At 64.3% G+C, this 42,055-nt stretch carries 34 protein-coding genes, 1 pseudogene and 1 riboswitch; of the genes and pseudogenes, 9 read left to right on the forward strand and 26 right to left on the reverse strand.

Features of this window, described 5'->3' with window-relative positions:
• Positions 1-281: 281 nt before the first annotated feature.
• The 3 genes from cpdA to Q6A48_RS21630 form a co-directional block, all read right to left on the reverse strand.
• Positions 282-1,097, reverse strand: coding sequence for a 3',5'-cyclic-AMP phosphodiesterase (cpdA, locus tag Q6A48_RS21620; RefSeq protein ID WP_304556262.1), 816 nt, complete (start codon positions 1,095-1,097; stop codon positions 282-284).
• Positions 1,098-1,202: 105 nt separating this feature from the next.
• Positions 1,203-1,655: a DUF1249 domain-containing protein gene (locus Q6A48_RS21625; RefSeq protein ID WP_304556263.1), complete on the reverse strand. Its 453-nt coding sequence runs from the start codon at positions 1,653-1,655 to the stop codon at positions 1,203-1,205.
• A complete protein-coding gene (locus Q6A48_RS21630; protein WP_304556264.1) occupies positions 1,646-2,263 on the reverse strand; it encodes an NUDIX domain-containing protein in 618 nt (205 codons plus the stop codon). Before Q6A48_RS21630 ends, Q6A48_RS21625 begins: the two co-directional genes overlap by 10 nt.
• A gap of 213 nt (positions 2,264-2,476) precedes the next feature.
• Here Q6A48_RS21630 and Q6A48_RS21635 point away from each other — a divergent pair, with 213 nt between their 5' ends.
• The gene (locus Q6A48_RS21635) at positions 2,477-3,223 is read left to right on the forward strand and encodes a DUF3298 domain-containing protein (RefSeq protein ID WP_304556265.1); all 747 of its coding nucleotides are present in this window, start codon (positions 2,477-2,479) and stop codon (positions 3,221-3,223) included.
• Here Q6A48_RS21635 and cytX read toward each other — a convergent pair.
• Complete coding sequence (cytX, locus tag Q6A48_RS21640; protein WP_304556266.1) at positions 3,192-4,484, reverse strand: putative hydroxymethylpyrimidine transporter CytX; 1,293 nt, start codon at positions 4,482-4,484, stop codon at positions 3,192-3,194. The genes Q6A48_RS21635 and cytX overlap by 32 nt on opposite strands.
• A 172-nt stretch (positions 4,485-4,656) precedes the next feature.
• Positions 4,657-6,546: a phosphomethylpyrimidine synthase ThiC gene (gene thiC, locus Q6A48_RS21645; protein WP_304556267.1), complete on the reverse strand. Its 1,890-nt coding sequence runs from the start codon at positions 6,544-6,546 to the stop codon at positions 4,657-4,659.
• Between the two features lie 161 nt (positions 6,547-6,707).
• A riboswitch (TPP riboswitch) is annotated at positions 6,708-6,813 on the reverse strand.
• Positions 6,814-6,970: 157 nt separating this feature from the next.
• Here thiC and Q6A48_RS21650 point away from each other — a divergent pair.
• Positions 6,971-8,410, forward strand: coding sequence for a TolC family outer membrane protein (locus Q6A48_RS21650; protein ID WP_304556268.1), 1,440 nt, complete (start codon positions 6,971-6,973; stop codon positions 8,408-8,410).
• A 193-nt stretch (positions 8,411-8,603) separates the two neighbouring features.
• Here Q6A48_RS21650 and waaA read toward each other — a convergent pair whose 3' ends face one another.
• Entirely contained in the window at positions 8,604-9,878 is a 1,275-nt protein-coding gene (gene waaA / locus Q6A48_RS21655; RefSeq protein WP_304556269.1) for a lipid IV(A) 3-deoxy-D-manno-octulosonic acid transferase, read from the reverse strand.
• A 22-nt stretch (positions 9,879-9,900) separates the two neighbouring features.
• Positions 9,901-10,791, reverse strand: coding sequence for a LysR family transcriptional regulator (locus Q6A48_RS21660; protein WP_304556270.1), 891 nt, complete (start codon positions 10,789-10,791; stop codon positions 9,901-9,903).
• 101 nt (positions 10,792-10,892) lie between these two features.
• Between Q6A48_RS21660 and Q6A48_RS21665 the strand changes: the two genes are divergently transcribed.
• From Q6A48_RS21665 to Q6A48_RS21680, 4 genes are all read left to right on the forward strand, one after another.
• The gene (locus Q6A48_RS21665; RefSeq protein ID WP_304556271.1) at positions 10,893-11,225 is read left to right on the forward strand and encodes a DMT family transporter; all 333 of its coding nucleotides are present in this window, start codon (positions 10,893-10,895) and stop codon (positions 11,223-11,225) included.
• A gap of 87 nt (positions 11,226-11,312) precedes the next feature.
• Positions 11,313-12,488: an NAD(P)/FAD-dependent oxidoreductase gene (locus Q6A48_RS21670; protein ID WP_304556272.1), complete on the forward strand. Its 1,176-nt coding sequence runs from the start codon at positions 11,313-11,315 to the stop codon at positions 12,486-12,488.
• Positions 12,485-13,297 carry an aldo/keto reductase gene (locus Q6A48_RS21675; protein ID WP_304556273.1) on the forward strand — a complete coding sequence of 271 codons (813 nt, stop codon included), beginning with the start codon at positions 12,485-12,487 and terminating at the stop codon, positions 13,295-13,297. The genes Q6A48_RS21670 and Q6A48_RS21675 overlap by 4 nt, the downstream gene beginning before the upstream one ends.
• Before the next feature lie 33 nt (positions 13,298-13,330).
• On the forward strand, positions 13,331-14,296 hold the full coding sequence (locus tag Q6A48_RS21680; RefSeq protein ID WP_304556274.1) for a metal ABC transporter ATPase: 966 nt from the start codon (positions 13,331-13,333) through the stop codon (positions 14,294-14,296).
• A gap of 137 nt (positions 14,297-14,433) precedes the next feature.
• On the opposite strand, the gene hldE is transcribed toward Q6A48_RS21680, so the two are convergent.
• From hldE to Q6A48_RS21700, 4 genes are all read right to left on the reverse strand, one after another.
• On the reverse strand, positions 14,434-15,855 hold the full coding sequence (hldE, locus tag Q6A48_RS21685; RefSeq protein ID WP_304556275.1) for a bifunctional D-glycero-beta-D-manno-heptose-7-phosphate kinase/D-glycero-beta-D-manno-heptose 1-phosphate adenylyltransferase HldE: 1,422 nt from the start codon (positions 15,853-15,855) through the stop codon (positions 14,434-14,436).
• Between the two features lie 139 nt (positions 15,856-15,994).
• Positions 15,995-16,594 carry an adenylyl-sulfate kinase gene (gene cysC / locus Q6A48_RS21690; protein ID WP_304556293.1) on the reverse strand — a complete coding sequence of 200 codons (600 nt, stop codon included), beginning with the start codon at positions 16,592-16,594 and terminating at the stop codon, positions 15,995-15,997.
• A 52-nt stretch (positions 16,595-16,646) separates the two neighbouring features.
• Positions 16,647-18,452 (reverse strand): lipid A export permease/ATP-binding protein MsbA, encoded by a 1,806-nt coding sequence (gene msbA / locus Q6A48_RS21695; RefSeq protein ID WP_304556276.1) that lies wholly within the window; start codon positions 18,450-18,452, stop codon positions 16,647-16,649.
• Positions 18,453-18,467: 15 nt separating this feature from the next.
• The gene (locus Q6A48_RS21700; RefSeq protein ID WP_304556277.1) at positions 18,468-19,640 is read right to left on the reverse strand and encodes an O-antigen ligase family protein; all 1,173 of its coding nucleotides are present in this window, start codon (positions 19,638-19,640) and stop codon (positions 18,468-18,470) included.
• Positions 19,641-19,747: 107 nt separating this feature from the next.
• Here Q6A48_RS21700 and Q6A48_RS21705 point away from each other — a divergent pair, with 107 nt between their 5' ends.
• Entirely contained in the window at positions 19,748-20,353 is a 606-nt protein-coding gene (locus Q6A48_RS21705; RefSeq protein WP_304556278.1) for a BUD32 family EKC/KEOPS complex subunit, read from the forward strand.
• Here the strand turns inward: Q6A48_RS21705 and Q6A48_RS21710 are convergent.
• The 15 genes and pseudogenes from Q6A48_RS21710 to glnE form a co-directional block, all read right to left on the reverse strand.
• On the reverse strand, positions 20,339-21,442 hold the full coding sequence (locus tag Q6A48_RS21710; RefSeq protein ID WP_304556279.1) for a glycosyltransferase: 1,104 nt from the start codon (positions 21,440-21,442) through the stop codon (positions 20,339-20,341). The two genes, Q6A48_RS21705 and Q6A48_RS21710, sit on opposite strands and share 15 nt — an antisense overlap.
• Before the next feature lie 48 nt (positions 21,443-21,490).
• A pseudogene (locus Q6A48_RS21715) lies at positions 21,491-21,763 on the reverse strand (glycosyltransferase family 2 protein); the annotation flags it as partial.
• Positions 21,764-21,793: 30 nt separating this feature from the next.
• A complete protein-coding gene (locus tag Q6A48_RS21720) occupies positions 21,794-22,750 on the reverse strand; it encodes a glycosyltransferase family protein (protein WP_304556280.1) in 957 nt (318 codons plus the stop codon).
• 66 nt (positions 22,751-22,816) lie between these two features.
• The gene (locus tag Q6A48_RS21725; protein WP_304556281.1) at positions 22,817-24,220 is read right to left on the reverse strand and encodes a PIG-L deacetylase family protein; all 1,404 of its coding nucleotides are present in this window, start codon (positions 24,218-24,220) and stop codon (positions 22,817-22,819) included.
• Positions 24,221-24,228: 8 nt separating this feature from the next.
• Positions 24,229-25,125, reverse strand: coding sequence for an antimicrobial resistance protein Mig-14 (locus tag Q6A48_RS21730; protein ID WP_304556282.1), 897 nt, complete (start codon positions 25,123-25,125; stop codon positions 24,229-24,231).
• A complete protein-coding gene (locus tag Q6A48_RS21735; protein ID WP_304556294.1) occupies positions 25,125-26,255 on the reverse strand; it encodes a glycosyltransferase in 1,131 nt (376 codons plus the stop codon). The genes Q6A48_RS21730 and Q6A48_RS21735 overlap by 1 nt, the downstream gene beginning before the upstream one ends.
• Positions 26,239-27,996 carry a carbamoyltransferase family protein gene (locus Q6A48_RS21740; RefSeq protein ID WP_212803315.1) on the reverse strand — a complete coding sequence of 586 codons (1,758 nt, stop codon included), beginning with the start codon at positions 27,994-27,996 and terminating at the stop codon, positions 26,239-26,241. The genes Q6A48_RS21735 and Q6A48_RS21740 overlap by 17 nt, the downstream gene beginning before the upstream one ends.
• 250 nt (positions 27,997-28,246) lie before the next feature.
• Entirely contained in the window at positions 28,247-29,686 is a 1,440-nt protein-coding gene (locus Q6A48_RS21745) for a lipopolysaccharide kinase InaA family protein (protein ID WP_304556283.1), read from the reverse strand.
• Positions 29,686-30,438 (reverse strand): lipopolysaccharide kinase InaA family protein, encoded by a 753-nt coding sequence (locus Q6A48_RS21750; RefSeq protein WP_304556284.1) that lies wholly within the window; start codon positions 30,436-30,438, stop codon positions 29,686-29,688. The genes Q6A48_RS21745 and Q6A48_RS21750 overlap by 1 nt, the downstream gene beginning before the upstream one ends.
• On the reverse strand, positions 30,435-31,169 hold the full coding sequence (locus Q6A48_RS21755) for a lipopolysaccharide kinase InaA family protein (protein ID WP_304556285.1): 735 nt from the start codon (positions 31,167-31,169) through the stop codon (positions 30,435-30,437). The genes Q6A48_RS21750 and Q6A48_RS21755 overlap by 4 nt, the downstream gene beginning before the upstream one ends.
• Positions 31,169-31,975: a lipopolysaccharide core heptose(I) kinase RfaP gene (gene rfaP, locus Q6A48_RS21760; protein WP_304556286.1), complete on the reverse strand. Its 807-nt coding sequence runs from the start codon at positions 31,973-31,975 to the stop codon at positions 31,169-31,171. Before rfaP ends, Q6A48_RS21755 begins: the two co-directional genes overlap by 1 nt.
• Positions 31,972-33,096: a glycosyltransferase family 4 protein gene (locus Q6A48_RS21765; protein WP_304556287.1), complete on the reverse strand. Its 1,125-nt coding sequence runs from the start codon at positions 33,094-33,096 to the stop codon at positions 31,972-31,974. Before Q6A48_RS21765 ends, rfaP begins: the two co-directional genes overlap by 4 nt.
• Positions 33,096-34,154, reverse strand: coding sequence for a lipopolysaccharide heptosyltransferase I (waaC, locus tag Q6A48_RS21770; RefSeq protein ID WP_304556288.1), 1,059 nt, complete (start codon positions 34,152-34,154; stop codon positions 33,096-33,098). Before waaC ends, Q6A48_RS21765 begins: the two co-directional genes overlap by 1 nt.
• Before the next feature lies 1 nt (position 34,155).
• Positions 34,156-35,190 (reverse strand): lipopolysaccharide heptosyltransferase II, encoded by a 1,035-nt coding sequence (gene waaF, locus Q6A48_RS21775; RefSeq protein ID WP_304556289.1) that lies wholly within the window; start codon positions 35,188-35,190, stop codon positions 34,156-34,158.
• Positions 35,191-35,425: 235 nt separating this feature from the next.
• Positions 35,426-38,365, reverse strand: a complete 2,940-nt coding sequence (gene glnE, locus Q6A48_RS21780; protein ID WP_304556290.1) for a bifunctional [glutamate--ammonia ligase]-adenylyl-L-tyrosine phosphorylase/[glutamate--ammonia-ligase] adenylyltransferase — start codon at positions 38,363-38,365, stop codon at positions 35,426-35,428.
• Positions 38,366-38,747: 382 nt separating this feature from the next.
• Between glnE and aceE the strand changes: the two genes are divergently transcribed.
• Together aceE and Q6A48_RS21790 are read left to right on the forward strand one after the other, a co-directional pair.
• Positions 38,748-41,393 carry a pyruvate dehydrogenase (acetyl-transferring), homodimeric type gene (gene aceE / locus Q6A48_RS21785; protein WP_304556291.1) on the forward strand — a complete coding sequence of 882 codons (2,646 nt, stop codon included), beginning with the start codon at positions 38,748-38,750 and terminating at the stop codon, positions 41,391-41,393.
• 11 nt (positions 41,394-41,404) lie between these two features.
• Positions 41,405-42,055: biotin/lipoyl-containing protein (locus Q6A48_RS21790; protein WP_304556292.1), on the forward strand; the 651-nt coding region annotated here is incomplete at its 3' end.

Raw genomic sequence — 42,055 nt, forward strand, 5'->3', positions numbered from 1 at the left:
TTTGAGGTCCATAGGTTTCAGCTCTCTCCAGGGCATGGTCAGATCCTCGCGAAATCGACCATGCCAGTTAAAAACTGTTACCTATGTGCGTGAACTGATTTGTAACCCATGTGGGTGAGTCATACCGCAAAGACCTTTTGGTTACTTTTGGGGCGTCTGCCAAAAGTAACCCGCTGTAAGAGCGGAACCCTAAGCCGCCGTTACCGCAGCAATGGATCTGCACTCAATCCAAAACCGCCATCGCGAGCAGGCTCGCTCCCACAGGTTCTCAAACCAAACACTCAATACCCGTTGGAACCATAATCCGGAGTAAACGCAAACCCCACCACCCGCTCAACCCCCGTCTCCAACCGTCCATCCGGCCAAAGCCGCAACCACCGATACCCCGGCGCCTGCCCCCCCACCGCAAAATCCTCACTCCCCGGCTCGAACTGGATGCAAGTCGAAGGCGAAGCCAGCAAGCGAACCCCCTCACGCACCTGATCGACCTCCTGGTGCACATGCCCCCACAGAACAGCCCGCACCTGGGGAAACCGATCCAGCACGGCAAACAACGCATCAGGATTGCGCAACCCGATGGGCTCCATCCACCCACAGCCAATCGACACCGGATGATGATGCAGGCACACCAGGTGGTGCCGCTCCGGCGCCTCGCTCAGCGCATTGGCCAACAGAATCAATTGCTCCTCGGCCAAAAAGCCCGGCACCGACCCCGGCACGGCGGAGTCGAGCATCGTCACGCGCCAGTTGCCGATGTCCACCACCGGATCGAGCAGTGTGCTCTGGACCGCCGCCTGGAGCATCACCTGCGGCTCGTCATGATTGCCCGGCAGCCAGCGCGCCGGCGCGTCGATCCGCGCACTCATGTGCCGGAATGCCTCGTAGGATTGCAGCGTGCCGTCCTGGGACAGATCCCCGGTGGCCAACAGCAGGTCGATCTTCGGTTGCTGGCCCAACACCAGGTCGATGACCGCCCGCAGGCTGTCGCGGGTGTTCATGCCCAGCAACGCGGTGTCGGCCTCGGCGAACAGGTGGCTGTCGGACAGTTGGACCAGCAACACCGGGTCGGTGGCGGTCAGGGTGGATACGCTCGGCAAATCGCTCTCTCCCGGCGCGCTCACGCCGTTGGATGAAGCCGCAATTATGCTGGGGATGATCGAAAGGGGAAACCCGCGAACCGGAACCGGTTCACAGACAGCGCACTAGCGAACCACTTCGAATTCGTGACCCAGCGCCAGGCAATGACTCAGCCATTCACCCAGGAACAGGTTCAACTGGGCTTTTTCATCCGGCTGGTGCATCGAGGCATTGGGGTAAGGATAGATGCCGCGAAAGCGTCGCGCATGCTCGGCGCTCACGACTTCGGCCATGCGTGCGTCGTGATAGACCTGGACCTCCAGTTGCGGCACCGGCAGCCACGGCAGGCTGTGCTCCTGGCGCACCTGCAAGGTGGTGGTGTAGGGGCAGGCCTGCAACACTTCGAGGGCCAGCACGCCGAGCATCTGGTCGCCATGGGTCACGGCGATGCGCCGGGGTGCCGGGTCGTTGCGCATGTCGGGCAACAGGCGCATCAGGCGGGCATAGTTGGCCTCGCAGGCGGCTTGCAGCCCTACCAGGTCGACGCGATAGCGGTCGCGCAGTTTGCTCAGGACCATAGCCCCCTCACTTCATCGCGGTTCAAGGCCAGCCATTGCAGGGCAATGATGCTGGCGGCGTTGCAGATACGTCCGTCGCGCACCGCTTGCAGGGCATCCTCGAACGCCCAGGCTTTTACGCGGATGTCTTCGGCTTCCTCCTCCAGGCCGTGCAGGCCGCCAGCCCCCGAGCTGTCGCAGCGCCCGAGGAAAAGATGCACGAACTCGTCGCTGCCGCCCGGCGAGGGGAAATACCGGGTCATCGGCCACAGCGCCGCGAAGACCAGCCCAGCTTCCTCCTGCGCTTCGCGATGAGCAACTTCTTCCGGTTGCTCGTCCTTGTCGATCAGGCCGGCCACCAGCTCCACCAGCCAGGGATTGGCGGCCTTGTCCATGGCGCCGACGCGAAACTGTTCGATCAGCACCACTTCATCGCGCTGCGGGTCGTAAGGCAGTACGCACACCGCGTCATGGCGCACGAACAGTTCACGGGTGATTTCACGGCTCATGCCGCCGGCGAACAACTCATGGCGCAAGCGGACGCGATCGAGCTTGTAGAAACCCTGGAAGCAGTTCTCGCGCTTGACGATGTCCACGGTGCCCGGCGTGGTGTTGGCGAAATCGGTCATGTCAGTCCTCGCTTGCGGTAATCAATACGAGGTTCCAACCTCGGCTTCGCGCCATCCTAACGCGCCCGTACCCTTTGATGCAGCCCCTTTCCCGTCATCGGGATGGACGGCCAGGCGCAAAATCACTCTAATGAGCTTAGTGGCGAACTGATTGCCTTGCTGACAGTCGAAGCGGGTAACTTTTCGCCTTTCCCTGTTCCACGAAGGACGCCCATGTCGCTTTTCAGAATTGTCTCGCTGGCCGCCATCGCCCTGACGCTGGGTGCCTGCCAAAGCCTGTTCCAACCCAACTACCGTACCCCGCTGGAAACCACCCGCGACGCCTCGGAGCAATTGCAGCCGGGCTGCGCCAGCGCCGATTGCCCCCTGGTGAACATCGACACCGTGCACTTCCCGGCCGAGCCGGCCCTGGACGGGCTCATCGAAAAACGCCTGCTGCAAATGACGCGCACCACCCCGGACGCCCCGGTGGCGCCCACGCTGGCCGCCTACCGCGAACAGTTCCTGCGCACCGCGGCGCCCCGCACCAGCAGCTATTTGCAGGCCAAGGTACGTGAGCAGCATGACGGCTTGGTGATCGTCGAACTGTCGAGCTACCTGGACACCGGCGGTGCCCACGGCACGCCGGGGCGCGGTTTCATCAACTACTCGCGCCAGCAGCACAAGGCGCTGACCCTGGCGGACATGTTGCTGCCGGGCCAGGAAGAAGCCTTCTGGAAAGCCGCCCAGGTCGCCCACAACAGCTGGCTGATCAGCACCAAGCTGGATCAGGAACCGGACTTCCTGAAGCAGTGGTCCTTCCAGAAGACCCCGCACATCGCCCTGACCTACGGCGGGGTGATCCTCAAGTACGAAACCAGCACCATCGCGCCTTACGCCCTGGGCCACATCGAACTGAAGATCGCTTACCCGCGCCTCAACGGCATCCTCAAGCCCGAGCTGTTCCCGGGCCGTAGCTGAACGCCCGGCCCAGCAGCAGTTGCAGCAACCCTGCCAGGACCAGCGCCGGCAGGGTCGCGCCGACGTCGGGGTAGAGGTTGGCCAGCAAGTGATAAGTGCTCACCCCGCCCAGCCAGGCCAACAGGGCCGGCCAGCGCAACGCGGCCGACGCCACTTGGCTGCCACGCTTGCGCAGGATGAAGTGGTCCACCAGCACCACGCCGAACAACGGCGCGAACACCGAGCCGATCAGCAACAGGAAATTCTGGTACTGCGCCAAGGGCGCGAAGCAGGCGATCAAGGTGCAGATGACGCCAATCGCCAGGGCCAGGTGCTCGACCTTCAGCCCCGACAGCAAACCGCTGGACACCGCTGCCGAGTGGATGTCGGCGAAGGCGTTTTCCGATTCGTCCAGCAGGATCAGCAGCAATGGAATGCCCAGTCCCGCGCCTGCCAGCGCCAGCAACAGCGCATTGACCTCACCGCTCGGGGCGAACGCCAGGGTGTAGGCAACGCCCAGGCTCATCAGCCAGAAGTTGCCGATGAAGAAGCCCAGTGCGGTGCCGCCGAAGACGTTCCGCGCCCGCTTGCCGAAGCGTGAGTAGTCGGCGATCAGCGGCAGCCACGACAGCGGCATGGCGATCGCGATGTCGAACCCCACGGCCAGCGGCATCGAGCCGTCGCCGGCCTGGGCCCACAGCGCCGCCAGGTCGGCCTTGGCGAACAGGTTCCAGGTCAGCCAACTGCACGCCGCCAGCAGCAACCAGATGCCCCATTTGCGCAGGACCTTGCGCACGAACGTCAGCGGCCCGCTCACGGCGAGCAAGGTGGCCAGGGCGCCGAAGAACAAGGTCCACAGCAACGGATTCGCCCCCAGGCTGCCTTCGCTGAAGGCCCGGGCGCCCAGCAGGCTGGCCGCGTCACGCATGACGATGATTTCGAACGAGCCCCAGCCCACCAACTGCAACAGGTTCAACAGCGCCGGCACGCTCGCGCCCTGGCTGCCGAGGCTGAGCTTGAGGGCGGCCATGGCCGACAGGCCGGTGTCGCTGCCGATCACGCCGACGGCCGCCAGCAGCAAGACGCCCACCAGCGTGCCGAGGAAAATCGCCAGCAACGCGCCGCTCAGGCCCAGGCCCGGCGCCAGCAAGGCCCCGACCTGCAAGACCATCAGGCCGATGCCGAGGGAGAACCACAGGGAGAAGAGATCGCGGGCGCCGAAGACGCGTTTGTCAGTGGGGACGGCGATATCGGGGGAATAGGTACTGGGTTGGGTGTTCAAGGGTTGTTATCTCGAAGGGATATTTGTTGTTCTGACAAATCGCTTTCGCGAGCAAGCTCGCTCCCACAATGGATCACCGGCGCACACAGATTTTGTGTTCGCAACAGATCCCCTGTGGGAGCGAGCTTGCTCGCGATGGCGACGGTGAACACACCGCCGCCCTCAGCCCAGTTCACACTTTCTTGTAAAGCTGACTACCTTCCTGCTTGAACCGCTCGGCCTGCTCCGCCATCCCTTGGGCAACCTCCACGTCCACCGCTTCAATGCGCTGGTTGGCCGCGTACTCACGGACCTCCTGGGTGATTTTCATCGAGCAGAACTTCGGCCCGCACATCGAGCAGAAATGCGCGACCTTGGCCGAGTCCTTCGGCAGGGTTTCGTCGTGGTACGAGCGGGCAGTGTCCGGGTCGAGGCCGAGGTTGAACTGGTCTTCCCAGCGGAACTCGAACCGCGCCTTGCTCAAGGCGTTGTCACGGATCTGCGCGCCCGGGTGCCCCTTGGCCAGGTCGGCCGCATGGGCGGCGATCTTGTAGGTGATGATGCCGGTCTTGACGTCATCCTTGTTCGGCAAGCCCAGGTGTTCCTTCGGCGTGACGTAGCAGAGCATGGCGCAACCGAACCAGCCGATCATCGCCGCACCGATGCCGGAGGTGATGTGGTCGTAGCCCGGCGCGATGTCGGTGGTCAGCGGGCCGAGGGTGTAGAACGGCGCCTCGTCGCAGCACTCGAGCTGCTTGTCCATGTTTTCCTTGATCAACTGCATGGGCACGTGGCCGGGGCCTTCGATCATGCATTGCACGTCGTGCTTCCAGGCGATCTTGGTCAGCTCGCCAAGGGTTTCCAGCTCGCCGAACTGCGCTTCGTCGTTGGCGTCGGCAATCGAGCCCGGACGCAGGCCGTCGCCCAGCGAGAAGCTGACGTCGTAGGCCTTCATGATTTCGCAGATGTCTTCGAAGTGGGTGTAGAGGAAGTTTTCCTTGTGGTGCGCCAGGCACCACTTGGCCATGATCGAACCGCCACGGCTGACGATGCCGGTGACGCGCTTGGCGGTCAGCGGCACATAGCGCAGCAGCACGCCGGCATGGATGGTGAAGTAGTCGACGCCCTGCTCAGCCTGCTCGATCAACGTGTCGCGGAACAGCTCCCAGGTCAGGTCCTCGGCCACGCCGCCGACTTTTTCCAGGGCCTGGTAGATCGGCACGGTGCCGATCGGCACTGGCGAATTGCGGATGATCCACTCGCGGGTTTCATGGATGTGCTTGCCGGTGGACAGGTCCATCACCGTGTCCGAGCCCCAGCGAATGCCCCAGGTCAGCTTCGCCACTTCTTCTTCGATGGACGAACCCAGCGCGCTGTTGCCGATGTTGCCGTTGATCTTCACCAGGAAGTTGCGGCCGATGATCATCGGTTCCAGTTCGGTGTGGTTGATGTTGGCCGGGATGATCGCGCGGCCACGGGCGATTTCGTCACGCACGAATTCCGGGGTGATGACTTTCGGTACGCTGGCGCCGAAGCTGTGGCCGGCGTGTTGCTGCTCCAGCAGGCCGGCGGCGCGGGCCACTTCCAGCTTCATGTTTTCGCGGATGGCGACGTATTCCATCTCGGCGGTGATGATGCCTTTGCGCGCGTAGTGCATCTGGCTGACGTTGGCGCCCGGCTTGGCGCGGCGCGGGTTGTTGACGTGGGCGAAACGCAGTTGGGTCAGCTCGGGATCGGCCAGGCGCTGCTGGCCGAAGTTGGAACTCAGGCCGGCCAGGCGCTCGGTGTCGCCACGGGCCTCGATCCACGGCGAGCGCACGTCGGCCAGGCCCTTGCGCACGTCGATGATCACGTTCGGGTCGGTGTAGGGGCCCGAGGTGTCGTACACCGTCACCGGCGCATTGATCTCGCCGCCGAAGTCGGTGGGGGTCACGTCGAGGCTGATCTCGCGCATGGGCACGCGGATATCCGGGCGGCTGCCCTGGACGTAGATTTTTTGCGAGCGGGTAAAGGGCTGGACCGATTGCTGATCGACCTGGGCCGATTCACTGAGGTTGGTCGCGTTTTTTGATTTTGTCGTCATCACGGGCTCTCCAGACACACATCCAGGCAGTGGATTTTTGTCGGAGCGAACCTGTAGCGAATGGACGCGATCCTGCACCAGGGTGCGGATGCTGTGCTTGCTGCACGAGGCTGTTCGATGGTCGAACAGGATCCCGGACGAAGCACAAGAGGACTCGCCGGGTGACGAGAAATCTTGTTCCCTACGCAGGCGTTAACCTGATCAGGTTCAACGGGATCCGAAATTATTCGATCTCAGCCTCATAGCAAGGCACCCCGACAAGAACCCGGCCAGTCTAGACACAACTCCCCGGGAATGCCATCACCTGGGCAAAAGCCGTGATGAATGGCGCATATACAGGATTGTTGCCGTGCGCGGGCGCAACTACACTCGCTACGCCGCGCCTCTCTTGTGCGCTACTCATCCGTGAAATAGGGATCGCCTCATGCTGCGCAAACTCTCACTGGCCCTTGCCGTGTCTTGTGCGTCCAATGGAATGGCCTGGGCCGCCGAAGCGCCCTTGACCACCAAAACCGATCTGGTGAGCGTGTATCAGGAAGCGGTGGACAACAACGCCGACCTGGCCGCCGCCCGTGCCCAGTATGGCGCGCAGAAAGAAGTGGTGCCCCAGGCGCGGGCCGGGCTGCTGCCCAACCTGTCCGGTGGTGCCGAAGTGGCCAACGTGCGCACCGACATCGACCAGCCGGCCGCCGTCGCCACCCGCAGCGCCCGCTCGTACCAGGCCACCCTGTCCCAGCCGCTGTTCCGTGCCGATCGCTGGTTCCAGTTCCAGGCCGCCAAATCGGTGAACGAACAGGCGTCGCTGCAATTGTCGGCCACCGAGCAGAACATGATCCTGCAAAGCGCCGAGAGCTATTTCAACGTGCTGCGCAGCCAGGACAACCTGGCCTCGACCAAGGCCGAGGAAGCCGCCTTCAAGCGCCAACTGGACCAGTCCAACGAACGCTTCGACGTGGGCCTGTCTGACAAGACCGATGTCTTGCAGTCCCAGGCCAGCTACGACACCGCGCGGGCCAACCGGATCCTCGCCCAGCGCCAGGTCGACGACGCCTTCGAAGCGCTGATCACCCTGACCAACCGCCAGTACAACTCGATCCAGGGCATCGTCCACACGCTGCCGATCCTGCCGCCGGCGCCGAACGACGCCAAGGCCTGGGTCGACACCGCGGCCAAGCAGAACCTCAACCTGCTGGCCAGCAACTATGCGGTCACCGCCGCCGAAGACACGTTGCGCCAGCGCAAGGCCGGCCACGCACCGACCCTGGACGCCGTGGCGAAGTATGAAAAAGGCGACAACGATGCCTTGGGCTTCAGCAACCCGAATGCGTTTGGCCAACCGTACGGGGGTGACGTCGAGCAGCGCACCCTGGCGTTGCAGTTGAACATCCCGATCTACAGCGGCGGCTTGACCAGCTCCCAGGTGCGCGAGTCCTACTCGCAACTGACCCAGACCGAACAGCAGCGCGAAGGCCTGCGGCGGCAGGTGGTGGAAAACACCCGCAACCTGCACCGCGCGGTGAACACCGACGTGGAACAGGTCCAGGCGCGGCGCCAGTCGATCATTTCCAACCAGAGCGCGGTGGAAGCCACGGAGATCGGCTACCAGGTGGGTACGCGCAACATCGTCGACGTGCTGGACGCCCAGCGCCAGCTGTACACCTCGGTGCGCAACTACAACAACGCCCGCTACGACTACATCCTCGACAACCTGCGCCTCAAGCAGGCCGCCGGCACCTTGAGCCCGGCCGACCTGCAGGACCTGTCGCGCTACCTCAAGCCCGACTACAACCCGGACAAGGACTTCCTGCCGCCGGACCTGGCGCAGGCGGCGGCGCAGCAGTTGCGTTCACGGCCGACGCAATAACACACCGATCCCACTGGCGACGACTAACCCTTGTGGCGAGGGGATTTATCCCCGCTGGGGTGCGAAGCACCCCCAATTCAAACCGCCTGACACACCGTACAACCAGGTTTTGGGGCTGCTGCGCAGCCCAGCGGGGATAAATCCCCTCGCCACAAAAGCATGCGCCCGCTCATAGCAGGCGATCTGCTCGCGATCAGTCAATCAACCGCCCCAACCCATCCAGCAACCGCTGCAATGCGCCTTGATTGCTGCGCATCACCGCAAGCCCTGCCTCGGCCATGCGCTGGGCATCCCGGGGCAGTTCGAACAGGCGCTGGACCGCCAGGGCCAGGCTTTCGGCATCTTCGACTTCCTGAAGCGCCCCGGCGCTGCGCAGTTGGGCGGCGATTTCGAAGAAATTGAACAGGTGCGGGCCGCTGAGGACCGGTTTCGCCAGCGCCGCCGGCTCAAGCAGGTTATGTCCACCATTGGCCACCAGGCTGCCGCCGACAAACGCGCTGTCGGCCAACGCATAGAGAAACAGCAACTCGCCCATGGTGTCGCCGAGCAATACCGACGCCTGGCCGGTGATCGGTTGCGCGCTGGAGCGCCGGACAGTAGCGAAGCCCCGGCTTTCGCAGAGCTGGTGCACGGCGTCGAAACGCTCGGGATGGCGCGGCACCAGGATCAGCAACGCATCGGGGTAACTGTCGAGCAACCGCCGATGGGCGTCGAGTACCACCTCGTCTTCCCCTTCGTGGGTGCTGGCGGCGATCCACACCGGACGCTCCATGGCCTGCCACTGGCGCCGCAGGGCGTTGGCGTTCTCCAGCAACTGCGGGTCGATCGTCAGGTCGAACTTGATCGAGCCGGTGACCTCGACGGTCTCCGCCCGGGCGCCCAGTTGACGAAAACGCTCGGCCTCGGCTTCGGTCTGGACGGCGAACAGGCTCATCTCGGCGAGCATCGGCCGGGTGAGCCCGGGGAAGCGCGCATAGCCTCGGGCCGAGCGCTCCGACAATCGGGCGTTCGCCAGGGCCACCGGAATCCCCCGGCGGGCGCACTGGTGAATATGATTGGGCCACAACTCGGTTTCCATGATCACCGCCAGGCACGGGCGCACCCGGTCGAGGAAACGGCGGGCGGCGCACGGCAAGTCGTACGGCAGGTAGCAATGCTGGATGCGCGGCTCGTTGGCGAACAAGGCCTGGATCCGCTCCGACCCGGTGGGGGTCATGCAGGTGACCGTGATCGGCAACTGTGGATAACGGTGCAGCAAGGCGCGGATCATCGGTGCGGCGGCGATGCTCTCGCCCACCGAGACGGCATGCACCCAGATACCGCCCGGCGCCATGGCCGGCAACCCCCGGGAAAATCGTTCACCGATGCGCCGGGCATACGCCGGCGCCTTGCGTGCCCGCAACCACAGCCGAATCGCCACCAGTGGCAGCCCCAGATAAAACAATGCGCTATAGAGAGTTCTGTTCATGGCGGCGGAGTTTATCGGTTTTTCAACCGATCGCCTGCAACTGCACGGCAAAACGTTCCGCCAGCCAGCGAGCGGCCGGCCCCAGGGGCTCGTCGCGGCGCCAGACCAGCTCCACCACCAGGGCCGGCGGGGTCCATTCGCTGTTGAGTTCCACCATGTCACCCAGGTAAGCCGGGTATTGCACCACGTGCCGTGGCAACCAGGCCCAGCCCAGGCCGCTTCTCAGCCATTCGGCCAATACGTAGAAGCTGTCGGCGCGCCAGACTTGCGGGCTGGCTTGCTCACTGCCGGGGTAGACGCTGGACTGGGTCGCCATCAGCAATTGCCGATGCCGGGCCATGTCCCGGCAGGATACGTAATCGTGGCTGGCCAGCGGATGCCCCCTGCCGCACACCGTGACCATCTCGACACTGCCCAGCACGCGGCGCTCCAGGGCTTCGGGAATCTGGTCGTGGTAGAACAACAAGCCGAGGTCGGCGCGACGCTCCACCAGCTTGCGCGCCACATCGCCCTGAGCGGCGCTGGCCAGTTGCACTTCAAGAGTGGGGAATCGCTCGGCCAACGCCGCCAGGCTGTCGATGACCGGTTGATAAGGCATGGCCTCGTCCTGGGCCAGGCGCAGGGAGGCTTCCTCGCCGCGCATCAGCGCCAGCGCCCGGCCGTTGAGGCGCTCGCATTGGCGCAGGACTTCCCGAGCCTCCTCCAGCAACGCCTCGCCGGCCTCGGTGAGCGTCGGTTGGCGACCGCTGCTGCGCTCGAACAGGCTCACCCCCAGGTCGGTTTCCAGCCAGGCAATCGCGCTGCTGATGGCCGACTGGGCCTTGCGTTGGTCCCGCGCCACGGAGGAGAACGAGCGCTGCTCGGCGACCGCGACGAACAGGCGCAATTGCTCCAAATTCCACTGCACAGCCATGGCGCAACCTATCTCGAATACAGATAGGTAATGACTTTACCGCATCTGCCCAGGTTCTAGAATGGCGCCATCGAACGACGCAACTTCACCGAGGACTGCCCATGAACGCCTACTACTACCTGGCAATCGCCATCTGCGCGGAAGTGATCGCCACCGTTTCGATGAAAGCGGTGAAAGGCCTGAGCACGCCCCTGCCCTTGATCCTGGTGATCGCCGGCTACGGCATCGCCTTCTGGATGTTGACCCTGGTGGTGCGCACGGTCCCGGTGGGCGTGGCGTATGCGGTGTGGGCCGGGATGGGCATCGTCATGGTCAGCGTGGCGGCGCTGTTCCTCTACGGGCAGAAGCTGGACGTGCCGGCGATGCTGGGAATGGCGCTGATCGTGCTGGGGGTTGTCGTGATCCAGCTGTTTTCCAAGACCGCGGGGCACTGAAGCGGCAGGCCGGGGCGACATCCTCTCGCTTGTATCTTGCAGCTTGAAGCTTGAAACTTGCGGCTTCATTTCTCCCGAGGTCGCTGCATGCCATCCGTTATTTCCACCGACGTTCTGATTGTCGGCGCCGGAGTCGCCGGCCTCTGGCTGAATGCGCGCCTGCGCCGGCAGGGCTTTTCGACCGTGCTGGTGGAGAGCGCCAGCCTCGGCGGCGGGCAGAGCGTCAAATCCCAGGGCATCATCCACGGCGGCGCCAAGTACGCGCTGCACGGTGCCCTGACCGGCGCCTCGGAAGCCATCGCCGACATGCCACGGCGCTGGCGCGAAGCCCTCAAGGGCGAAGGCGAGCTGGACCTGTCCGGCGTGCGCATGCTATCGGACGCCCATTACCTCTGGTCCCCCGGCACCCTCGCCGGCAACCTCACCAGCTTCTTCGCCAGCAAGGCCGTGCGCGGGCGGGTCGACCAGGTCAAGGGTGAGCAGTTGCCGCCCGCCCTGCAAGACAAGCGCTTCAAGGGCAAGGTCTATCGCCTGGCCGAACTGGTGGTGGACGTTCCCAGCCTGATCGCGCGCCTGGCAGAACTGGCCGGCGACGGCTTGCTGGCCGGGCAGCACATCGAACCGCTGCGTGAAGGGGGCGAACTGGTGGGCCTGAAGGTGGACGAGCGCGAGATCCGCGCCCAGCGCATTGTCCTCAGCGCTGGCGGCGGCACTGCCGACCTGCTCCGCACCCTGGGCTTGGACCAGCCGGCCATGCAGCGCCGGCCGTTGCACATGGTCCTGGTCAAGGGGCCAAGCCTCAAGCCGCTCTACGCCCACTGCCTGGGCGGTGGACCGAAGCCGCGCGTCACCGTGACCACCCACCCGGCCGCCGACGGCCAATGGGTCTGGTACCTGGGGGGCGACCTCGCCGAAGGCGACGGCGTGGCCCGCGAGCCGGCGGCGCAAATCGCAGCCGCCCAGAAGGAGCTTGGCCAATTGCTGCCCTGGATCGATCTCGGCACCGCACGCTGGGCGACCCTGCGGGTCGATCGCGCCGAACCGTTGCAGTCGGGCCTGACCCGTCCGGACAACGCCTTCCTCGCCGAGCAGGATCGCCTGCTGGTGGGCTGGCCGACCAAACTGGCCCTGGCGCCGGACTTCGCTGACCGGGTGATCGGCGCGCTGCAACGCGACGGCATCCAGCCGAGTCACCCGGCGCCCTTGCCGGACCTGCCGAAACCGCCCATGGGCGTCCCAGCCTGGGAGCAACTGCTGCCATGAGCCAACCGACCCTGCACGACCTCTACCGGCCACTGGGCCATAACGGCCCACAGGTCTCGCCACTGGGCCTGGGCACGGTCAAGCTGGGCCGCGACCAGGGCGTCAAATACCCCAACGGTTTCCAGATCCCCGACGACGAGCAGGCGCGCATGTTGCTCAAGTTGGCGCGGGACCTGGGCATCAACCTGATCGACACCGCGCCGGCCTACGGCCGCAGCGAAGAACGCCTCGGCCCGCTGCTGCGCGGCCAGCGCCAGGATTGGGTGATCGTCAGCAAGGTCGGCGAGGAATTCAGCGACGGCCTATCGCGCCACGACTTCAGCGCCGCCCATACCCGACGCTCGGTGGAACGCAGCCTCAAGCGCCTGGAAACCGACTACATCGACCTGGTGCTGGTGCACTCCGACGGCAATGACCTGGCGATCCTCGACGACAGCGAGGTCTACCCGACCCTTTCGGCACTCAAGCGCGAAGGCAAGATCGGCGGCTTCGGCTTTTCCGGCAAAACCGTCGAAGGCGGCTTGAAAGCGCTGGAGCAAGGCGATTGCGCCATGGTCACCTACAATCTGAACGAACGTCACGAGAAGGCGGTCATTGACTACGCCGCCGCCCACGGCAAGGCGATCCTGGTCAAGAAAGCCCTGGCCAGCGGTCACGCCTGCCTGGGCCCTGGGGTGGACCCGGTGCGGGCCAGTTTCGAACTGTTGTTTGAACGTCCCGGGGTCGCCAGTGCTATTGTCGGCACCATCAATCCGCTGCACCTCGCCCACAACGTCGCGACCGTCGCCAGGGTCCTGCGTGAGAACTGACGCCGCTTGACGCGGCATGAAGAAGGAGTCGACATGCCGCGTACGCTCATCCGCAAGAACCCAAGCAACTTCAAGACCCTGCCTCTCTTCGTCGAAGCGACCCCCGAAGGCCTGGCTTACCAGAGCGTCGGCATGCCGCTGAATTTCGCCCAGACCCTGCAGCGCCGCCGCCCTGTGACCGTGGCCGACGCCGAGCGTTTTTCCCTGGAGCTGGCCAACCTCGGCGTCTCGGTGCGCCTGACCCTGCATTGGCAGAATCGCGATTACTGGGTGCTGGTGCGCCAACGCCGGCAAGACCGTGGCGATGTGGTGCTCAAGTTGATTTCCGGCTACGTCCCGGCCCATGAACTGAACCTGCCGCTGCTCACCGCCATCAGTGAGATCGCCGAGGAATGCCTGCTGGAGACCCCGGAGGGCTGGCTCGGCGGGCGCTTCAACGACACCTGGCTGCCGGCCCCCTACGCCAGCGCCCTGCACTACCGCGAGGCCCTGCCGTTCCGCCTGACGCCGCTGTCGGGCTCGGCGAGGCCGGTGCGCAATGGCAACCTGCAATTGATCGAACGGCCACGGGCCTACGTGCACCTGCCCACGGCGTCCCTGCAGTTGATCTATGACTTGCGCCTGGACGTGCCCAGGGAAGCCAAGTCCCTGAGCCTGTTCCACGTCGACGAACGCCTGGAGGGCGATCAACTGGTGGCGCGCCTGGACCGCAAGCGACCCGACCTCTACCTGATGCCGCTGCAGGACGGGCAACCGCTGCCGGAGCTGTACACCTTGAAGAAAGACCAGTTGTACCCGGCGAGCACGCGCGGGCTGTACCTGGCGGAAAGTTTCGCCAAGCAAGACGGCTGGCTGGTGCGTGACGAGCGGATTCGCTGGAAGGACTGGCTGCGCCAGCAAGGGTTGGCGCCTCCGGGCAAGGAATCGGGGCTGACCCGACTCAAGGGCAAGGCCCGGCAACTGCTGAAGAAGATCGTGCCACGCAAGGCGGCCCGTTAGCTAACCCTAAAGCCCTGTGGGAGCGAGCCCGCTCGCGATAGTGGTGTGTCGGCCAGGTACAAGCTGGCTGATCCGACGCCATCGCGAGCGGGCTCGCTCCCACAGGTTCCGCCTTGCCGGATGTCGCTGGGCAAGGTTCAGTGGTTGCGGATCTTCTCCACGATCGCCGTCGTCGAGCTGTTCTCCACCAGCCCCAGCACCTTCACGGTGCCGCCATAGGCCGCAACGATGTCCGCGCCCACGACCTGGTCGATCCCGTAGTCACCGCCCTTGACCAGCACATCCGGCTTGACCTGGCGCAGCAGGTTCTCCGGCGTGCCTTCGCTGAAGCTGATCACCCAGTCCACCGCGCCGAGGCCGGCCAGGACCGCCATGCGCCGGTCGACGCTGTTGATCGGCCGACCCGGCCCCTTGAGACGGCTCACGGAGGCATCGTCATTGACCGCGACGATCAGCCGGTCGCCCTGGGCCCTGGCTTGTTCCAGGTAGGTCACATGGCCCGCGTGGAGAATGTCGAAGCAGCCATTGGTAAAGACGATGGTTTCGTTGTGGGCGCGGGCGTCGTCGACTGCCAGCAGCAGTTGTTCCAGGCCCAGCACACCGCGCTCGGAGCCTTCCTCACGCTGGATGGCACGCCGCAACTCCGGGGCACTGATGGCCGCCGTACCCAGCTTGCCAACCACGATGCCAGCCGCCAGGTTCGCCAGGGCCACCGCATGGGGCAGTTCCTCGCCCGCGGCGATGGCGGCGGCCAGGGTGGAGATGACCGTGTCGCCGGCCCCCGTCACGTCGAACACTTCGCGAGCCCGGGCGGGCAGGTGCAACGCCGGATGATCGGGGCGCAGCAGGGTCATGCCGTGCTCGCCACGGGTCACCAGCAGGGCGCCGAGGTCGAGGTCCTGCATCAACTGGGCGCCCTTGCTCACCAGCTCGTGCTCATCGACGCAGCCGCCGACGATGGTTTCGAACTCGCTGAGGTTCGGCGTGATCAGGCTGGCGCCACGGTAGATGGAGAAATCCTTGCCCTTGGGATCGGCCAGGACCGGAATACCACGGGCACGGGCGGCCTGGATCAGCACCTGGTGGTTTTTCAACGCACCTTTGCCGTAGTCCGACAACACCAGCACCTTGACCCCTTCGAGCAGCTTCTCGACCTCCCCGCCAAGGGCCAGGGGATCGGTGGAAAACGGTTCTTCGAAGTCGATACGCAGCAGTTGCTGGTGACGGCTCATGACCCGCAGCTTGACGATGGTCGGCTGGTGCGCAACGCGCTGGAAGATCGCCCGCACACCTGCGCCCTTGAGGCTGTTGGTCAGGCTGTCGGCGGCCTCATCGTCGCCGGTCACGCCCACCAGGGAAGCCGGCGCGCCGAGGGCGGCGATGTTCAGGGCCACGTTGGCGGCGCCACCGGGACGGTCCTCGATGTTCTCGACCTTCACCACCGGTACCGGTGCCTCGGGGGAAATCCGTGAGGTACCGCCATGCCAGTAGCGGTCGAGCATGACATCGCCGACCACCAATACAGGGGCTTGATCGAATCGCGGCATGGACAACTTCATGGAGATCCCACATACAAAATGAACAGGGGCGCGATATTAGCACAGGGTGGTGAAGGCTGATTCATGGCTGTGTGCCACCACCTTCACCAGCCGGCCTCTGCCCTACCAGGAGAAGCGATATGCCCCCGGGCCCGCCCGATCAGCCCCGCAGCAATGCCGACAGCCGTTCACAAGCCTCGGCCAGGGCCACTTCGCTGGTATCGATCTGGCAGTCCGGCGCGAGCGGTGCCTCGTAGGGGCTGTCGAGCCCGGTGAAATGCTTGATTCGCCCGGCGCGCGCTTCGCGGTACAGGCCCTTGGGGTCGCGCTCGGCACAAACTTCCAGCGGCGTGCTGACGTAGACCTCCACGAAGGTGCCGTCCGGGAACAATTGCCGGGCCGCCTCGCGGTCAGCCCGAAACGGCGAGATGGCCGCGACGATGACGATCAGGCCGGCATCGACCATCAACCGCGCCACCTCGCTGATGCGCCGGATATTTTCCTTGCGCGATTCGGCATCCATGCCCAGCCCCCGGCACAACCCCTGGCGCAGGTTGTCGCCGTCGAGCAGGGCCGTGTGCAGGCCTCGCTGGTTGAGTTGCACTTCCAGGGCGTTGGCCAGCGTCGACTTGCCGGCCCCCGACAGCCCGGTCAACCAGATGCAGCGTGGACGCTGGGCCTTGATCGCAGCCCGATCCCGGGGTGTAAGCGCCAGTGCATGAGGATGTGCCTGCACTGGCGACTGCCCTTCCTTTGACATTTGCTTCATAACCGAGCATCCCATGATCATGGTCGCACGCAGGCCCGGGAGATCAGGCGATATTGTGGACCGGAGCGTCCAGCCCCATGGCGTGAAGGCGCGCGTAGTAGCCGTTCTGGGCCAGCAGCTCACCGTGGGTGCCCCGCTCGACGATCCGGCCCTGGTCCATCACCAGGATCATGTCGGCTTTCTCGATGGTCGACAGCCGATGCGCGATGACCAGGGTCGTGCGGCCTTTCATGACCTGGTCCAGCGCGGCCTGGATGTGCCGTTCAGACTCGGTGTCCAGCGCCGAGGTGGCCTCGTCGAGGATCAGCAGCGGGGCATTCTTCAGCAGTGCCCGGGCAATCGCCAGGCGCTGGCGCTGGCCACCGGAAAGCAGCACGCCGTTTTCGCCCACTTCGGTGTCCAGGCCGTTCGGCAACTGGGCAATGAAGTCCATGGCGTAGGCGTCCTCGGCGGCCTTTTCGATGTCCGCCCGAGGCGCGCCGGCCAGGTCACCGTAGGCGATGTTGTTGGCCACCGTGTCATTGAACAGCGTGACGTGCTGGGTCACCTGGGCGACATGACGGCGCAGGTTGCGCAGGCGATAGTCTTCGATTTCCACGTCGTCGAGCAGGATCTGGCCGACCTCGTGGTGGTAGAAGCGCGGGATCAGGCTCGCCAGGGTCGACTTGCCGCTGCCCGAACGCCCCACCAGCGCGATCATCTGCCCGGGAGCGGCGGTGAAGCTGATGTCCTTGAGCACCTCACGGTCGGCACCGGGGTAGGTGAAGCTCAGGTTGCGCACGTCCAGGCGACCGCTGACGCGCTCCTGCTCGACCGTACCGGAATCGACTTCCGGCTCGACGTCCAGTTGCTCGAAGATGCTCTCGGCGCCGGCCACGCCCTTCTGGATGGTGGAGCTGACTTCCGAGAGCTGGCGAATCGGCTTGGGCAACAAGCCGGCGGCGGTGATGTAGGCCACCAGGTCGCCCGCCGTCGCTTCGCCACGCAGGAACAGCACCAGGAACATCAGGGCCGCCATGGCGGTGTAGATCACCAGTTGCAGCATCGGCGTGTAGACCGCGCCGGTGCGCGTCATGCGCAACTGTTTATCGGTATTGCCCTGGCTGGCGCGGGCAAAGCGCTCTTCCTCGTAGGCCTCGCCACCAAAGCTGCGCACCACGCGATAGCCCTGGATGGTCTCGGACGCGACGTGGGTCACGTCGCCCATGGCCACCTGGATCTTCTTGCTTTGCTTGCGAAATTTCTTGCTGGTGCTGCTGACCATGACCGCGATCAGCGGCAGGATCGCCAGCATCACCAGCGTCAGCTTCCAGTTCATCCAGACGAGGTAGGCGAAGAGAAACACCACGGTGAGGCCTTCGCGAATCACCACCTTGATGGCATCGGTGGCGGCACCGGTGACCATCGTCACGTTGAACGTGATGCGGGAGATCAGGTGACCGGAGTTATGGGTGTCGAAATAGCGGTTGGGCAAGACCAGCAGCTTGTTGAACAACTCGACCCGCAGGTCATGTACCAGCCCCAGGGAGACCCTGGCCAGGTAGTAGTTGCCCAGGAACGACCCCAGGCCCTGCCAGGCCGCGATCAGGATGATCAGCAGCGGTACCGCCATCAGCAGCTTCAAGTCCCTGAGGTAGGGCACGTTGGGAAAGAGCACCGCATCGGGGTTGCTCAAGCCGTCGACAAAATACTTGAGGATCCCGGCCAGCATGGGCTGGGTGGAAGCAAATATCACGAAACCCACGATACTCAGCAGGAAAATGCCCGCGTAGGGTTTGACGTATCCCAGCAACCGAAAATAGATCTTCAGGCTGGAATCCTGTTCCGCTTTGGGCGGTGCGTCACTCATCGTCGAGCTCACTGGTTAGGAAGAACGCGGAATTTTATCACAGCCGCCGGAATTGGCCCGCGCCCAGGTCAAAACGCCCGCCAGGCCGATCGGCAGCCAGCTGATGAACCATTCGGCGCGCGGGGTTCCGGTGAGGCTTGAGGCATCGAATTGCATCGCCAGGAACGAAAATACCCACATGCCGAGTACACCCCGGCCCAGCAGGCTGTCCCGGGCCCGCCAGGCTTCGCGCAGCACGGCGAACCAGACGATGCACCACAGCAGCAACCCGGGCAGGCCGAGCAGGATAGCGATGTGGCTGAACAGGTTATGGGCGTGATCGAAGGTCATGCCATTGCTGAGCACCCGATAATCCCCACCTGCCCCGATTCCGCTCCATGGGTGTTCGGCGATCATGTGCAGGCTCGACACCAGGATCTCGGGTCGATAGGAAGCGCCGCGCGCCATCACCAGGGGTTCGAGCAGCCAGAAGGTGAACATCGCCAGCACCAGGGTCGTCGCGGCGATCACCCGGGTGCGCTGGTCTCGGCAGTAGATCGGCATGGCCAGCACACTGAGCAGCAACGCCAGCGCCGCGCCCCGGCTCTGGCTCATCACCACGAACACCCCGAGCAGCGCCAGGGCCACCGCCCATACCACCTGCAGCCCGATACGCCGTGGCATCCAATGGAGCATCCAGACTGCCGCCAAGCCGATCACGTAGCCCCCCAGGATCGGGTGGGACAACTCCCCCAACCCTTCCAGGCGCTCCTGCCATGGATTGTGTTTGATCCCGTAGAACTGGACGATGGCCATCAAGGCCGTCAGCGCGAGCCCCAAGCCTCCCCACTGCATGAGACGCATCACACGCTCGGGCCGGCCGTCGGCAAGGATCGGGAAGAACAGCAGGAACACCAGGATATAGAGTAGCCGCTTGATTTCCCGGACCGGTTCTGCCGCTTCGGCCCAGGACAGGCTGATCAGCGCCCACGCCATCAGCGCCAGCAACGCGGTGCAAATCAGGCGCTGTGCGCGCCACAACTCCACCAACCGATGACGGGCCGGCCAAGCGAAGGCGATCGCCGGCAACCAGACGAATGCGACCAACCCTTGCTGATAGACTTTGTTGGTCGGTGCCAAGGCTATCGCCAGCAAGAACCATAACAAGCCAAGGGCCATCCATCCCTGTGCCCAACGTGTTGTTTGCATCTATCGCTCCTAAACGGTCTGCCGGCCAAGCCGGCATGGTTAAAACGTGAACTTTTGGGCATCATGGCCCGCCACGGCACCGGTTCTATCAACAAGGTTTCCCTACGATGCAATCCTCACGGCTTCCCCAAGCCGCTTTGAATCAATTGATTGAAGGCGCCAGCATTCTGGAGGCCGACAGCTACGGCCCGAAAGTCTATCTGCTGCAGGATGGGAATATTCTCAAATTGTTCCGCCGCAAGCGGCTTTTTTCTTCGGCTCTTCTACGGCCGTATTCAACGCGATTCATCGATAACGCCGTCCGCCTGCAGAAACTCGGCGTGCCGACACTCCAGGTGCTGGCCGCCTACACCCTGGACAAGCCCGGCATGACGGCCGTGCTGTACCGCCCCTTGCCGGGCAAAACCCTGCGGCAACTGTCGAACCAGGAAAACTTCAACTGGCACCAGGCCCTGCCGGCGCTGATCGAGTTGATCCGCAGCCTGCACGCCAGCGGCATCTACTTCCGCTCGCTGCACCTGGGCAACATTGTCGTTACACCGGAAAACCAGTTGGGATTGATCGACGTCGCCGACATGCGCTTCCTGCGCTCGCCGTTGCCACGCTACCTGGCACGGCGCAACTTGCAGCATTTCGCACGCTATATTGCCCGTGAAAACCTGAACGGGAGCTTTCCCATGCAAGCGTTGGAGAGCGCCTTATTGGCCGCCTGAGATCAGTTGCCGGGCGGTCTGGCTGAAACTCAGCCAGGCCTCCTCCGGCGCCAGGGCCTGGTATTGGGCCTTGGCGACCGTATCGACCGGGACCTGCGCGGCCCGGGTGATGGCCTCGCTCCAACCACCTTCGTCGTTGATCGGCGCGTACCAGCCGGTGTCGCCCAGTTGCTCGCGGAAAACGGCCAGTTCGCTGGCCAGGACCGGAGTGCCGGCCAGGACCGCCTCCTGGAGAATCAGGCCGAGGCCCTCGTCCAGGGACGGGATCAGCACCCAATCAAAGGCCTTGTAGAGCCTGGCGACATCCTCCAGGTGCCCGGTCAGCAAGACCTTGCCAGCCAGGTCCGGCTGGGCCATCCGCGCTTGCAGCGCATGGCGCCGGGGGCCTTCGCCCACGATGACCAGGCGCCAGTCCGGATGATCGGCGGCCGCCCGGCCGAACGCCTCCAGCAGGCTGGCGAAGCCTTTTTTGCTCACCAACCGTCCCACCGCACCGAATACCCGTCCGCCGGCATCCGGCAACCCCAGTCGGGCACGGGCTTCTTCACGGGACAGGAGCGCGGAGCGGAAGGCGATCGGGTCGAAGGCGCTGCGCAGGGCAGTCACCGGGATGTTCAACGTTTGCTGGAGCGACGTCGCCAGGGTTTCAGAGACCGCCGCCAAGGTCAGGCGGGAAACCGGGAACCCGCGCAGCAGCTCACGAGCCTTGACGCTGAGGCGCGTCGCACCGTGGAAGATCACCACCACACGAATCTGCGGCATGTCCTTGAGAACCGGCAACAACGCCCGGGCCACGCCCACACCGTCGAGCAGCACCACACGGGCATCGCTGTCGAGCAATGCCTGGCGGAACCGGCTGTGCATCAGGGGTTTGAACAGGCGCCAGATATGACGCCCCTTGAGTCGCGCAGACGTCAGCTTCCATTCACGCGCCGGGCCTACATCGACCTGGCAAGCCGCTGCCGAGCCCTGCAAGAGCCACGTCTTGACAGGCATCGGCGACTCCATTCGCGAAAGGATCTGATGATGGACCTTGTGTACCGAAGCGAACGGCGCGCCGCCCGCCCACATGACATTGATAATGCTCATCGAGCCGGAAACCTTTTTTCACGGACCGGTATTCGAGCTTTGCAGCGTTCAGTAATTGATAAGCCAGCCAATGCAGACTCCGAGCAAGAGAACCAGGGACAGCTTGATTTGCTCGCGGCGCTGGCGATGTGCCTTGCATTGACGCTCCGCGGGCACTTCCATGTGAACCCCGAATCCAGTGTGTAAAACAGCATCCCCTTCCAGCACGACCGCCGTCAAGTTCAGCTGAGCATAGCGAAGTGGCGGGGCTTTTTCGCCGACGAAGTCGGCAAAGGCGGCGCGGTTTCGATTCTTCATCCTACACAAGCCAGGAAGAAGGGAGCCCCGAAACACATGACAGGAACGTCACTGTCAAATGCCCAGTCGCAGGCGCCATCTTGCCAGCATGCTCAAAGGCGCACGAGGCCGCAGGGGCGGTGCCATTGTTTCAACGATTTTCTGGCCGATGCGGGAGAAACTGAATTGCTCCACCGCCAATTGCTGGCCGTTGCGCGCCACACTGCGCGCCAACTCCGGGTCGGCGCGCAGGCGGGCGAGCTTTTCCTGGAGTTGCGGGATGTCCCGGTAGAACACCACGTTGTGCATGTCTTGCAATCCCAGCGCGCGCGCCTCGTCGGCTCCCTGGTCAAAGGCCAGCAGCACGCAACCACAGGCCATGGCCTCGAAGTTCTTGATCATGAACTCGCCCATGCCGACATCGGCACTGACGAAAAAGCGGATGCGATTGAGGGTCTCGCAGTACTCCTCGCCGGATTTGGTCCGGGTCACCACCAACGGCTCGACACGTCCCAACTCGTCGAGCAGCGCCTTGCGACCGCTATAGGCCACGCTGTTGGTACTGCCGACGAAGGCCAGCTCGATATCCCGCTCCCGCCCCCGGTCCTGCAGCAACGCCTGATCGTAGCCCTTGGGCACGAACACCGCGTCGAAGCCTTCGCCACGCAGGCGTTCGGTGACCACGAAGCCGGAGCTGATCACCCGCACCCAGGGCAGTCGCCGGTAATGCGCGCTGAACTTGCCGGTGTATTTGCAGGGGATGTAGTTCTGGTAGGCGTCGTGCTCGAGGATCACCAGGTTGGGGATGGTACGGATGAAGCCGACCTGGCGGATCTCCTGCTTGAAGCGCAGGAAAAACACGATCCGGTCATACCGCGATACCTCCACGTGATCGCGGAAATATTTGCGCAGGTTGCGCTGCTCCTGGCTGTCGAGCCAGCGCAGGTCGCATTCGCAGTGAGCGGCAACGCCTTCGTAGAGTCGGTCCAGGATGGCCCGCTGCTCTTTCTGCACCAGAAATAGAACTTTCATCGTCTTCCTTGCGGCAGCGAACGACTTGATGGATGACTGGGGGCACCTGCACCCCGACTTGAGCCCTTACAACCGCCAGAACAGTTCATGGCGACGCACGGCCTTGCGAAAGAATTCATTCTCGCCATACACGGAGCCCTTGCGCCCCGCCAGCAGGCGCTGGATGCCGCGGCGCAGGCGGCGCTTGAATGGCGCTGGCGGCTGCAGGTCATGCATCATGCCCAACGCCATGGCCTTGTCGCGCTGTTCGGCCAGCGCCAACGGCAAGCTGACAGGCTGCATCGACCCGCCCGGGTCGAAGCACGGTGGCAACGCAATGCCGGTGCCGGTATCGCCCATGGGCCAACGATCATTGTCGTGCAGGTGATTGGCGTAGCCCAACAATGTCTCGGGTTGCCACTCCAGGCCTTCCAAGGCTTGCAGCACGGCATGATGGGCGCAGAGATGATCGGGGTGCGGGTCCAGGGTCGGATGCGGCAACACGATGACGTCGGGACGCGCCATCAGCAGCAGCGCACGCAGGTCGGCCAGCAGATTGTTCCAGGTCGGCGCGCCATCGGCATCGCCGGGAAGGATAAAGGCGTTGAGCTGGCGCAGCGGCCGCGTGTCGCTCAGGTCAGCCTCACGAGAGCCTTGGGGTTGGCCGGGCGCGGCTTGCATGGCCGCCAGTTGCAGGCAGAAGTAACCCAACTGCACGCAACGGTCTTGCGGCACACCGGCCCAGCGCGGTACGGCGATGCTGTCCCAGGCTCGCAAGCGCCCCTTGAGCCGCGCGGCCTCGGCGCGGTCCAGGCCCATTTTCTGATAATGCTCGGCTTCGATTTCGCCAGCGGTGAGTGTCACGATCCAGGCTTCGTCCGCGCGGCTGTACAACCCGTAGGCGGCCAGCTCCGCATCATCGGCATGGGGGGCGATGACCATGACCCGTCGCTGCTGCAAGGGCGGCGCCGTGAACGACCAGAGGGTCGGCTCGCCCAGCAAGCGGCAGAAGCGCCCGCGCAGGTGCAGCTCGCCGCGGGACAGCGCCGGTCCCTGTTCGCTGAGGTTCAGGTAACGCAGCCCGTTGACGCCGCGCTCGAAGGTTTGTCGATCCGGGCTATCGCCGCCCGACAGCTCGACGACCGGGTCGATGAAGCGTCCCAGCCAGGAACTCTTGACCTGCAACGCGAGGACCAGCGTCGCACCGTCGTCCAGGATCACCCCTTCATCCAGGCGCAGCCGACCGGCATTCAAGTGCACCTTCGGTTGCTGGGTGAACGGCGGGAAACTGTACTGGTAGTCGTCCCTGGGCGAATAGAACAGATGGTCGGCGAACCAGGCTTCATGGGCGATCCAGCCCAGCACCGCCAGCACCAGTGGCAACCACCAGGCCACCAGCACGCCCAGCAGGACCAGCACCACCAGGGCGATCAACAACCCCACGCGCTTGTGGCGGCGGTGGCGCTTGAGCAACTGCTGCTTGCGACTCATCGATGGGTTCATACGGTAAAGACCGGCACAGGGTTGCACCAGCGTTCCTTGTACTCACGGTCCGCACGACCGAAGGAAAAACGCAACGGCTTGCCCGCGGCCCGGGCATGCTCCCAGGCGCTTTGGGTGTTGAGGAAGCTCAATACGCTGCCGGGACTGAACTCACGGGTCTGCGGATCGACGCCACCGTTGATGTACTCGACACTGATCCACTCGGGGGCTTCGACGCGGTACACCAGTTGAATGGCGATCGGCGCATTGTTGAGCAGGATCACCGAACCGATCAGCCATTCGCGCAGCAACTCGATCACCTCGCCCATGCGCTCGGCGCCCGTGGCCGGGAAGCCCCAGCGACGCAGGAACAGGTCGCAATAGATCGAGGCCAGGTCCGCGCTGGAAAACGCCTCCACCGGCCGCACTTCCCCGCCCGCTTCCTCCAGCAGCCGCAACTCACGGCGCTGGTTGTAGCGAAACTTCTTGGACAGTTCCTCCGGCGTGCGCGCCATGGCCAACTGCTCCTGCTGCGGTTTCAAGCCACTGAAACGGCCTTCGTTGAGCGCCGACAGGTAGCGCGCGCGATGCCGCAGGGGCGCCTGGGCATCAGGCGCCGCCGGCAGGATCAGTTCGGCATTGCCCAAATCGAACAAGCCTTTCTTGCCGGTGCGCTTGAGCACATCCTTGGACAACGCCAGGTCTCGCCCCCAGGTCGCAATGGCCGCCTTGAACTCGCCGCCGTGCTCGCAAGCGAGGTAGCGCACCGGAATCCCGGCCAGGCCGGCCAGGCGCTCGATCACCTGTGGATGGGTGGCGACGCTGCCGCCATAACGCTGCCAGGCCTGGGCATACACCGACGCATCTACGGCCGTCCAGCCGCGCTCGCGCCAGCCTTGGAATCGGTTGAGCATCAGGCCCTCGGCGCCAGTTCGATGACTTGAGGCAAATGCCAGAAAGCCTCGCGTACGGCACGGTCCGAGAAGCGTTCGCGCAAACGGTCGAACATCAACTCGGCACATTGGCGACGCTGCAGGTCGTCCATGGCCGCCAGGTGTTGCAGCCCCTGGGCCATGTGTTCGGCGTCACCTAGCGGGAACAGGATGCCCACGCCTTCGACCACTTCCTTGGCACCGCCACAAGCCGTGGCCAGCAACGGCACGCCGGCGGCCATGGCCTCAAGCAGGACCATGCCGAACGGCTCATGGTCGGAACTCAGGGCGAACACATCGAACGCCCGGAAGTATCGCCGCGCCTCGGGCACCTGGCCGAGCAGCAGCACGCGGTCGGCGACGCCCAGCTCCAGCGCCAGGGCCCGCAGGTCCTGCTCCAGGCGGCCCTTGCCGAGAATCGCCAGTTGGCTGTTGGCTGGCAGGTACGCCAGCGCGGCGGCAAAGCCGCGCAGCAAGGTGGCCTGGTCCTTGTCCGGGTGCAGGCGGCCGACGTTGCCGACAATCCAGGCATCCTGGTCCAGCCCCAGGGTCTGCCGCGCCTCATCCCGAGGGAGCAGGCCGGCCTGGGTGGCTTCAAGGTCGATACGGTTGTAGAGGGTCTGGACCCGGGTCGCCGGCCACGCCGGCAAGCAGCGACGCATGTCGTCGCGCACCGCATCGGAAACCCCGAGCAGGCTCAGGCGCTTGCGAAACAGATGGGCGAACAGGCGGCGGGTGCGCCGCTGGTAATCGCCAAAGGCGTGGTGCACGCCGATCACCGGCAAGCGGGTGCCCAGCAGCGCGATGTAGATGGGCTTGAAGCGATGGGCAATGCAGAAACTGAAATTGCGCGAGGCGGCAATCTTGCGCAGGTCGCCGATGGCGCCCAGCTTCAGGCCGCGAATGGCGCTGGAACTGTACTCCATGAACAGCACTTCGTCCGAGGCACAGCCGGCGGCGACCTCTGCATCGGCCGCCCCTGTCAGGAACACCGTGGTCACGCGGTAGCCAGTGCCGGCGAACAGGCTGGCGTATTGACGGGCACAGTCGAGGAACGGCCCGTCATAGCCGTGGCAGAACTGCAGCACATGTCGCTCAGCCGAGCGTGTCATAAGCATCCACGCCGTCTTTGACCACCAGGATGTCTTCCATGATCAAATACTGCAGGTCGGAACCATAGAACATGTTCAGCGCGTCGGTCGGCGAGCAGATCATCGGCTCGCCACGACGGTTGAGCGAGGTGTTCAGGGACACGCCGTTGCCGGTCAGTACTTCCAGGGCCTTCATCATGTCGTAGTAGCGCGGGTTGTATTCGCGCTTGAGCACCTGGGCCCGGGAGGTACCGTCTTCATGGACGACTTCCGGCACGCGGGTCTTCCATTCCTCGGCCACTTCGAAAGTGAAGGTCATGAACGGTGCCGGGTGGTCGACCTTGATCATCTGCGGCGCGACGGTGTCCAGCATCGACGGGCAGAAAGGCCTCCAGCGCTCGCGGAACTTGATCTGCTCGTTGATACGATCGGCCACGCCACTGGCGCTCGGGCAACCAATGATCGAACGGCCACCGAGTGCACGCGGACCGAACTCCATGCGCCCCTGGAACCAGGCCACCGGGTTGCCGTCGACCATGATCTTGGCGATACGCTCGGGGGTGTTGTCGATCTTGCGCCAGGCCGGCTTGCTCGGGTGACGGGCGCAGGCGGCGATGACGTCTTCGTTGCTGTAGGCCGGGCCGAGGTAGACGTGCTCCATCTTCTCCACCGGTACGCCACGGGCGTGGGACACATACGCCGCCGCGCCCACCGCGGTGCCGGCGTCGCCGGAAGCCGGTTGCACGAACAGTTCCTTGACGTCGTCGCGGGCGATGATCTTCTGGTTGAGCTTGACGTTCAGGGCACAGCCGCCGGCGAACGCCAGCTTGCCGGTTTCCTTGAGCACGTCGCCCAGGTAGTGGTCGATCATTTGCAGCGCGAGTTTCTCGAACAGCGCCTGCATGCTGGCGGCGTAGTGGATGTACGGCTCGTCGGCGATGTCGCCTTCACGTTTCGGGCCGAGCCATTCGATCAGTTTCGGCGAGAAGTAGAAGCCCTTGCCCTTCTCTTTATAGCGGCGCAGGCCAATGACGTTGGCGTAGTCGGTGTTGATCACCAGCTCGCCGTTCTCGAACGACGCCAGGCGCGAGAAATCGTACTTGGTGGCGTCGCCATACGGCGCCATGCCCATGACCTTGAACTCGCCGTCGAGCATTTCAAAACCGAGGAACTCGGTGATCGCGCCATACAGGCCGCCGAGGGAGTCCGGATCGTAGAACTCCTTGATCTTGTGGATCTTGCCGTTTTCGCCGTAGCCGAAGAACGTCGTGGCGTATTCGCCCTTGCCGTCGATGCCCAGGATCGCGGTTTTTTCCTGGAAGCCCGAGCAGTGGTAGGCACTGGAGGCGTGGGCCAGGTGGTGTTCCACCGGCTCGATCTTGATCTTTTTCGGGTCGAAGCCCAGTTGCTCCAGGCACCAGACGATCTTGCGGCGATAGCGCTTGTAGCGGCGGTTGCCCATCAGGATCGCATCGAGGGCGCGGTCCGGGGCATACCAGTAGCGCTTGGCGTAGTGCCAGCGCGCTTCGCCGAACAGGCTGATGGGCGCGAACGGGATCGCCACCACATCGACATCGGACGGCTTGATGCCGGCCTGCTCCAGGCAGAACTTCGCCGACTCGTAGGGCATGCGGTTCTTTGCATGTTTATCGCGTACGAAGCGCTCTTCCTCGGCCGCCGCGATCAGCTTGCCGTCAATGTACAGCGCTGCGGAAGGATCATGGCTAAGGGCGCCGGACAGGCCAAGAATCGTCAATGCCACAGGGTCTAGCCTCTTTTCTGCATACGGGCGACAAGCGCCACGAAAATGGATGTGCCGCGCACCAACGGTACGGAGCAGCTAAAGGGCGGGATTATAGCGTAAAAGCGGCGGTAAGCCTCTAGCGGTGAATGGCAGGCCCTTTCCACCAGCGGCTACTGTGGAGCGAGCCTGCTCGCGAAGCCGACCTCGCATTCACCATCGGCGTCGGCGAATGCGGCGCTTTCGCGAGCAGGCTCGCTCCCACAAGGGCTCAGGCTTCCTTGGGCAATCGCCCATCGATCACCCGATACAACGCACTGCCCTGCGGCCAGTTGCGCATGAAGCGCGCGCGATCGCGGGCATGGGCCGGGGCGAAGCTGGCCTGGGTACGATGCTGGCACATCGAGTCGAGGTCGATCAGCGCCCAGCGGTCGTGCTGCCAGAACAGGTTGTGGCCCTTGAGGTCACCATGGCTGATGCGCTCGCGGACCAGGTCGGCGAACAGTTGCTCCAGCGCCAGCAGCTCGGGCTCGGGCGCTTCGCCGTTGTCGATGTACGGCGCGAAGCGCTCGATGATGTCCGGCCCCGGCAGATACTCGGTCACCAGGTAAGCGCCACGGCGCAACCACAGGAAACGTTTTTCCAGCAACGCCAGGGGCTTGGGCGTGGCGATGCCGAGGAAGGCCAGGCGATGGCCTTCGCGCCAGGAATGCCAGGCGCGGCTCGGGCGCCAGAAGCGCTTGAGCCAGTGGGCGAAGCCCTTGATGTTGTAGCGCTTGATCACCAGGGCCCGGCCGGCCACCTCGACCTTGCCGACACTCGCCGCGCCGCCGGTCTTGTACAGGTGGCCCTGGTCCAGCAGGGCATCGGCCTGTGCCAGTACCGGCGCCATGGCGGCTTCTTCATCCCGGCGGATCGCCCGCAGGCCGAATGCCCCCCGCTGCACGCTGAACAGGCTGCATTCGCGCCCGACCTTGCCCAGGAAGTCCTTCAGGCGCCAGGCCCGCACCTTGTCGACCTGCTTTTGCAAGGCCTCCATGGGCAGCGCATGCTCGGCGTTGCCCAGCAGGTAGTGCACCAGCAGCTCTTCGGTGAACGGTTCGAGGGACTTGGGCAACTGGGCGAAGAACACCCCCAGGTTCTCCAGCACTTTTTGCCGCGACAGGGGCTGCCCCGGGGTCTCGGCACGAATGCCAGCGCCATCGATCAGGTAAAGCTTGCCGTCGTGGCGCAGCAGGTTGTCCAGGTGCAGGTCTTCCTGCCAGAGCCCCTTGCCGTGCAGTTGCGCGATCGCCCCCAGGGCCTCGGCCAGTACCGCCGCCTGCTCGTCGGCCAGCACGGGCAAGGGCTCGACCTGTTTCCAGGCATCCCCCAGGCTTTCGGCGCCTTCGAGCAACTCGAACAACAACCAGCCACCCTCACCGTCCTTCAGGCCATCGGCCAGCAACAACGGCGTCGTCAATCCTTGCTCGGCCAGCAGGCGCACACCCTGCAGTTCTCGCTGGAAATGCCGGGCGGCCTTGCCACCCACCAGCAGCTTGGCCAACACCGGCCGGCCGCGCCAGATGCCCGCGCCGACGTAACGCTGCCCTGGCAACACCCGCAACAGCGACAGCAGTTGCAATTGCGCCGGGCCGGCGGCATCGGCCAACTCCAGGCTCAAGGGCAGGCTGGGGCGGCGACCGGCCTGCTTCAATTCGGACAATTGCATCAACGGGTTTCCTTGTGGCTGCGGCGGGCGGTCAGGCGGTCCAACCAGCTGTCCACCAGCGCCGCGTCCAGCGGCTGGTCCAGGTAAGTGGAGAGCAACTGGCGAACCTCGCCTTCCTGCCAGACCGACGCACGGCGCAGCAACGGCTCGAGGTCCTTGACCCGATCGCGTTGCCCGAACAGCAGCGGCCGGGTCTTTTCCAGGTCGATGAGTTGTGCCTGATAACCGCTGGCGGTGGCTTGCAGGAAGATGTGCTTGGGGTAGAAGCAGCCGTGCACCTGGCGCATGCCGTGCAGCCGCCGCGCCAACTGGCCGCAGGCGGTCAGGATGGTGGTGCGCTGCGCCGCCGTGAGGCTCGACCAGCGTTGCAGGAGGGAGTCCAGGTCGTCCCAACCATCCAGGGCTCGTGTCAGCAGGATCGCCCGCACTTCGCCGTCGACCTTGCGCTGACCGTAGAACACCGCTTGCAGGGCCGGAATCCCCATCTGGCGGTAACGGCTGATGTTGCGAAACTCCCGGGAGAAACTCGGCTCGCCAAAGGGGTGCGAGAGGGTGCGCGTCAGGTAGTTGCTCTGGCGCTTGAGGTAGTACCCCTGGCCGTCCAGGTCCAGCCGGAACACGCTGCTCCAGCCCTCGCCCGAGGTGTTGGGTTCATCCACCGCGTCCAGTTGTCGCGCCCACAGCGCCTCGAAGCTGTCCAGGCCGTGACGCTGCAACAGCGCACGGTCTTCAGCGGCCAGGAAATCAGTCATTCACGCCCCTCGAAAAATCTCACCACATGACGGATGCGCTTCTTGTCGCACGCGTCGAGCCGGTCGCGCTGGCGGTACTGCAGGTAGAAGCGCAGCCGCTGCGTCGCCGACAGATGATACTTGGCGACCTTGTCCAGGCAGGCCAGGTCCTTGGTGATACGGTACTTGAGCCAGAAGCCGCGCCAGAAATCCCCGTTCGGACAGTCGATCAGGAACAGTCGCGAGCGATCATCGATCAACAGGTTGCGCCACTTCAGGTCGTTATGGGTGAAACGATGATCGTGCATGGTCCGCGTGTAGGCGGCCAACTGCCGGCTCACGCCATCGACCCAGGCCCGGTCGCCCAGCCGCGGGTCGTGCCGCTCGGCCAGGGCCGAGAGATCCTCGGTATGGGGCAGTTCACGGGTGATCATCGCGCCTCGGGCATAGGTGGCGCCATTGCGTTCCAGGCCCCAGCCCACGATTTCGGCGGTGGGAATCCCCCACTTGGCGAAACGCTTGAGGTTCTGCCATTCGGATTTGACCCGCGGCTTGCCCAGGTACCGACGCAACCCCTTGCCGGCCCCGACGTAGCGCTTGACGTAATAATTCACGCCATGGCGCTGCACCCGGATCACTTCCGACAACGGGTCGCGGGTCAGCCGCTCCCCTTGCAGGGCAAACACCGCGTCGAGGCTGCCGAAGTCCTGCGCCAGTTCGGCATAGGCCGGTTCCAGTTTCCAACCGGACATCAGAGCGCGTCCCCGTAACGCTGCTTACGGGCATAAAGCTTGTTGGCCTTGCCTTCGAGCCAGCTCAACAAAGCGGCCTCCCGCTTGAGGATCACCCGCAACGGCTGCTGGAAATAGCCCTTGAGAAAGCGCAGCTTGTCGCGCCGGGTCAAGCCGATGTCCAGCGCCGAGAAATACAGCGCGGCCAGGTCCTTGTCACGCCAGCGACGGGTGATCGCCGCGCGGGTCTGGGCCCGGTGCAGGTCGATCACCGAGAGCTTGAAGTCCGTGGGGATCACCGGCTTGTCGGTGTGCAGCAGGAAGTGGCAGATATAGCAGTCGCGGTGATTGACCCCGGCGCGGTGCATCATGCCGGTCATGCGCGCCACTTCGGCGATCAACGCCCGCTTGAGGGCCGGCAGCGGCGGCTGCTTGACCCAGTCGATGCTGAAGTCCTCAAGGCTGATCGTCGGCGCCAACTCTTCGGTGACGATGAACGAATGCTGGTCGGCCGGGTTGCGGCCCTTCTCGCCGTAGGCGACGGCCGTCATGGTCGGCACGCCCACGGCCTGCAAGCGCTGGATCGCCGTCCATTCCTGCCCGGCACCGAGCACCGGCAGCTTGGCGGTGACCAGGTTCTTGAAGATCTCGCCCCAGCCGATGCCCCGGTGGATCTTGACGAAATAGCCACGCCCGTCCACCTCCGTGCGCAAGGTGCGCCGGGCTTCGAGCTCACGATAGACCTCGCCCTGGAGCGCCTCGACTTCGGCGAACGCATCGCGCCCGGCCCACAGGCGCTTGAACGGTTCGGCCAACATCAGTTTCATTGTGCGTGCTCCGCCAATATCACATCGGCCGCGTGCTGCGGCATGCTGTAGAGGTCGGCCGTCTCGGCGAAGGCCAGGCCATTGCGACTCCACGTCGCCCGGGCGTCGGCGTCGCTCAACATACGCGCCAGGTACTCGGTGAGCTGCGCCTGTTCGAACGGCTCGTCCAGCACCAGGCCGCTGTCGGCCTCGGCGATGTAATGGGCGTACCCGCACACCGCACTGACCAGCACCGGCAACCCGGCCACCAGCGCCTCGAGCAATACGGTGCCGGTGTTTTCGTTGTAGGCCGGGTGGATCAACAGGTCGGCGCCCAGCAGGAAACGCGGGATGTCGCTGCGCCCCTTGAGGAACCGCACGTTGTCACCGAGCCCCAGCGCGGCACTCTGCAATTGGAATACCTTGGGGTCGTCCTGGCCGATTACAAACAACCGGGTGCGTTTTTTCAGCTCCGCGGGCAGCGCGGCCAAGGCCTTGAGGCTGCGATCCACGCCCTTGGTCTTGAACCCGGAGCCGATCTGCACCAGCAGCAGGTCATCGTCGGCCAGCTCGAACTCGGCCCGGAACCCGGCGCGAATCTCATCGGCATCGGCGGGCCGGCGGCGGTCCTGGGCGATGCCCGGCGGCAGCAGGTGGAAGCGTTCCAGCGGCGTGTCGTAATGCTTGATGAACAACGGTTGCTGGACCTCGGAGATCATCAGCACTTCGGTCTTGGCGTCCTTGGCGAACACGGCCCGCTCGTACTCGGCGAAATGCCGGTAGCGACCCCAGCGCCGGTACAGCGAATTACGCAGGTTCTGCGCCTTGTCTTCGAAGCAGCCATCGGCGGCGTAGTACACGTCCAGGCCGGGCATCTTGTTGAAGCCGATCAGGCGGTCCACCGGGCGCTTGGCCAGGTCGGCCGCCATCCAGGCGCTGAGTTTCTCGTTGCGCCGATGGTTGAACAACGCCTTGACCGGCGCCACCAGCACTTCGAAGCCGGGCGGGATATCGCCCTCCCAGATCAGCGTGTAGACGCGGATCTGGTGGCCGCGCCGCTGGCATTCCAGGGCAATGCGCATGAAGTCACGCTGCAAGCCACCGAAGGGGAAATACTTGTAAAGGACAAAAGCCAATTGCATCAGCGCGGCTCCTCAGCCAATAACGTGCTCAGGTGGCTGGCCACACGCTCGGGGTTCAGACGCGTGAAGCACAGGGGCTGCTCGCGTTTCAGGTCGAATCGCCGGGCGTCTTCGGCGGTCGGCGGGTAAGTGCAGTGTTTCTGCATGCAGGGTGCACAGGGGAAGTCGCTGGCGAGGTGCACCTGGCCCTTGCCATAGGCGCCGGTCAGCACTGGATTGGTCGGGCCGAGCAGCGAAATGGTCGGCACGTCCAGCGCCGCGGCCAGATGCCCGAGGCCGGTGTCCACGGCGACGCAGGCCTGGGCCCCGGCGAGCACCTTGCCCATGCCGCCGAGGTTCAGCTTCGGCAGCACCAAGGCGTTGCGCAATCCGCTGGCGATGCGTTCGGCCCGGGCCTTCTCGACCGGATTGCCCCATGGCAGCTTGACGACCACGCCGAACTGTCCCATGCGCTCGGTGAGCTGGCGCCAGTAGAGTTCGGGCCAATGCTTGGACTCCCAGGTCGTGCCGTGCAGGAACACCACGTAGGGGTAGGGGCGTGGCAACTCCACCAATCGATCGATGTCCAGGCCATAACTGCCCTGGGTTTGCGGCAAGTCATAGCCCAGCGCCAGGGCGAACAGCTGGCGCACGCGCTCGACCGCATGCTGACCACGGGCCACCGCCAGGCGACGGTCGTAGAAGCGCGACGCGATGGACTCGCGGGCCGAATCCTTGTCCAGGCCGGCGACCGGCGCCTTGACGTAACGGGTCAGCCAGGCACTTTTCAACAGGCCCTGGGCGTCGATGACCAGGTCATACTTTTGCGCCCGCAGGTTCTGCTTGAAGCGTCGCCACTCGCCGCTCTTGATGGTTTGCCAGAGGTTCTTGCGCCAGCGACGGATCGCCACCGGGATGACCTTGCCCACGGCCGGGTGCCAGGTCGGGATCTCGGCGAAGCCTTCTTCCACCACCCAATCGAACTTGATCCCGGGGAGCGCCCGCGCCGCATCGGTCAGGGCCGGCAACGTATGGACCACATCCCCCAGCGAAGAGGTCTTGATCAGCAATACCCGCAAGTTACTCGACCTCCACGGGTGTGCCCTGCAAACGCTCCAGGGCTTCGGTCACGGTCGGCGGCATGAGTTGGCGCAGGCAGTTGTAATGACCGAAGCGGCAGGTGCGGTCAAAGCACGGGCTGCATTCCAGGCCCAGGCGCACGATTTCGACCTGGTCGGCCAGCGGCGGGGTGAACCCCGGCGAGGTGGAGCCATAGACCGCCACCAACGGGCGATTCAGGGCGGCGGCTACGTGCATCAGGCCGGAGTCGTTGGAGACCACCGAATCGGCGCAGGACAGCAAATCGATGGCCTCGGCCAAAGACGTGTCGCCGCTGAGGTTCACCGATTCTTCCCGCAGCCCCGGGATCAGCCGCGAACGGATGTCCTCGCCCACCGGGTGATCCTTTTTCGAGCCGAACAGCCAGACCTGCCAGCCCTCCCGAATCTTCGCCTCGGCAACCTGGGCGTAGTGCTCGGCCGGCCAGCGCTTGGACTCGCCGAACTCGGCCCCCGGGCACAGGGCCAGCACCGGGCGGTCCAGGCTCAGGCCGAACTTGGCCAGCGCCGCCGCGCGGCTCACCGGGTCGATGGCCAGGCTGGGGCGCGGGTACGGCGTGGGCAGCTCGGCACCGCGCTCGTAGGCCAGGGCCATGAAGCGCTCGATCATCAGCGGATAACGCGCCTTGTCCAGCGTGCGCACGTCATTGAGCAAGCCGTAGCGCAATTCGCCGCGCCAGCCGGTGCGCTTGGGGATACCGGCAAAGAACGGCACCAGCGCCGATTTCAGCGAGTTGGGCAGCAGGATCGCCTGGTCATACTGGCCGGCCAGGGATTTGCCGATGCGCCGACGGGTCGCCAGTTCCAGCGCGCCGTGGCCGAGCGGGAAGCTCAAGGCCTTGCGCACCTGCGGCATGCGTTCCAGGATCGGCCGGCTCCACTCGGGGGCCAGGACGTCGATTTCGCACTGCGGGTGGCGCTGCTTCAGGCACTGGAACAGTGTCTGCGCCATCACCATGTCACCGACCCAACTGGGCCCAACGATCAGAATATTCATGTGGTTTCCAAAAACGCTACGGGGAGGCCTACGCCTCCCCGCCTCGAGAATCACTGTGGCTTAGGTCGCTGCCTGTTGCCTTCAAAAACACTGCGTTGCCCTGTAGTCCGACAGCCTCAACCCACCGCCAAACTACTGTGGGAGCGGGCTTGCCCGCGAAGGGGCCGGCACATCCAGCATCCCGGTCGCCTGGTATTCCACCTTCGCGAGCAAACCCGCTGCCACCTTCAAATCTTCAGCTCAACCCCAGTTCCCGCCAGATCCTCAGCACCTGCCGGCGTTCATCCACGAACTGGTCGCCAGCGATCACCCCGGCCTCTTTCTGCAAGGCCTGGCGGTGGGCGGCGGAGCGGTAGGCCTTATAGGCCTCGCGCAACAGGGTCGCGTCTTCGGCCGACATCAACCCGACCTCCTGCAACCCTTCCAGGATGCGGATGTTATCGGTGTAGCGCAGCAGCGACGGGTGTTCCTCGGACCACGCCAGGGCCGCGTATTGCACCATAAATTCAATATCGACGATACCTCCGGCGTCCTGCTTGAGGTCGAAGGGCGCCGTGGCCTCGAAGGCATTTGCCGCGGTCCCGGCAGCGGTGGCCTTGCTGCCGAGGTTATCGCGCATCTTGGCGCGCATCTCGCTGACCTCCTGGCGCAGCATCGACAGGTCACGCTTGCGCCCCAGCACCTTGGCCCGGACGTTTTCGAATGCAAGGCCCACGTCCTGGCTGCCCACCAGCACCCGGGCCCGGACCAGGGCCTGGTGCTCCCAGGTCCAGGCTTCATTCTCCTGGTAACGGGCGAACGCCCCGAGGGAGCTGACCAGCAACCCCGATGCGCCGGAAGGTCGCAGGCGCATGTCCACTTCATAGAGCTGCCCGGAGTTGGTCTGGGCCGTCAGTAAGTGAATGATCCGCTGGCCGAGCCGGGTGAAGAACTGGGCGCCATCGATCGGCTTCGGCCCATCGGTTTCGGCCTGGGGGTCGCCGTCGTGGATGAACACCAGGTCCAGGTCGGAACCATGCCCCAATTCCAGCCCGCCGACTTTCCCATAACCGACAATGATGAAGCCCGGATCGCACAAGCTGCCGTCGGTGCGCAATGGCACGCCGTGCTTGGCGGTCGTCTGGCGCCAGGCCAGCGCCAGCACTTGCTCGAGGATCGCCTCGGCCAGCCAGGTCAGGTAGTCGCTGACCTTCATCAGCGGCAGGCTGCCGGCGATTTCCGACGCCGCCACCCGCAGGCGGTGCGCCAGCTTGAAGTGCCGCAGGGCCTCCATCTGTTGCTCCAGGTCATCCTCGGGGATCCGCGTCAGGCGCTCGCGCAACTCGGCGGCCAGCTCCGGCGCCAGTGGCGGCTTGAACAAGCGTCCTTCATTGAGCAACTCATCGAGCAACAGCGGGAAACGGGTGATCTGCTCGGCGATCCAGGGGCTCGCCGCGCACAGTGTCAGCAAGCGCCGCAGGGCGCCGGGGTTTTCCGTCAACAGCACCAGGTAAGCCGAGCGGCGCGCCACCGCTTCCACCAGCGGCAGCACGCGTTCCAGCACCAGGTCCGGGTTGGCATGTTCCACCGCCTGGGCCAGCAGGCGCGGAATGAAGGCGTCCAGGCGCTCACGACCGAGGCGCTGCATCGCGCGCAACTGCGGGCTGCCGCGCAGCACCGCCAGGGCCTTGAGGGCCTTGGCCGCATCGCTGAAACCACCCGCCTCCAACTGGCGGCAAGCCGCCTCTTCATCCTGGCTGTCCTCCCACAACGGCAACCATTCGCCGCCCACCACCACTTCGCTCTCGCTGCCCTCTTCTTCGTCGGGGTCGGCGATCACCTGGCCGAAGTGCCAGGCCACCCGTTCGCGCCAGTACATCAACTGTTCATGGAACGCCGCCCAGTCCGTGAACCCCAGCATGAAGGCAATGCGCGCCTGGTCCTGGGGGCTGTCCGGCAGCATCTGGGTCTGGCGATCACCGATGGCCTGGATGGCGTGCTCGGTATAGCGCAGGAATTCATACCCCTGGCGCAGCTCATCGACCACCTTGGCCGGCAGATAGCCCTGGCCTTCGAGGGTGCCCAGCACGTTCAGCAACGGGCGTTGTTGCAGGCTCAGGTCGCGACCGCCGTGGATCAACTGGAACGCCTGGGCGATGAACTCCACTTCGCGAATGCCGCCCGACCCGAGCTTGATGTTGTCGGCCATGCCCTTGCGCCGCACCTCCTGCTGGATCAGCTGCTTCATGGTGCGCAGCGCTTCGATGGCGGAAAAATCCAGGTAACGGCGATAAACGAACGGCCGCAGCATGTCGAGCAGTTGCGCGCCAGCCACCTGGTCACCCGCGACCACCCGCGCCTTGATCATCGCGTAGCGTTCCCAGTCGCGCCCCTGGTCCTGGTAATACTGCTCCAGGGCATTGAAGCTGAGCACCAGCGCACCGGCCGAGCCGTAGGGGCGCAGGCGCATGTCGACACGGAACACGAAACCGTCGACGGTGATCGGGTCCAGGGCCTTGATCAAGCGCTGGCCGACCCGGATGAAGAACTCCTGGTTATCCAGCGGCCGCTTGACGCCGACGGTCTCGCCACCCTCGGGGTAGGCGAAGATCAGGTCGATGTCCGATGACAGGTTCAGCTCCACCGCGCCCAACTTGCCCATGCCGAGGATGACCATCTGCTGTGGCTCGCCACTGCGGCGCCCGGTGGGGGTGCCGAACTGCTGGGCGAGGCGCTGGTACAACCAGTGGTAGGCCTGGTCGATGCAGGTATCGGCCATGTCCGAAAGGTCGCGACAGGTCTGGACCAGGTCGGCCTGGCGGGTCAGGTCGCGCCAGATGATCCGCACCTGCTGGCGCGTACGCTGGCGACGCAGGACGCGGCCCAGTTCGTCTTCGGTCTCGGCGGCCTGCACCGCGGCGCCGATCTGCGCGCGCATCTCGCCGGGCGCGAAGCTGCGGTCCAGCTCGCCGCTGCGCACCAGCGCCAACAGCATGGCCGGGTCACGCACACTCTGCTCGATGACAAAGTCACTGGCGGCGGCGACGCGCCTGAAGGCATCCCACTGTTCCGCGGTCCAGCCCGACAGGCCATGGTCGTCGTCGAGCGAAGCGACCGCTGCACGGAACGACTCCTCGGCCCGGCTGACCAATGACTGGAGAATGACCGGTACTTCGGCAAGCGAGGGCAGGCTCATGGTCTATCCTTGGTCGGCGCGGGGAAGGCTGGATGTAGTGTTTTTTCGAAAACCACTACCTGATCGACTGTCGAACAAAGATGATAAATAGCTGAAAATCTGATTTTATTGGCAGCCGACATCAAGTTTTTACCTGTTCGAGTTGGCAAATGACCAACAGTAACGATTATTCTCACAACGAAACGAGAGGCCACAAGCCGCTCATGTGTAGTTTTACTACTCGTCTATACATTCGAAAAGCTGAAACGGCCAACGATTTGTAGTAAAACTACACGCCGTCGAATCTACCTTCGGCAATCCAAGAATTTATATCGTCTGCCCACAAGGCCAGTCGCAAACTCAGGCAACCGATTCTGGTAGCCTTTCCGCCCTGGAGCAAGCCATGCAAGACCTCGATCCCGTCGAAACCCAGGAATGGCTGGACGCCCTGGAATCGGTTCTCGACAAAGAAGGCGAAGACCGTGCTCATTACCTGATGACCCGCATGGGCGAACTCGCGACCCGCAGTGGTTCGCAACTGCCCTACGCCATCACCACGCCGTACCGCAACACGATCCCCGTGACCCACGAAGCACGCATGCCTGGCGACCTGTTCATGGAACGCCGCATTCGCTCGCTGGTACGCTGGAACGCGTTGGCCATGGTCATGCGCACCAACCTGAAAGATTCTGACCTGGGCGGTCACATCTCCAGCTTCGCCTCCAGCGCGACGCTGTATGACATCGGCTTCAACTACTTCTTCCAGGCCCCGACCGACGAACACGGCGGCGACCTGATCTACTTCCAGGGTCACGCATCGCCAGGCGTCTACGCCCGTGCGTTCATGGAAGGCCGTATCACCGAAGACCAGATGAACAACTTCCGCCAGGAAGTGGACGGCAACGGCCTGTCCTCGTACCCACACCCTTGGCTGATGCCTGATTTCTGGCAGTTCCCGACCGTTTCCATGGGCCTGGGCCCGATCCAGGCGATCTACCAGGCGCGCTTCATGAAGTACCTGGAAGCCCGTGGCTTCATCGAGCCGGGCAAGCAGAAAGTCTGGTGCTTCATGGGCGACGGCGAGTGCGACGAGCCGGAATCCCTGGGCGCGATCTCCCTGGCCGGCCGCGAGAAGCTGGACAACCTGATCTTCGTCATCAACTGCAACCTGCAGCGCCTCGACGGCCCGGTTCGCGGCAACGGCAAGATCATCCAGGAACTCGAAGGCGTGTTCCGTGGTGCCCAGTGGAACGTCAACAAAGTCATCTGGGGCCGCTTCTGGGACCCGCTGCTGGCCAAGGACGTCGACGGCATCCTGCAACGCCGCATGGACGAAGTCATCGACGGCGAGTACCAGAACTACAAGGCCAAGGACGGCGCGTTCGTCCGCGAGCACTTCTTCAACACGCCTGAGCTCAAGGCCATGGTCGCCGATCTGTCCGACGACGAGATCTGGAAACTCAACCGTGGCGGCCACGACCCGTACAAGGTCTATGCGGCGTACCACCAGGCGGTCAACCACAAAGAGCAACCGACCGTCATCCTGGCCAAGACCATCAAGGGTTATGGCACTGGCGCCGGCGAAGCGAAGAACACCGCGCACAACACCAAGAAGGTCGACGTCGACAGCCTGAAGCTGTTCCGCGACCGCTTCGACATCCCGGTCAAGGACAGCGAGCTGGAAAACCTGCCGTTCTTCAAGCCCGAAGAAGGCAGCGCCGAAGCCCGTTACCTGGCCGAGCGCCGCGCCGCACTGGGCGGTTTCGTACCACAGCGCCGGGCCAAGAGCTTCAGCGTCCCGACCCCGCCACTGGACACCCTCAAGGCGATCCTGGACGGCTCGGGCGACCGTGAAATCTCCACCACCATGGCCTTCGTGCGGATCCTCGCGCAACTGGTCAAGGACAAGGAAATCGGCTCGCGCATCGTGCCGATCATCCCGGACGAAGCCCGTACCTTCGGTATGGAAGGCATGTTCCGCCAACTGGGCATCTACTCGTCCGTCGGCCAGCTCTACGAGCCAGTCGATAAAGACCAGGTGATGTTCTACCGCGAGGACAAGAAGGGCCAGATCCTCGAGGAAGGCATCAACGAAGCGGGCGCCATGAGTTCCTTCATTGCCGCCGGCACGTCGTACTCCAGCCACAACCAGCCCATGCTGCCGTTCTACATCTTCTACTCGATGTTCGGCTTCCAGCGCATCGGCGACCTGGCCTGGGCGGCCGGCGACAGCCGTACCCGTGGCTTCCTGATCGGCGGCACCGCCGGCCGGACCACGCTCAACGGCGAAGGCCTGCAGCACGAAGACGGCCATAGCCACATGCTGGCCGGCACCATCCCGAACTGCCGCACCTACGATCCGACCTACGGCTACGAGCTGGCGGTGATCATCCAGGACGGCATGAAGAAGATGACCGAAGAGCAACAGGACGTCTTCTACTACATCACCGTGATGAACGAGTCCTACCAGCAGCCAGCCATGCCGGTCGGTGTCGAGCAAGGCATCGTCAAGGGCATGTACCTGCTCGAGGAAGACACCCGCGAAGCGGCGCACCACGTCCAGCTGATGGGCTCCGGCACCATCCTGCGCGAAGTGCGTGAAGCGGCGAAGATCCTGCGTGAAGAGTTCAACATCGGCGCCGATGTCTGGAGCGTCACCAGCTTCAACGAACTGCGTCGCGACGGCCTGGCCGTTGAGCGCAGCAATCGCCTGCACCCAGGCCAGAAGCCCAAGTTGAGCTATGTCGAGGAGTGCCTGAACGGCCGTAAGGGTCCGGTCATCGCCTCTACCGACTACATGAAGCTGTTCGCCGAGCAGATCCGCCAGTGGGTTCCTTCCAAGGAATTCAAGGTGCTGGGCACCGACGGTTTCGGCCGTAGCGACAGCCGCAAGAAGCTGCGTCACTTCTTCGAAGTCGATCGTAAGTTCGTGGTGTTGGCAGCCCTGGAAGCCCTGGCTGACCGCGGCGATATCGAACCTAAAGTGGTGGCCGAGGCCATCGCCAAGTTCGGCATCGATCCGGAAAAACGCAACCCACTGGACTGCTGAGGAGAATTTTCGTGAGCGAACTCATTCGCGTACCTGACATCGGCAGCGGTGAAGGTGAAGTAATCGAACTGTTTGTGAAGGTCGGCGACCGTATCGAAGCCGACCAGAGCATCCTGACGCTCGAGTCGGACAAGGCCAGCATGGAAGTGCCCGCGCCGAAGGCCGGCGTCATCAAGAGCCTGAAGGTGAAGCTGGGCGATCGCCTGAAGGAAGGCGACGAACTGCTGGAGCTGGAAGTCGAGGGCGCCGCCGAGGCGCCTGAAGCAGCCGCGCCTGCCGCAGCCCCGGCGGCGGCTGAAAAGCCTGCTGCCGCACCGGCCGCCGAAGCCGCCCCAGCGCCAGCCGCCGCGCCGGCCGCCGCTTCCGTCCAGGACATCCATGTCCCGGACATCGGCTCCTCGGGCAAGGCCAAGATCATCGAAGTCCTGGTCAAGGCCGGCGACACCGTCGAAGCCGACCAGTCGCTGATCACCCTGGAGTCCGACAAGGCCAGCATGGAAATCCCGTCGCCCGCCGCCGGTGTGGTGGAAAGCGTCGAGATCAAGCTGGATGACGAAGTGGGTACCGGCGACCTGATCCTGAAGCTGAAGGTGGCCGGTGCTGCTGCCCCTGCCGCGCCAGCGCCGGCCCAAGCCGCTGCGCCAGCCGCCAAGGCCGAGGCC

The sequence above is a fragment of the Pseudomonas citrullilanati genome (genome assembly GCF_030580855.1).
Classification (GTDB): domain Bacteria; phylum Pseudomonadota; class Gammaproteobacteria; order Pseudomonadales; family Pseudomonadaceae; genus Aquipseudomonas; species Aquipseudomonas citrulli.

Coding starts and splice junctions, on each gene's coding strand:
- Q6A48_RS21625 (WP_304556263.1), bottom strand. CDS start 1,655: ATGGTCCTGAGCAAACTGCGCGACCGCTATCGCGTCGACCTGGTAGGG.
- Q6A48_RS21630 (WP_304556264.1), bottom strand. CDS start 2,263: ATGACCGATTTCGCCAACACCACGCCGGGCACCGTGGACATCGTCAAG.
- Q6A48_RS21635 (WP_304556265.1), top strand. CDS start 2,477: ATGTCGCTTTTCAGAATTGTCTCGCTGGCCGCCATCGCCCTGACGCTG.
- thiC (WP_304556267.1), bottom strand. CDS start 6,546: ATGACGACAAAATCAAAAAACGCGACCAACCTCAGTGAATCGGCCCAG.
- Q6A48_RS21650 (WP_304556268.1), top strand. CDS start 6,971: ATGCTGCGCAAACTCTCACTGGCCCTTGCCGTGTCTTGTGCGTCCAAT.
- waaA (WP_304556269.1), bottom strand. CDS start 9,878: ATGAACAGAACTCTCTATAGCGCATTGTTTTATCTGGGGCTGCCACTG.
- Q6A48_RS21660 (WP_304556270.1), bottom strand. CDS start 10,791: ATGGCTGTGCAGTGGAATTTGGAGCAATTGCGCCTGTTCGTCGCGGTC.
- Q6A48_RS21665 (WP_304556271.1), top strand. CDS start 10,893: ATGAACGCCTACTACTACCTGGCAATCGCCATCTGCGCGGAAGTGATC.
- Q6A48_RS21670 (WP_304556272.1), top strand. CDS start 11,313: ATGCCATCCGTTATTTCCACCGACGTTCTGATTGTCGGCGCCGGAGTC.
- Q6A48_RS21675 (WP_304556273.1), top strand. CDS start 12,485: ATGAGCCAACCGACCCTGCACGACCTCTACCGGCCACTGGGCCATAAC.
- Q6A48_RS21680 (WP_304556274.1), top strand. CDS start 13,331: ATGCCGCGTACGCTCATCCGCAAGAACCCAAGCAACTTCAAGACCCTG.
- hldE (WP_304556275.1), bottom strand. CDS start 15,855: ATGAAGTTGTCCATGCCGCGATTCGATCAAGCCCCTGTATTGGTGGTC.
- cysC (WP_304556293.1), bottom strand. CDS start 16,594: ATGTCAAAGGAAGGGCAGTCGCCAGTGCAGGCACATCCTCATGCACTG.
- msbA (WP_304556276.1), bottom strand. CDS start 18,452: ATGAGTGACGCACCGCCCAAAGCGGAACAGGATTCCAGCCTGAAGATC.
- Q6A48_RS21700 (WP_304556277.1), bottom strand. CDS start 19,640: ATGCAAACAACACGTTGGGCACAGGGATGGATGGCCCTTGGCTTGTTA.
- Q6A48_RS21705 (WP_304556278.1), top strand. CDS start 19,748: ATGCAATCCTCACGGCTTCCCCAAGCCGCTTTGAATCAATTGATTGAA.
- Q6A48_RS21710 (WP_304556279.1), bottom strand. CDS start 21,442: ATGAGCATTATCAATGTCATGTGGGCGGGCGGCGCGCCGTTCGCTTCG.
- Q6A48_RS21720 (WP_304556280.1), bottom strand. CDS start 22,750: ATGAAAGTTCTATTTCTGGTGCAGAAAGAGCAGCGGGCCATCCTGGAC.
- Q6A48_RS21725 (WP_304556281.1), bottom strand. CDS start 24,220: ATGAGTCGCAAGCAGCAGTTGCTCAAGCGCCACCGCCGCCACAAGCGC.
- Q6A48_RS21730 (WP_304556282.1), bottom strand. CDS start 25,125: ATGCTCAACCGATTCCAAGGCTGGCGCGAGCGCGGCTGGACGGCCGTA.
- Q6A48_RS21735 (WP_304556294.1), bottom strand. CDS start 26,255: ATGACACGCTCGGCTGAGCGACATGTGCTGCAGTTCTGCCACGGCTAT.
- Q6A48_RS21745 (WP_304556283.1), bottom strand. CDS start 29,686: ATGCAATTGTCCGAATTGAAGCAGGCCGGTCGCCGCCCCAGCCTGCCC.
- Q6A48_RS21750 (WP_304556284.1), bottom strand. CDS start 30,438: ATGACTGATTTCCTGGCCGCTGAAGACCGTGCGCTGTTGCAGCGTCAC.
- Q6A48_RS21755 (WP_304556285.1), bottom strand. CDS start 31,169: ATGTCCGGTTGGAAACTGGAACCGGCCTATGCCGAACTGGCGCAGGAC.
- rfaP (WP_304556286.1), bottom strand. CDS start 31,975: ATGAAACTGATGTTGGCCGAACCGTTCAAGCGCCTGTGGGCCGGGCGC.
- Q6A48_RS21765 (WP_304556287.1), bottom strand. CDS start 33,096: ATGCAATTGGCTTTTGTCCTTTACAAGTATTTCCCCTTCGGTGGCTTG.
- waaF (WP_304556289.1), bottom strand. CDS start 35,190: ATGAATATTCTGATCGTTGGGCCCAGTTGGGTCGGTGACATGGTGATG.
- glnE (WP_304556290.1), bottom strand. CDS start 38,365: ATGAGCCTGCCCTCGCTTGCCGAAGTACCGGTCATTCTCCAGTCATTG.
- aceE (WP_304556291.1), top strand. CDS start 38,748: ATGCAAGACCTCGATCCCGTCGAAACCCAGGAATGGCTGGACGCCCTG.